The 57,671-nt window shown below is 71.3% G+C and carries 48 protein-coding genes and 1 pseudogene (2 of these 49 cut by a window edge); 18 read left to right on the top strand and 31 right to left on the bottom strand.

Translation table 11 applies throughout. The features are described 5' to 3' along the window. The 7 genes from ahcY to ADL25_RS29060 form a co-directional block, all read right to left on the bottom strand. On the bottom strand, positions 1–46 hold the beginning of the coding sequence (gene ahcY / locus ADL25_RS29085) for an adenosylhomocysteinase (RefSeq protein WP_059130803.1). Its footprint begins 1,412 nt before the window's first position; 46 of the gene's 1,458 nt are visible here — the first part of the coding sequence; its start codon is at positions 44–46; its stop codon lies off the left edge, out of view. Positions 47–316: 270 nt separating this feature from the next. After that, positions 317–1,294: a cation diffusion facilitator family transporter gene (locus ADL25_RS29080; protein WP_059130802.1), complete on the bottom strand. Its 978-nt coding sequence runs from the start codon at positions 1,292–1,294 to the stop codon at positions 317–319. A 157-nt stretch (positions 1,295–1,451) separates the two neighbouring features. After that, positions 1,452–2,603, bottom strand: a complete 1,152-nt coding sequence (gene manA / locus ADL25_RS29075) for a mannose-6-phosphate isomerase, class I (RefSeq protein WP_059130801.1) — start codon at positions 2,601–2,603, stop codon at positions 1,452–1,454. Positions 2,604–2,665: 62 nt separating this feature from the next. Further along, positions 2,666–3,793, bottom strand: a complete 1,128-nt coding sequence (locus ADL25_RS29070; RefSeq protein ID WP_059130800.1) for an SIS domain-containing protein — start codon at positions 3,791–3,793, stop codon at positions 2,666–2,668. Between the two features lie 27 nt (positions 3,794–3,820). Further along, a complete protein-coding gene (locus tag ADL25_RS46600; protein ID WP_079050632.1) occupies positions 3,821–3,991 on the bottom strand; it encodes a Trm112 family protein in 171 nt (56 codons plus the stop codon). A gap of 122 nt (positions 3,992–4,113) precedes the next feature. Then, positions 4,114–5,478 carry a phosphomannomutase/phosphoglucomutase gene (locus ADL25_RS29065; protein ID WP_059130799.1) on the bottom strand — a complete coding sequence of 455 codons (1,365 nt, stop codon included), beginning with the start codon at positions 5,476–5,478 and terminating at the stop codon, positions 4,114–4,116. Positions 5,479–5,729: 251 nt separating this feature from the next. Continuing rightward, positions 5,730–6,107, bottom strand: a complete 378-nt coding sequence (locus ADL25_RS29060) for a DUF3499 domain-containing protein (RefSeq protein ID WP_059130798.1) — start codon at positions 6,105–6,107, stop codon at positions 5,730–5,732. 386 nt (positions 6,108–6,493) lie between these two features. Between ADL25_RS29060 and ADL25_RS29055 the strand changes: the two genes are divergently transcribed. Further along, positions 6,494–6,943, top strand: a complete 450-nt coding sequence (locus ADL25_RS29055) for a metallopeptidase family protein (RefSeq protein ID WP_107116723.1) — start codon at positions 6,494–6,496, stop codon at positions 6,941–6,943. A gap of 46 nt (positions 6,944–6,989) precedes the next feature. Here ADL25_RS29055 and ADL25_RS29050 read toward each other — a convergent pair whose 3' ends face one another. From ADL25_RS29050 to ADL25_RS29040, 3 genes are all read right to left on the bottom strand, one after another. Next, positions 6,990–8,525 carry a DUF5719 family protein gene (locus ADL25_RS29050; RefSeq protein WP_059130796.1) on the bottom strand — a complete coding sequence of 512 codons (1,536 nt, stop codon included), beginning with the start codon at positions 8,523–8,525 and terminating at the stop codon, positions 6,990–6,992. Next, positions 8,522–12,130: a glycosyltransferase family 2 protein gene (locus tag ADL25_RS29045; protein ID WP_059130795.1), complete on the bottom strand. Its 3,609-nt coding sequence runs from the start codon at positions 12,128–12,130 to the stop codon at positions 8,522–8,524. The genes ADL25_RS29050 and ADL25_RS29045 overlap by 4 nt, the downstream gene beginning before the upstream one ends. Before the next feature lie 254 nt (positions 12,131–12,384). Next, positions 12,385–12,648, bottom strand: a complete 264-nt coding sequence (locus ADL25_RS29040) for a WhiB family transcriptional regulator (RefSeq protein WP_003975777.1) — start codon at positions 12,646–12,648, stop codon at positions 12,385–12,387. A gap of 702 nt (positions 12,649–13,350) precedes the next feature. On the opposite strand from ADL25_RS29040, the gene ADL25_RS29035 reads away from it, so the two are divergent. From ADL25_RS29035 to ADL25_RS29020, 4 genes are all read left to right on the top strand, one after another. After that, entirely contained in the window at positions 13,351–13,896 is a 546-nt protein-coding gene (locus ADL25_RS29035; protein WP_059130794.1) for a cysteine dioxygenase, read from the top strand. A gap of 93 nt (positions 13,897–13,989) precedes the next feature. Continuing rightward, positions 13,990–14,949: a 2-phospho-L-lactate transferase gene (cofD, locus tag ADL25_RS29030; RefSeq protein ID WP_059130793.1), complete on the top strand. Its 960-nt coding sequence runs from the start codon at positions 13,990–13,992 to the stop codon at positions 14,947–14,949. After that, on the top strand, positions 14,946–16,250 hold the full coding sequence (locus ADL25_RS29025; RefSeq protein WP_059130792.1) for a coenzyme F420-0:L-glutamate ligase: 1,305 nt from the start codon (positions 14,946–14,948) through the stop codon (positions 16,248–16,250). The genes cofD and ADL25_RS29025 overlap by 4 nt, the downstream gene beginning before the upstream one ends. A 118-nt stretch (positions 16,251–16,368) precedes the next feature. Beyond that, positions 16,369–17,370 (top strand): DNA-3-methyladenine glycosylase family protein, encoded by a 1,002-nt coding sequence (locus ADL25_RS29020; RefSeq protein WP_059130791.1) that lies wholly within the window; start codon positions 16,369–16,371, stop codon positions 17,368–17,370. A gap of 66 nt (positions 17,371–17,436) precedes the next feature. On the opposite strand, the gene ADL25_RS29015 is transcribed toward ADL25_RS29020, so the two are convergent. Together ADL25_RS29015 and ADL25_RS29010 are read right to left on the bottom strand one after the other, a co-directional pair. Further along, positions 17,437–18,519 (bottom strand): nucleotidyltransferase family protein, encoded by a 1,083-nt coding sequence (locus tag ADL25_RS29015; protein ID WP_059130790.1) that lies wholly within the window; start codon positions 18,517–18,519, stop codon positions 17,437–17,439. 277 nt (positions 18,520–18,796) lie between these two features. Then, on the bottom strand, positions 18,797–20,203 hold the full coding sequence (locus ADL25_RS29010; RefSeq protein WP_059130836.1) for a peptidoglycan recognition protein: 1,407 nt from the start codon (positions 20,201–20,203) through the stop codon (positions 18,797–18,799). 139 nt (positions 20,204–20,342) lie between these two features. Between ADL25_RS29010 and ADL25_RS29005 the strand changes: the two genes are divergently transcribed. From ADL25_RS29005 to ADL25_RS28990, 4 genes are all read left to right on the top strand, one after another. Continuing rightward, positions 20,343–21,101 (top strand): TIGR03089 family protein, encoded by a 759-nt coding sequence (locus ADL25_RS29005; protein ID WP_059130789.1) that lies wholly within the window; start codon positions 20,343–20,345, stop codon positions 21,099–21,101. Between the two features lie 238 nt (positions 21,102–21,339). After that, the gene (locus ADL25_RS29000; RefSeq protein ID WP_059130788.1) at positions 21,340–22,620 is read left to right on the top strand and encodes an LCP family protein; all 1,281 of its coding nucleotides are present in this window, start codon (positions 21,340–21,342) and stop codon (positions 22,618–22,620) included. Between the two features lie 239 nt (positions 22,621–22,859). Further along, the gene (locus tag ADL25_RS28995; protein WP_059130787.1) at positions 22,860–24,605 is read left to right on the top strand and encodes an LCP family protein; all 1,746 of its coding nucleotides are present in this window, start codon (positions 22,860–22,862) and stop codon (positions 24,603–24,605) included. Positions 24,606–24,818: 213 nt separating this feature from the next. Next, entirely contained in the window at positions 24,819–26,489 is a 1,671-nt protein-coding gene (locus ADL25_RS28990; protein ID WP_059130786.1) for an LCP family protein, read from the top strand. An 86-nt stretch (positions 26,490–26,575) separates the two neighbouring features. Here ADL25_RS28990 and ADL25_RS28985 read toward each other — a convergent pair whose 3' ends face one another. Continuing rightward, complete coding sequence (locus ADL25_RS28985) at positions 26,576–27,607, bottom strand: glycosyltransferase family 2 protein (protein ID WP_059130785.1); 1,032 nt, start codon at positions 27,605–27,607, stop codon at positions 26,576–26,578. 116 nt (positions 27,608–27,723) lie between these two features. Between ADL25_RS28985 and ADL25_RS28980 the strand changes: the two genes are divergently transcribed. Beyond that, entirely contained in the window at positions 27,724–29,187 is a 1,464-nt protein-coding gene (locus ADL25_RS28980) for an LCP family protein (protein ID WP_079050638.1), read from the top strand. Between the two features lie 57 nt (positions 29,188–29,244). On the opposite strand, the gene ADL25_RS28975 is transcribed toward ADL25_RS28980, so the two are convergent. Beyond that, complete coding sequence (locus ADL25_RS28975; RefSeq protein ID WP_059130783.1) at positions 29,245–29,817, bottom strand: acyl-CoA thioesterase; 573 nt, start codon at positions 29,815–29,817, stop codon at positions 29,245–29,247. A gap of 120 nt (positions 29,818–29,937) precedes the next feature. Between ADL25_RS28975 and ADL25_RS28970 the strand changes: the two genes are divergently transcribed. Next, positions 29,938–31,233, top strand: a complete 1,296-nt coding sequence (locus ADL25_RS28970) for an LCP family protein (protein WP_079050630.1) — start codon at positions 29,938–29,940, stop codon at positions 31,231–31,233. A gap of 146 nt (positions 31,234–31,379) precedes the next feature. Further along, complete coding sequence (locus ADL25_RS28965; protein WP_059130781.1) at positions 31,380–32,495, top strand: dipeptidase; 1,116 nt, start codon at positions 31,380–31,382, stop codon at positions 32,493–32,495. 15 nt (positions 32,496–32,510) lie between these two features. On the opposite strand, the gene ADL25_RS28960 is transcribed toward ADL25_RS28965, so the two are convergent. Together ADL25_RS28960 and ADL25_RS28955 are read right to left on the bottom strand one after the other, a co-directional pair. Further along, a complete protein-coding gene (locus tag ADL25_RS28960; protein WP_059130780.1) occupies positions 32,511–32,906 on the bottom strand; it encodes a VOC family protein in 396 nt (131 codons plus the stop codon). 31 nt (positions 32,907–32,937) lie between these two features. Then, positions 32,938–33,297, bottom strand: coding sequence for a VOC family protein (locus ADL25_RS28955; RefSeq protein ID WP_059130779.1), 360 nt, complete (start codon positions 33,295–33,297; stop codon positions 32,938–32,940). 164 nt (positions 33,298–33,461) lie between these two features. Here ADL25_RS28955 and ADL25_RS28950 point away from each other — a divergent pair, with 164 nt between their 5' ends. After that, positions 33,462–33,962 carry a CGNR zinc finger domain-containing protein gene (locus ADL25_RS28950; protein ID WP_059130778.1) on the top strand — a complete coding sequence of 167 codons (501 nt, stop codon included), beginning with the start codon at positions 33,462–33,464 and terminating at the stop codon, positions 33,960–33,962. A 117-nt stretch (positions 33,963–34,079) separates the two neighbouring features. Here the strand turns inward: ADL25_RS28950 and ADL25_RS28945 are convergent, their stop codons facing one another. After that, positions 34,080–35,423: a UDP-glucose dehydrogenase family protein gene (locus ADL25_RS28945; RefSeq protein ID WP_059130777.1), complete on the bottom strand. Its 1,344-nt coding sequence runs from the start codon at positions 35,421–35,423 to the stop codon at positions 34,080–34,082. Between the two features lie 178 nt (positions 35,424–35,601). Here ADL25_RS28945 and ADL25_RS28940 point away from each other — a divergent pair, with 178 nt between their 5' ends. Next, positions 35,602–36,759, top strand: a complete 1,158-nt coding sequence (locus ADL25_RS28940; protein ID WP_059130776.1) for an acyl-CoA dehydrogenase — start codon at positions 35,602–35,604, stop codon at positions 36,757–36,759. 126 nt (positions 36,760–36,885) lie between these two features. Here the strand turns inward: ADL25_RS28940 and ADL25_RS28935 are convergent, their stop codons facing one another. The 3 genes from ADL25_RS28935 to ADL25_RS28925 form a co-directional block, all read right to left on the bottom strand. Then, positions 36,886–38,070: a dipeptidase gene (locus tag ADL25_RS28935; protein ID WP_059130775.1), complete on the bottom strand. Its 1,185-nt coding sequence runs from the start codon at positions 38,068–38,070 to the stop codon at positions 36,886–36,888. A 5-nt stretch (positions 38,071–38,075) separates the two neighbouring features. Then, positions 38,076–38,582 (bottom strand): 5-(carboxyamino)imidazole ribonucleotide mutase, encoded by a 507-nt coding sequence (purE, locus tag ADL25_RS28930; RefSeq protein WP_059130835.1) that lies wholly within the window; start codon positions 38,580–38,582, stop codon positions 38,076–38,078. A 77-nt stretch (positions 38,583–38,659) separates the two neighbouring features. Continuing rightward, entirely contained in the window at positions 38,660–39,799 is a 1,140-nt protein-coding gene (locus tag ADL25_RS28925) for a 5-(carboxyamino)imidazole ribonucleotide synthase (RefSeq protein ID WP_059130774.1), read from the bottom strand. Positions 39,800–40,054: 255 nt separating this feature from the next. Between ADL25_RS28925 and ADL25_RS28920 the strand changes: the two genes are divergently transcribed. Continuing rightward, positions 40,055–40,597, top strand: a complete 543-nt coding sequence (locus ADL25_RS28920; RefSeq protein ID WP_059130773.1) for a GtrA family protein — start codon at positions 40,055–40,057, stop codon at positions 40,595–40,597. 81 nt (positions 40,598–40,678) lie between these two features. On the opposite strand, the gene ADL25_RS28915 is transcribed toward ADL25_RS28920, so the two are convergent. Together ADL25_RS28915 and ADL25_RS28910 are read right to left on the bottom strand one after the other, a co-directional pair. After that, positions 40,679–41,965, bottom strand: coding sequence for an ATP-binding protein (locus ADL25_RS28915; protein WP_059130772.1), 1,287 nt, complete (start codon positions 41,963–41,965; stop codon positions 40,679–40,681). Between the two features lie 345 nt (positions 41,966–42,310). Beyond that, positions 42,311–42,988 carry a response regulator transcription factor gene (locus ADL25_RS28910; protein ID WP_059130771.1) on the bottom strand — a complete coding sequence of 226 codons (678 nt, stop codon included), beginning with the start codon at positions 42,986–42,988 and terminating at the stop codon, positions 42,311–42,313. Positions 42,989–43,546: 558 nt separating this feature from the next. Between ADL25_RS28910 and ADL25_RS28905 the strand changes: the two genes are divergently transcribed. Further along, positions 43,547–45,043 (top strand): oligopeptide:H+ symporter, encoded by a 1,497-nt coding sequence (locus ADL25_RS28905; RefSeq protein WP_059130770.1) that lies wholly within the window; start codon positions 43,547–43,549, stop codon positions 45,041–45,043. Between the two features lie 69 nt (positions 45,044–45,112). Here the strand turns inward: ADL25_RS28905 and ADL25_RS28900 are convergent, their stop codons facing one another. From ADL25_RS28900 to ADL25_RS28880, 5 genes are all read right to left on the bottom strand, one after another. After that, on the bottom strand, positions 45,113–46,426 hold the full coding sequence (locus ADL25_RS28900) for a hypothetical protein (protein WP_059130769.1): 1,314 nt from the start codon (positions 46,424–46,426) through the stop codon (positions 45,113–45,115). A 68-nt stretch (positions 46,427–46,494) separates the two neighbouring features. Further along, the gene (locus tag ADL25_RS28895) at positions 46,495–47,559 is read right to left on the bottom strand and encodes a hypothetical protein (RefSeq protein WP_181923343.1); all 1,065 of its coding nucleotides are present in this window, start codon (positions 47,557–47,559) and stop codon (positions 46,495–46,497) included. Positions 47,560–48,618: 1,059 nt separating this feature from the next. Beyond that, positions 48,619–49,302, bottom strand: a complete 684-nt coding sequence (locus tag ADL25_RS28890; RefSeq protein ID WP_059130768.1) for an LPXTG cell wall anchor domain-containing protein — start codon at positions 49,300–49,302, stop codon at positions 48,619–48,621. 188 nt (positions 49,303–49,490) lie between these two features. Continuing rightward, a complete protein-coding gene (locus tag ADL25_RS28885) occupies positions 49,491–50,033 on the bottom strand; it encodes an ATP-binding protein (protein WP_059130767.1) in 543 nt (180 codons plus the stop codon). A gap of 252 nt (positions 50,034–50,285) precedes the next feature. Continuing rightward, on the bottom strand, positions 50,286–50,654 hold the full coding sequence (locus ADL25_RS28880; protein WP_059130766.1) for an STAS domain-containing protein: 369 nt from the start codon (positions 50,652–50,654) through the stop codon (positions 50,286–50,288). Positions 50,655–50,891: 237 nt separating this feature from the next. Here ADL25_RS28880 and ADL25_RS28875 point away from each other — a divergent pair, with 237 nt between their 5' ends. Both ADL25_RS28875 and ADL25_RS28870 read left to right on the top strand, forming a co-directional pair. Then, positions 50,892–51,836: an RNA polymerase sigma factor SigF gene (locus tag ADL25_RS28875; protein WP_402521788.1), complete on the top strand. Its 945-nt coding sequence runs from the start codon at positions 50,892–50,894 to the stop codon at positions 51,834–51,836. 219 nt (positions 51,837–52,055) lie between these two features. Then, positions 52,056–53,628, top strand: a pseudogene (locus ADL25_RS28870) (ricin-type beta-trefoil lectin domain protein). 30 nt (positions 53,629–53,658) lie between these two features. Here the strand turns inward: ADL25_RS28870 and hutI are convergent. The 4 genes in view from hutI to hutU are tightly spaced (at most 35 nt apart) and all read right to left on the bottom strand, a layout consistent with a single transcriptional unit that may run on beyond the window. After that, a complete protein-coding gene (gene hutI / locus ADL25_RS28865; RefSeq protein WP_059130765.1) occupies positions 53,659–54,834 on the bottom strand; it encodes an imidazolonepropionase in 1,176 nt (391 codons plus the stop codon). Positions 54,835–54,869: 35 nt separating this feature from the next. Continuing rightward, positions 54,870–56,204, bottom strand: a complete 1,335-nt coding sequence (locus tag ADL25_RS28860; protein ID WP_059130832.1) for a formimidoylglutamate deiminase — start codon at positions 56,202–56,204, stop codon at positions 54,870–54,872. Continuing rightward, entirely contained in the window at positions 56,201–57,424 is a 1,224-nt protein-coding gene (locus tag ADL25_RS28855) for an allantoate amidohydrolase (RefSeq protein ID WP_059130764.1), read from the bottom strand. The genes ADL25_RS28860 and ADL25_RS28855 overlap by 4 nt, the downstream gene beginning before the upstream one ends. Further along, positions 57,421–57,671, bottom strand: partial view of a urocanate hydratase gene (hutU, locus tag ADL25_RS28850; RefSeq protein ID WP_059130763.1) — the end only. 1,414 nt of this gene lie beyond the right edge of the window; the window shows 251 of its 1,665 coding nt (coding positions 1,415–1,665); its start codon lies beyond the right edge, outside the window; its stop codon occupies positions 57,421–57,423. Before hutU ends, ADL25_RS28855 begins: the two co-directional genes overlap by 4 nt.

Below are 57,671 nucleotides of genomic sequence, written 5' to 3'. Positions count from 1 at the left end.
AGAGGTCGGCGACCTTGAAGTCCTGTCGGTTGTCGACAGTCGTCATTACGAGCTGCTCCTCGGGGTTGGGGCGAGGTGGGTACGGCTGGTCTGCGCGGCGGCGGACACAGGGGTGCCCGAAGAGGACACAGGCATGCCCGCGTGCGCGCAGCGCAGTCCGTCGGAGGCCCTCTCTCCCTCGGCCGGTCCCCGGAGGGACCGCCCGACCGCCATCAGCAGCGACGTCTGGCTCGGCTTCCAAGCTACACCGGGCGGCCCCGGGCTCCCCAGTCCGCCTCCAAAGACGTCCGGATCCCGTGCCGCCGCGGCGGCCGACTCAGTGACCGGCGACCTGGCCCGGTCCGCCGGGCGTCGCCTCGGGATCCGCGCCCTTGGCCGCCTCCGCCTCGCTGAAGATGTCGGGTTCCAGGTAGATGACGCGGGCGATCGGGACGGCCGCGCGGATGCGGGCCTCGGCGGCGTTGATCGCCGAGGCGACCTCCGCCGCCGTGTCGTCGTGCTTGACGTCGATCTTGGCGGCCACCAGCAGTTCCTCGGGGCCGAGGTGGAGCGTGCGCATGTGGATGATGCGGGGGACCGTGTCGCCGTCGACGATCGCGGCCTCGATCTCCTTGACCACCTCGGCGCCCGCGGCCTCGCCCAGGAGCAGCGACTTGGTCTCGGCGGCGAGCACGAGGGCGATCAGCACCAGCAGCGCACCGATGCAGACGGTGCCGATGCCGTCCCAGATGCCGTCGCCGGTGAGCAGCGAGATACCGACACCGCCGAGGGCGAGTACGAGACCGATCAGCGCACCGAAGTCCTCCAGGAGGACGACCGGCAGCTCGGGTGCCTTGGCCCGGCGGATGAACTGCGCCCACGACAGCTTGCCGCGCAGTTCGTTGGATTCCTTTATGGCGGTACGGAAGGAGAATCCCTCGGCGATGATCGCGAAGGCGAGCACGCCCACCGGCCAGTACCAGTGCTCGACCTCGTGCGGGTGGCTGATCTTCTCGATGCCCTCGTAGATGGCGAACATGCCACCGACCGTGAACAGGACGATCGAGACGAGGAAGGCGTAGATGTAGCGCTCGCGTCCGTAGCCGAAGGGGTGCTGCGGCGTGGCCTCGCGCTGGGCCCGCTTGCCGCCGATCAGCAGCAGGAACTGGTTTCCGGAGTCGGCGAGCGAGTGGACGCCCTCGGCGAGCATCGACGATGAGCCACTGAAGGCGAACGCCACGAACTTCGATGCCGCGATCGCGAGGTTGGCGCCGAGTGCCGCCACGATCGCCCTGGTGCCGCCTGACGCGCTCATATGTTCGCGTTGTCCCTTCGTAGCCGTCCCGCCCCGGACCCACGCATCCTTGCGTACACCGCCCTGGGCTTTGCCCGTCCTTTGCCGGTGGGCCATTGTTGCAGCCGGGTCCGGCGGCACCGCGCCGGACCGGCGTGACGACGGCGTACCGCCCGGGTCAGGCGACGACCGTGGCCCGGAAGACCGTGCCGGCGCCGGACACCTCGGCCGTTTCGCCGGCGGGCACGAAGACCGACTGGCCCGGGGCGAGCAGGAGTTCCCCGGCTCGAACGGTACCCGCGGTGCACAGCAGGATCTGCGGGGTCGCACGGGTCAGCTCGCGCGGAGCGGCGCCCTCCGCCAGCACGTACCGGGACAGGCGGAACTCGTCGATGGGGGTCTCGTAGACCTCCTCGCCGTCGGCGGACGCCTCCGGGCGCAGAACGCCCGGGTCGCTCGCCTCGAAACGGACGATGCGCAGCAACTCGGGGACGTCGACGTGCTTGGGGGTCAGTCCGCAGCGCAGGACGTTGTCGGAGTTGGCCATGATCTCGACACCGAGGCCGTTGAGGTAGGCGTGCGGGACGCCGGCGCCGAGGTACAGGGCCTCGCCGGGCTGGAGCTGCACATGGTTGAGCAGCATGGCCGCGATCACGCCCGGGTCGCCGGGGTAGTGGTGGGCGATGTCGGCGTAGGGGGCGTAGGCACCGCCGAGACGGGCGCACGCGGTCGCGGCCTCGCCGACCGTGTGGGCCATGGCCTCCGGGTCGGCGCTCAGGACGGCGGTGAGGACCTCCCGCAGGGCGTCCTCCTCGGGGTGCGCGTGCAGCAGGTCCACATAGGGCTTGAGGGAGTCCACGCCGAGGCCCGCGAGCAGTTCGGCGGCCTCGGCGGGCGCGCGGAAGCCGCACAGCCCGTCGAACTCGGTGAGCGCGCAGATCAGCTCGGGCTTGTGGTTGGCGTCCTTGTAGTTGCGGTGGGGGGCGTCGACCGGGATGCCGCGGCGCTCCTCATCGGCGTAGCCCTCCTTCGCCTGCTCCAGGTCGGGGTGCACCTGGAGGGAGAGCGGTGCGCCCGCGGCGAGGATCTTCAGCAGGAAGGGCAGCCGGGGACCGAACCGGGCGACGGTCCTGATGCCCAGCTCCTCCTCCGGAGCCTTGTCGATCACCTCGTTCAGGGGGCCGCGCGAGGTACGCGAGGGCGCGCCCGGGTGGGCGCCCATCCACATCTCCGCCTGCGGTTCACCGGTCGGCTCCTCGCCCAGGAGCCGGGGGATGGCGGTGGTCGAGCCCCAGGCGTAGGGGCGGACGGTGTTCTCGAGGCGATCCATGGGTGTCTTTTCTCCGTACGTGCACTGTTCGGCGGCGCTGGCCCAGCGGGCGTGAGCCAAGGTCAGGCCCCTGAGGCGAGCGCCACGTAAACGGCGGCGAAATCTGTGATGGCGATCAGCTCGGCGAGGGTCTCCAGCTCGCTGCCGTCCTCGAGTTCGAGCTCGCTGATCGCCGTGTCGTGGCTGAGGGCCAGTTCGCGTGCGGCGGGGGCCGCGCTCAGGCCGCCGATCGGGCGGTCGCGCAGGAGCACCACGCGAGCGTGCAGGGCCTGGGCCTCCTCGACGCGGTCGCGGAAGAAGTCGTCGGGGTCGGCGCCGGCCGCGAGTGCGCCGGAGAGCAGGACGCTGTGCGAGCCGAGCGCCTCCGGCAGTTGTGCGGTGAGCGCGGGGCGGCCGGCGAGCTCCGCAAGCGCGGCGGCGAACCGCTGGCCGGCCGGTGCGGCGGAGACGCCCTCCGTCCAGATCACGGGGAGGGACTCGGCCAGCTCGGCGGCGAGGTTCTTCGCGGGGTTGCTGTAGGTGGCGATGGCCGGGCCGCAGCGCTCGGCGACCTGGTCGAGGCGGTCGGCCACCTTCCCCAGGGCGTCGGCCGGAGCGGACAGCAGCCCGGTGCGGTCGAGGAGGGCGAGCAGCGGCGTGAGCAGGGCCCACAGCACACCCGGCGCGGACGCGGTGAGGGGCTGGTCCTGCTCGTACGGGGCGGTCGCCATCGGGACGAACAGGCCATGGGCGCCGCCCACCGCGTCCGTGATCGGCGAGCGGTCGGGGGCGACGGCGACGACCGTGCAGCCACGGCGGTAGGCCTGTTCGACGAGGATCGACAGGCCCGGTTCGGTGCCGTCGGGCGTGGCGATCAGCAGCAGGTCCACGGGGCCCGCCCAGCCGGGGAGGTCCCAGCGCAGCGCCCCGGCCGCCGGGGCGACGCCCGTGGGGTGGATCCGGGTGACCGGGCAGGCGGCGCCCGCGAGGGTGCCGAGCAGTTCGGCGACGCCCACGGAGGCGGTGCCCGGACCGGCGATGAGCAGGGCGCGGGGACGGCCGTCGGGCTTCAGGTCGTTGACCCCCGCCTCCACGGCGTGCCGTACGGCGGTACGCACGCGCGCTCCGGCCTCGGCGGCGCCGCGCAACAGTGCGCGCCGGTCGGCACGCGCCAGCGCCTCGGGGTCGTCGAGCAGCGTTTCGTCCAGCATGGGCGACAGCCTCCGATCGGCGGGCCGTTACGCGGGGCGGCGGGCCTCGTCGACGAGCAGGACCGGAATGCCGTCCCGCACCGGGTAGGCGAGGCCGCAGTCCTGGGAGGTGCAGACCAGCTCGCTCTCCTCCTCCTTGAGGGGGGCGTGGCACGCCGGGCAGGCGAGGATCTCCAGGAGGCCGGCTTCGAGCGGCATGAAAGGTCCCTTCGGACGGAGGCGCTGTGCCTGGTCAGAGTACCGCTGCGGGGCCCTGCATGCGGTGGTTGGGCAGGTCCGGCCTCCCTTCCGCGCGGGAGGGAGGCCGGTGGCGAGGGACGTCAGCCCCGGATGATCGCCAGTACCTCGTCCCGGATCTTCGCCATGGCCGCCTCGTCCTTCGCCTCCGCGTTCAGGCGGAGCAGCGGTTCGGTGTTGGAGGGGCGGACGTTGAACCACCAGTCGGCGGCGGAGACGGTCAGTCCGTCCAGCTCGTCCAGCTCCAGGCCCTCGACACCCTGGTAGGCCGCCTTGACCGCCGCGAGGCGGGCCTTCTGGTCGTCGACCGTGGAGTTGATCTCCCCGGAGCCCACATAGCGGTCGTACTCGGCGACCAGCCGCGACAGCGGCTGGTCCTGGCCCCCCAGAGCCGCGAGCACGTGCAGGGCGGCCAGCATGCCCGTGTCCGCGTTCCAGAACTCCTTGAAGTAGTAGTGCGCCGAGTGCTCACCGCCGAAGATCGCGCCCGTGCGCGCCATCTCCGCCTTGATGAAGGAGTGGCCCACGCGTGTGCGGACCGGCGTCCCGCCGTGCTCCCGCACGACCTCGGGCACCGACCACGACGTGATCAGGTTGTGGATGACCGTGCCCTTGCCGCCGTTCTTGCCGAGCTCCCGCGCGGCGACCAGAGCCGTGATCGCGGACGGTGAGACCGGGTCGCCCTGTCCGTCCACGACGAAGCAGCGGTCGGCGTCGCCGTCGAAGGCGATGCCGATGTCGGCACCCTCCTCGCGCACCCGCTTCTGCAGGTCGACGATGTTCGCCGGGTCCAGCGGATTGGCCTCGTGGTTGGGGAACGTGCCGTCCAGCTCGAAGTACATGGGGACCAGGTCGATCGGCAGCCCGGCGAAGACGGTGGGGACGGTGTGCCCGCCCATGCCGTTGCCCGCGTCCACGACGACCTTCAGGGTGCGGATGGACGTCAGGTCGACGAGGGAGCGCAGGTACGCCGCGTAGTCGTCCAGGGTCTCGCGATGTGTGATCGCCCCCGGCGTCTGCGCGGGCTCCGGCGCGCCCGAGTCCAGCCACTGCTCGACCAGTTCGCGGATTTCGGTCAGGCCCGTGTCCTGGCCGACCGGGGCGGCGCCGGCGCGGCACATCTTGATGCCGTTGTACTTCGCCGGGTTGTGCGAGGCGGTGAACATCGCGCCCGGCAGCCCGAACGCCCCCGACGCGTAGTACAGCTGGTCCGTCGAGCACAGCCCGATCTCGGTCACGTCCACGCCGCGTGCGGCCGCACCGCGCGCGAAGGCCCGCGACAGCCCCGGGGACGAGGGGCGCATGTCATGACCGACCACGATGGCTCCCGCACCGGTCACCTGTGCGAAGGCGGCCCCGAAGAGCTCGGCGAGCGACTCGTCCCACTGGTCCGGAACGACACCGCGTACGTCGTACGCCTTCACGATCTGCGACAGATCAGCAGCCACGGCCAACCCTCCTGAGGTCTGAACAATGGCCCCCAAACTACCCGCTGGGACCGGGGCCGGGCGAAGCGGTCCCGTCTCCCTGGCGAACAGTTCCCACGGAGTTCACACCAAGGCTCATCCGACACCCGGGCGCATCGGCACCGGAACCCGGGGGACACGGAATCTCCGGGCAGGCGGGGACGGGGGAACGCCGCGGTCGGCACCGCGCACGGGGAACTGTCTCAGGAGACGGAACTCCGGGCGAGGGCCGGTCAGTTGTCAGGCGAGCGCAGCACCCGCAGATGGCCGCGCCGAGCGACCTCCATCGGATCCGCCGTACGGCCACCGCCACCGCCCGCCTCGGCCGCGCGCTGTTGCGGACGGGCGGCCTCCCGCACGGCGTTGGCGAGTGCTTCGAGATCGTCGCCGCTGGGGCGGGCCGGGGTCGAGCCGTCCAGAAGGCGGACGACCTCCCAGCCGCGCGGGGCGGTCAGACGCTCGGAGTGCTCGGCGCACAGGTCGTAGCAGTGGGGTTCGGCGTAGGTGGCGAGCGGGCCGAGGACCGCGGTCGAGTCGGCGTAGACGTACGTCAGCGTCGCTACGGCAGGACGGCCGCAAGCGGTGCGCGAACAGCGACGTACAGGGCTCACGACGTTGGACGGTACCGCACTCTTGAGCGGGCCGCGACGACTCTCCCCCAGGTCACTCCACCGTGTCGTGCTGTGAGACGGCCCACACGCCCTCCCGGGCCGCACGGTCTGACCTGCGCGGACCCGTCGCGTGCAGCCACCGGTCACCCAAGGAACCGGTCACCACTTAGTACAAACCTCGACAATTCTCATGAGGTCGGCGGTCCATGGGAGATACCGAATCGAGCCCAAGCTTGGCTGGAATGGTCATCATGCGACATGAAGTGCGCCTCGGGACACCTTCGCGGCCCCGGCCCCGGCGAGCCGGTTGGACAGATCGGCTTCGGGGGGCACGAGGTGTGTGGGGCAGGGCGCGGGGGCCCCGCTGGGACTACGCTTCGACAGTGATGGACACCCCTGTAACGCCCCGCGACGCCGCACCCGGGCCCCGCCGCCGCGATCGTCACGGCAGAGGCATGCGCGGCCCCGTGGCCCCGCCCCAGGTTCCCCTCTCCGCGAGCCGCGCCGAGGTGTTCGCGGACCTGGTGCAGGACTCCGTGGAGCGTCTGGAACGGCACTGGCCGCAGCTCGCCGACATCGACTTCCTCGTCCTGGAGGTGCCGCGGCTCGACGGCACCGCCGACGCCTGGGACGACGAGGCGGTGCCGCTCGGGGGCACGATCCCGGCACGCGAGGGCCGCCGGGCACGGGTGGTCGTCTACCGCCGCCCGGTCGAGATCAGGACGAAGGGCCGCGACGAGCGCGCCGCCCTGGTCCACGAGGTCGTGGTGGAGCAGGTGGCGGAGCTGCTCGGGCTGACCCCGGAGACGGTCGACCCGCGCTACGGCGAGGACTGATCCGCGGCCGTAACCGGAGCCGGCCGGGGCCGCAGGCCCCGGCCGGTCACTTCTTCAGCAGCACCGACAGGTCCTCGTCGGCCTGCGGCACCGCGACCGTCCCCCGGTCGTCGGGAAGGGTCTGCACCGTGAACGCCGGCACCCCCTCCATCGTCGTCTGGAGGATGCGGGCGGCATGGACGGGGCCGCCGGAGACCGGCTCGATCGTGAGCGCATAGGTGCCCTTGAGGTTGTTCGGCACGGGCGCCTCCACGTTCTGGGTCGTGCCCCCCTTGATCGTGTACTTCTTGGTCGCCGCGGTGCCGCCCTCGCTGCCCGCCGAGGCGGTCACCTTGACCGTGGCCGAGCCGCCCACAGCGGTCAGCGCGAGGGTGCTGCCCTTGGCGCTGTTGTCCGCGACCGACGCACGCGTACCGACCGGGGCGGTCGCCGGGATGAACGCCGACTCCTGCTTGTCGCCCTTGCCCCGGACCACCCGCAGGGCGGCCACCACCGGGACCGGGCTGTCGCCGGCGGACAGCACCAGGGAGCCCGCCTCGCCGCGCGTGAGCGGTCCGAGATCCACCGCCGTGGTCATGCCGCCCTTCACATGCAACGTCTCGTTCCCTGCGGGGGTGATCTGCCCGGAGGGCGAAGCGAGGCGCACCTTCAGATCGGCGTCGGCGTCACCGGGCGCGAAGGCGATCAGTCGGACGTCCGTGGCGTCCTTGGGGATGCCGGGCAGCACGAGCGAGCTCGCGGGGTCCGTGGAGGCGGGCAGCCAGTCGCCGCCCAGCTTGTCGTCGAGGGCCAGCACGGCGGCGGCGACCCGGCCGCTGCGGACGCTGACGTGGACCGTGAGGTCGTTCTCCTTCGCCGCGGTGAGCGTGGACAGCAGGACCGGCTCGGTGGAGTGCGGCTGGACGGTGATGCCCTCGCCGACCACCGACTTGAGGTTGCCGTCCTTGCCGTACAGCTCGATGTCGACGACCGCGGCGGAGTCGTCCGGGTTGGTCAGGTGCACGTAGTCGGTGCGGGAGCCGGCGGTGCTGGCGCCAGGGAACCAGAACTCCGTGTCCGGGGCGGTGCAGTTGGTGCCCAGCAGCCCACGACCGGTGCCCGCGGCGACCTGGGTCGTCTCCTGGACCGTCCAGCCGGGTGCGAACCGGCCCGTGGCCGTGCCGATCAGCGCGGGCGTGTCCGAACCCGAGCCGTCCCCGGTGACCGGTGTCCCGGGCGCCTTGGGGGTCACGGTGGGCGCATCGGACTTCTTCGTGCTCTTGCCGCTCTTGCCGTCCTTGCCGCTCTTCCCGCTCTGGGAGGAGCCCGAGGCGTCCGCCGACTGCTCGCCCGCCGCGACGAGTTGGGCCTTGCCGCCGCCGTCCGTGCCCTGCGCGACCGGTGTGAAGGACGTGTACGTGGTGTCGGCGATGTCGGAGGTGCTCGGCTCGGGGCACAGCAGCCGGGTCTGCTCCACGGGCAGCCGGGCAGCCGGCTTCGCGGCGCCGCTGCCGGAGGCGGACGGAGCCGTGAGCGCCGCGAAGCCGGTGACGGCGGCGAGCGCGGTCGTGCCGGCGATCAGGGACAGGGTCGTGCGCTTCACTGCTGGCTCCCGTCGGGGCGCTCTTGGTCGGTGCCGTGCGCCGGGTCGTACGGCATGGCGTAGCCCTGGGTGTACGTCTGGTCGTACTGCGTGGGGTTCCCGTAGGCGTAGGGGTCGTACTGGGCGCCCTGATAGGGGTCGGCCTGGTACGGCTGCTGCTCGTAGGTGCCCTGCGCGTACTGCTGCGGGACGCCCTGGTACTGATCGCCGCCGTAGGTGCCGTACTCGCCGTTCCCGTAGCCGGCCGTGTCCCACTCGTCGTACACCGGCTGCTGCGGGACCTGCACGGGCTGCTCCTCCGGAGGCGGCGCGTCGGCGTCGTGTGCCTGCTCCTCCGCCTCCGCCTGAGCGCGCAGCCTGCGGGCGCGGCGGCCCTCGCCGGTGGTGTCCTGCGCGGGCACGAACCGCTCCTCGGGGAGGTCGTCGTCGACATCGCGGCGGCGGCCCGGCAGGGCCAGCACCAGCACGACGACGGCGAGTGCGCCCTGTGCCCACAGCCATGCCGTGTGGCCGATGGGTGTGTCGTACGTGACGTCCAACGTGCCGCCGGAGGAGGGCAGTTCGAAGCCCTGGGCCCAGCCGTCGACCGTGGTCCGGGTCAGCGGCCTGCCGTCCAGGGTCGCGGTCCAGCCGGCGTCCGCGGTGTCGGCGATCCGCAGGACACGGCCCTCGGCACCGGACGGGATCTTCGAGTGGATGTCGACGGGACCGGCCGGGACGGCCTCCGGCGCGGCGGAGCCGCTCACGATCGCCGCCCGGGAGACCTGCCGGTCCACCCGCCACAGGGCGCTGCCGTCCTGCTGGCTGAGCCGGGTCAGTCCGGGCGTGGCGTCCAGCACCCGGCTGATCTCGCGCGGAGCGCCCTTGCGGACGAGGACGTAACGCACGGCGAAGCCGCCGAGCTCGTCGGCCTGGTCGGCGCCGGAACCCGCGACGAGGTTGGCGACGACCTTGTCGAGGTTTCTGTTCTCGCCGTCCTGCGTGGCGAGTTCACCGTCACCGAGGCGGGCGCCGGAACCGCGGACCAGCGTGTACCCGACGCGTGCGGTGGACTGGCTGTCGAGGACGAGGGTCCGGGCCTGGTCGGAGGTGCCGCCCTCCTCGGCCACGAACGCGGGCACCTGCACGGCGTCACGCCGCTCCAGAGGCCCGTCTGCACCGCGGATCATCCAGCCGGCGGCGATGAGCAGGGGGCCGGCCGCGGAGGCGAACGCGATGAGCGCGGCGACGGGCTGACGCCAGCCGAAGCTCTGCTCGGCCACGCGCTCCTGGGCGCCGTCGGCGCCGACGACCGCGGCCGACAGGAGCGCCAGGCCGTAGACGAGGGTCGCGGGTCCGGCCCAGGCCGAGCCGTTGGACAGGACCGCGAAGACGAGGGCCACCAGCGCGACCGCCCATGCCGTCCGGATGCCGGCCGCACGTTCGGAGCGCATCAGGGCGGCCAGCGCGGCGAGCACGATGCCGATCAACATCAGCCCGCTGACGGTGCCGGGACCTCCCGGGCTCGCTCCGAGCAGGTCCGAGGCGGAGGCCGCGCTCTTGCCGTAGTCGAGACCCGCTTCCTTGAAGAAGCCGAAGGGCAGCAGCGACAGCGACCAGGGGGCGAGGAGCAGCAGGGGGGTGCCCAGCAGGACGAGGAAACGCAGGCCGTAGGCGACGATGTCGCTCCTGCGCACCGCGAGCAGCGCGACGCCGAGCACCAGGGCGATCGGCCACACGATGGGGGTGAACGCGGTGGTGATCGTCAGCAGCAGGGCGTAGGCCCAGGTGGCGCGCCAGCTGCCGCGGGTGCCCGAGGCGTGGGCGAGGCCTCCGGCGGCGACGGCAGCGCGCGCGATGAGCGGCAGCAGGACCGCGAGGACCGCCGTACCGATGCGGCCGCCCGCGAGCGCGCCGGTGGCGGCGGGCAGGAAGGCGTAGGCGACGGACGCCCACGCACGCAGCAGCCGCGACTCGACGAGCGGCCGCGAGGCGAAGTACGCCGTGAAGCCGGCCAGCGGCACGGAGCAGACGAGCAGCACCGTGACCGCGAGTCCGGTGGAGCCGAACAGGATGCTCGACAGCAGGGCGACGAGGGCGAGGTAGGGCGGCGCGGACTGGGTGCCGCCCGCACCGACCGGATGCCAGGCGTCGAGATACCGCGCCCACAGCTCGGAGGCGTCGGCGGGCGCGGGCAGCATCGCTCCGCCGGCGAGCGCGCCACCGCCCAGCAGGGCACGGCAGGCGATGAGGGAGAAGACCAGGAGGACGACGAAGAGCACAGGTCCGGGCTTGCGGCCGATGCGCTTGAGCCGGGCGAACTGCTCGACCTCCAGGAAGTCGGCGTCGTCACCGCCGGGTCCGGACTCCAGGCCCGCACCGTGCCGGCCGGCCGCGGAGACCTCGGGGTCGGAGCGACCCACCAGGTTGCTCGCGATCTGTTCGACGGTGGCCCGGACGGTCGCTCCCCGCGGCGGGAACAACGGCCGCAGCTCGTCCTTGTCGACCAGCGGGCGGCCGCGCCTTCGGCGGCCGGCGATGATCCGCTCGGGCCGCAGCGCCGTACCCAGCAGGCCGCGGATCTCGTCGAGGGCCTGTCCGGGCACCTTGCCGACGAGATAGGCCACCGTGCGCAGCAGGGTGCCGAGCACCAGCCGCAGCAGGATCCAGGGCAGCTGTGCCGTGCGTGCGTTGACGAGGAGGGTGTAGACGGCGCCCGCCTTGTCGACCTTGTGCGGGGAGGCCGCGGTGCGGCCCACGCAGTCGACGGCGCGGCGCTCGCGGGAGGCCGCCTCGGCGTGGCGCACGACCGCGTCGGGGGCGACGAGGACGCGGTGTCCCGCCGCGTTGGCGCGCCAGCACAGGTCGACGTCGTCGCGCATCAGCGGCAGATGCCGGTCGAACCCGCCGAGCTCCTCGAAGACGTCGCGCCGGACGAGCATGCCGGCCGTGGAGACGGACAGCACCGGGCGGATGTGGTCGTGCTGGCCCTGGTCCTGTTCGCGGCGGTCCAGACCGGTCCAGCGGCGACCGGAGTTGGCGATGGTCACGCCGACCTCGAGGAGCTGCCGGCGGTCGTACCAGCCCCGGAGCTTGGGACCGACGACGGCCACGTCGTCCCGGCCCAGCTCGAGTTCGTTCTCCACAAGGCGGAGCATCTCGGCCAGGGCGTCGGGTTCGGGCGCGCAGTCGTCGTGCAGAAGCCACAGCCAGTGCACCGGCTCGCCGTACGGCAGCTCCGGCATCTCGTACGCCTCGTCCCGCCAGGTGCGGGTGACGGGGTCCCAGCCGCTGGGGCGTTTGAGATAGGGAAGATCTTCGGGGCTCAGCACGGGCGCGCTGCGGTTCGCCTCCTCGACGGCCTGGCCGAAGCCGGTACGGCGGGCGAGGTGCAGGACGCGATCGGGGCCGAGGGCCTCGGAAAGCAGCTGTGCGGAGGCGTCCGCGCTGCCGGTGTCGGCAGCCACGGCGTACTGCACGGGGCGCTCCTGGCCGAGCAGCCCGGTGAGCGCGTCGGGCAGCCAGCGGGCGCCGTCGTGGGCGACGAGCACCGCGGTGACCACGTGACGCGGGAACTCTGGCGTGGCGGCGTTGTGTTGGGCCGCCGTATGGCTGTGCACGGACATCGAGGTACGGGCCCCGGTTCGATGGACTGCGGTGGACGCCTGTGCCCCGAGGGGGGCAGCGGGACGTCTCGGACGGAGGCCCACACTAACCGCTGGACAAGATCACGGTCCGCCGCCTGTGGACAACCCCTCGGCGCCGGGCCGTTCGTTACGTATGGATGTGCGCTTTTCATCGCTCGCCGGAGGACCGGCGAGAGGCCCGTGCACGCGCTCTTCCCGGGGCGCCCTCGAGGACGGTTCGCGGTCCGTGGGCGTCAGACGGCGGCCTTCTTGAGGCGCCGGCGCTCCCGCTCGGACAGACCGCCCCAGATGCCGAACCGCTCGTCGTTGGCGAGCGCGTACTCGAGGCACTCGGAGCGGACCTCACAGGCGAGGCAGACCTTCTTGGCCTCGCGGGTGGAGCCGCCCTTCTCGGGAAAGAAGGACTCGGGGTCGGTCTGGGCGCACAGCGCGCGCTCCTGCCAGCCGAGTTCCTCGTCCGCGTCGTCGACCAGCAGTTGCTGCACCAGCTCGGTCATGTGCGCCCCTCGTCAGTCTTTCGCGTCCCCGTGATGTAGCCGTTACCGATTTCGGCTGAACGACACGAGTGAAATTACAAGTGTGCCGATCCGGGCCAGTCAAGCCGAGATCTGCTATTGGGCCCCTTATTCACTCTGCGGAACCAAGGCTTTGCGGAAAGTGTTCAAATCGGCATAAACCCTGACAGCCATCGAGGGTCCGCGCGAGCCGCCCGCCCCCACAGGGAAGGACGCCCACAAGTTCGATCTCGTTCCGACGTGAACGGCGAAGCGAACCGGATCACAGTCGGATCACGAGATCGCAACGGCGTCCACACGTCCGGCGGTGCGCTCCATGTGTCCCTGACTCCCCCTGCACAAACCTTTCATCAGTCAGATGAACCGGATGGGGTGAAACAGTTCCCACATTCCGGGACCGAAGTTGACAGCGAAGGTGTGAACCGATGTCCTAGTGAGCATGCTCGTGAACTCGGCTGCCGCCTCGACCCGCCCCGTCGGGTTGCTCGGTGCTGCCCGCGCTCGCTGTAGCCGTTGCTGTTCCGGCTGTTGAGCCTGCCCCACCGCTCCGGCCGCTCCTGAGTCCACACGACTCGGCTGTTGTTCCCCGCGCCCGTACCAGGGCCCGCGCCGCGCCCGTGACCCGGGCGGACGGCACACGACACCCAGCCCCCCGCACCCTTCCGCCGAGGAACCTCCGCACCCATGAACAGCGACAGCGACCTCCAGATCGCCGGCGACATCCTCGAAGTACCGCATCTGCTCCAGCCGCCGCGCGAGCACCCCTCCACCGTGGCCGAGTTCGCCGGCCTCGCCCGCGCCATCGCCGCCGACCACGCCCGGTGGGCCACCCTCGTGCAGTACGACGCCACATCCCGCTGGTACCACCGGCTGCAGACCGGCCCCGGCTACGAGGTCTGGCTGCTGTCCTGGGTGCCGGGGCAGGGCAGCGGACTGCACGACCACGGGGGTTCGTCCGGCGTGCTGACCGTTCTGGACGGCGCACTCACCGAGCGCACGGAGCGCGCCACCCGCGCGTTGAGTGCGGGGGCGCAACGCGTGTTCGCGCCGGGATATGTGCACGAAGTGGTGAACGACACGCTGGAGCCGGCCGTGAGCCTGCACGTGTACTTCCCGGGGCTGACCGAGATGCCGATGCTCACTGCGTCCCCGCTCCGGTCGACCGGGGCGACCCCGGTCTCGGCGTGCGCGGCCCACCGCGGCGGGACGGCGGACTCGGTCACCGCCTGAACAGGACCCCGCCCCGGCACACCCGGCGCCGGGTGTGCCGGGGATCCACAACCGGGTCACACACTGTCCTGCCCGCCTGCAAGACTGGCTCCCATGCGCATTGTGGTTCTGGCAGGCGGCATCGGCGGTGCCCGGTTTCTGCGTGGTCTGAAGCGGGCGGTGCCCGACGCGGACATCACGGTCATCGGCAACACCGGCGACGACATCCACCTCTTCGGGCTGAAGGTCTGCCCGGACCTCGACACGGTGATGTACACCCTCGGCGGCGGCATCAACGAGGAACAGGGCTGGGGCCGGGCAGACGAGACCTTCCACCTCAAGGAGGAGCTCGCGGCCTACGGCGTCGGGCCGGAGTGGTTCGGACTGGGCGACCGCGACTTCGCCACGCACATCGTGCGGACCCAGATGCTGGGTGCCGGCTATCCGCTCAGCACGGTCACGGAAGCACTGTGCGACCGCTGGAAGCCGGGCGTCCGGCTCATCCCCATGTCGGACGACCGTGTCGAGACCCATGTCGCCGTCGAGTTGGACGGCGAGCGCAAGGCGATCCACTTCCAGGAGTACTGGGTGCGGCTGCGGGCCTCCGTGCCGGCCGAGGCGGTGGTACCGGTCGGCGCCGAGCAGGCGAAGCCCGCCCCGGGTGTCCTGGAGGCGATCGCGGAGGCGGACGTCATCCTCTTCCCGCCGTCCAACCCCGTCGTCTCCGTCGGCACGATCCTCGCGGTGCCCGGCATCCGCGAGGCGATCGCGGACGCCGGGGTGCCGGTGGTGGGTCTGTCCCCCATCGTCGGCGACGCGCCCGTGCGCGGGATGGCCGACAAGGTGCTCGCGGCGGTCGGCGTCGAGTCGACGGCCGCGGCGGTCGCCGAGCACTACGGCTCGGGGCTGCTGGACGGCTGGCTCGTGGACACGGTGGACGCGGCCGTCGTGGACCGTGTGGAGGCCGCGGGCATCCGCTGCCGCGCGGTGCCGCTGATGATGACCGACCTCGAGTCGACGGCCCGGATGGCCCGCGAGGCACTGGCCCTCGCGGAGGAGGTGCGGACGGCGTGAGCGAAGCACCCGGCTACCGGGTCTGGGCCCTGCCCGGGCTGCCCGAGGTACGTCCCGGGGACGACCTCGCCAAGCTGATCGCGGCCTGCGAACCCGGTCTCGTCGACGGGGACGTCCTGCTCGTCACGTCGAAGATCGTGTCCAAGGCCGAGGGACGCGTCGTGCGCGCGGACGACCGGGAGGCCGCCATCGACGCCGAGACGGTGCGCGTCGTGGCCCGGCGCGGGCCGCTGCGGATCGTGGAGAACCGCCAGGGGCTCGTGATGGCCGCCGCCGGAGTCGACGCCTCCAACACCCCGGCGGGGACCGTGCTGTTGCTGCCCGAGGACCCCGACGCCTCGGCGCGGACCCTGCGGGAGGGGCTGCGGGACACGCTCGGCGTCGACGTCGGGGTGATCGTGACGGACACCTTCGGAAGGCCGTGGCGCACCGGGCTCACCGACGTCGCCGTCGGTGCCGCGGGCGTACGGGTCCTGGACGACCTGCGCGGCGGCACGGACGCGCACGGCAATCCGCTCAGCGCGACCGTCGTCGCCACCGCGGACGAACTGGCCGCCGCCGGCGATCTGGTCAAGGGCAAGGCCGCCGGGCTGCCGGTCGCCGTCGTGCGCGGCCTTTCCCATGTGGTGGCCGGCGACGACGGCGAGGGGGCCCGCACGATGGTGCGCGTCGCGCGCGACGACATGTTCCGGCTGGGCACCTCCGAGGCGGTCCGGGAGGCGGTGACCCAGCGGCGGACGGTGCGGGCCTTCACCCACGAACCCGTCGACCCCGGTGCCGTGCGCCGCGCGGTGGCCGCCGCCGTGACCGCTCCGGCACCGCACCACACGACGCCGTGGCGGTTCGTGCTCCTGGAGTCGCAGGAGTCGAGGACCCGGCTGCTGGACGCGATGCGTGACGCCTGGATCGCGGACCTGCGGCGGGACGGGAAGACCGAGGAGTCGATCGCCAAGCGGATCCGGCGCGGGGACGTACTGCGCAACGCGCCCTGCCTGGTCGTGCCCTGCATGGTGATGGACGGCTCCCACACCTACGGCGACGTCAGGCGGGACGCGGCCGAGCGGGAGATGTTCGTGGTCGCGACCGGCGCAGGCGTGCAGAACCTGCTCGTCGCGCTCGCCGGGGAGCGGCTGGGCTCGGCCTGGGTGTCGTCGACCATGTTCTGCCGGGACGTCGTCCGCGAGGTGCTGGACCTGCCGCGGAACTGGGACCCGATGGGCGCCGTGGCCGTGGGGCACGCAGCCGAGGAGCCGAGGGCCCGGCCGGAGCGGGACGCCGGGGCGTTCATCGAAGTGCGGTGAGCACGCCCCCGGTCCGCGGCGCCGCGGACCGGGGGCCGTTATGTCGTGGACTGCCGCCCCTCGCGGCACCCCGCCCTCTACCCTCGTAGGACACCCCAGCATCACCAGGACGTCACCCGTGGCCGGACGATTCGCGCAGCGCCCCACTCCCACCACCGCGCGCGGTGGGCATGTCGTCGTGCCCGCGGGTGTGCCGCGGCAGGGCACCGTTCCCGGCCGCCGACGGTCCTGGACGCCGCCCGGGCCGCTCGACCTCGGGCTGGTGCTCGGGCCGTTGCGGCGGGGCCCCGCCGATCCCACGTTCCGGACGACGCCCGACGGTTCGGTCTGGCGGGCCAGCCTCACCCCTGTGGGTCCGGGCACCCTGCGGGTCGCGCTACGCGCCGGAACCGCCGAGGCGGAAGCGTGGGGCCCGGGCGCGGAGTGGCTGCTGGAGCAACTGCCCGAGATGCTCGGTGCGTCGGACGATCCCGGCGTCTTCGAACCGCGGCACCGGCTGGTCGCGCTCGCACGGCACCGTCGGCCGGGGCTGCGGTTGATGCGCTCGGGTCTGGTCCTGGAGTCGCTGATCCCGTCGGTCCTGGAGCAGAAGGTCACGACGGACGAGGCGTACCGGGCATGGCGCCTGCTCGTTCGGAAGTTCGGTGAGCCGGCGCCGGGTCCCGCGCCGGGGCGGATGCATGTGATGCCGGCGCCGCGGACGTGGTCGCTGATTCCGTCGTGGGAGTGGCACCGGGCCGGGGTCGACAACAAGCGGGCTTCGACGATCCTTCGGGCGGTACGGGTCGCGGCGCGCCTGGAGCAGGCGACGGCGATGGAACCGGCCCAGGCACAGGCGCGGCTGGAGCTGGTGTCCGGGATCGGGCCGTGGACCTCCGCGGAGACCGTGCAGCGCAGTCATGGGGCGGCGGACTCGGTGACCGTCGGGGATCTGCACCTGCCGGGCATCGTCGGATACGCCCTCGCCGGCGACCGGAACGCGGACGACGAGTTGATGCTGTCGCTGCTGGAACCCTATGCGGGACAGCGGCATCGGGCGGCGCGGCTGATCCTGCTGAGCGGATGTGTGCCGCCGCGACGTGCTCCGAGGATGCCGCGCGGGGACATCGGACGGTTGTGATCGGGCGGTTGCAGGGGCCGGGGCCGCGGGCCCCGGCCCGCGGCCGTGTCCTACTGGTCCGACGTCCTACTGGTCCGACGAGAAGCGCACCGCGCCCGCGGGGATCCGTGCGTCGCACCAGACCCGCACGCCGTCGCGGAGTTCGTTGTCCGCGCCGACCACCGCGCCGTCGCCGATGACCGCGCCGCAGACGACCGAGCGCTCACCGATGCGGGAGCGGGCGCCGATCAGTGAGTCCGTGATGACCGCGCCGGGTTCGATGACGGCGCCCGCGAGCAGCGTGCTGCCGGAGATCCGGGCACCCTCCCCGACGAACGCTCCCTCGCCGACCACCGTGCCGCCCGTCAGCTTCGCGTCCGTGGCCACCGAGGCCGTCGGCAGGATCAGGCGGTCGCCGCAGCGGCCGGGCACGGCGGGCGACGGGGCCCGCCCGAGGACCAGGTCCGACGAACCGCGGACGAAGGCCGCCGGGGTGCCGAGGTCCAGCCAGTACGTCGAGTCCACCATGCCCTGCAGATGGGCACCGGCGGCCAGGAGGTCCGGGAAGGTCTCCCGTTCGACCGAGACCGGGCGGCCCTCCGGAATGGTGTCGATCACCGAGCGGCGGAACACGTACGCCCCGGCGTTGATCTGATCGGTGACGATCTCCTCCGGGGTCTGCGGCTTCTCCAGGAACGCGGTCACCCGCCCCGTGCCGTCCGTGGGGACCAGGCCGTAGGCCCTCGGGTCCGCCACCTTCGTGAGGTGCAGGGACACATCGGCGCCCGACGTCCGGTGGGTGTGGACGAGGGCGCGGATGTCCAGACCCGTGAGGATGTCGCCGTTGAAGATCAGGACCGGCTCGTCCGGTCCCGAGTGGAGACGGCTCGCCACGTTGCGGATGGCACCGCCCGTGCCGAGCGGCTCCTCCTCCGTGACGTACTCGAGCCGGAGCCCGAGGGACGAGCCGTCACCGAAGTGGGGTTCGAAGACCTCGGCCAGATACGAGGTGGCGAGCACGATGTGCTCCACGCCTGCCGCTCTCGCCCGCGCCAGTTGGTGTGTGAGGAAGGGGACCCCGGCCGCCGGGACCATGGGCTTGGGCGTGTGCACCGTGAGCGGGCGCAGCCGGGTGCCTCTGCCGCCGACCAGGAGGATCGCTTCTGTCACCTGTCGTCTCTGCTTCCTGCCGGGACCGGCCGAACGGTTCGATCGGCCGGCCAGTGTATGCAGACCGTGTTGTGAGGACCGCTAAAGGCGTTATGAGGACCGTTAGAGGCGCCTTCGATGACAGTGGGGTGTCCTTCGACGGCTGGGTGTGGGGCGCCTTCGCACACCTTCGTGCGGAAGAACTCGTACGGCTGGTGCCGGGGTCGTGCGGTGAGTGGCGGTCACCGCACGACATCGTGCGGGTGGTCGGTACGACGTCGGGCGACGGCCCCCGACCTCAGCGGCCCTGCAGACGGGCCGCGGCGGTACGGATCGAACCGAGTTTGCCGTAGAGCAGCTTTCCAGGGCACTCAGTGGCGAACCCGTCACGATGGCCGGAGATCACGTTCAGTCGTACGTTCGCTCCCTTTGGGTAGAGATTGCCACCGCCGGACGTCAGGTATGTCGTGCCACGCGGATCGATGCCGGTGAGGCCGAGTTTCCACGCGGTGAGTGCGGCGATGGAGTTGACGGCGGCGGCCGACGGCGCGGTGCTGGTGAAGGAGCCGAGGACGGCAATCCCGGTGGTGTTGGTGTTGAACCCGAGGGTGTGGGCCCCCATCACGGGCTTGTCCACGCCGCCTGCACGCCCTTCGTAGATGTTTCCGCACTTGTCGATGAGGAAGTTGTAGCCGATGTCCCGCCAGCCGCTGCTCACCACGTGATAGCGGTAGATACTGCGGATGACGGAAGGCGCCTGCGCGCAGGTGTAGTTGTTGCCCGAGGCCGTGTGGTGCACGAAGGCCGCCTTCACACTGCCGGTGTAGACGAAGCCCGACTCGCGCAGGCTCTCGTCGGCACCCCACCCGCTGCGCGTGACGATGCGGGGACGCGGCGCGGCGAACGGCTTCGCGGCCGCCGAGGGTCCACCGCGCACCTCCCCCGCCTGATCGACGTCGGCCTCGTTCGTCGTCTCGTCGGACGGCGCGGGGAACATCGAGGCGTTCATCGAGGCGTTCAGGGACGCGAGTCCGGCCTCGACGGCGGAGGCGATGGCATCCGCGCCGGTCCCCCCGTAGGGCATGTCCTCGTCCGACCGCTGCACCGGGTCGGTCTGCGAGGACGGGGCGAGGGCGCCCTGCCCCGGCTCCGCTCCGGGGTCGACCAGTTCGACCCGCAGACCGTCGGGGAGGGTGGGCGTCCGGGTCCCGCCGATCTGGTCCGCCTCCGCGCGGACCCGCACCTCCACACCGTCCGAGTCGCCGACCCACAGCGGCGCGGTCGAACCGCGCATCCGGGACGAACTGCCCTCGTCCGAAGCCGGATCCGGGCCGTGGCCGTGGTTGTGCGTCTCGACGTCCTGCCAGGCGGACCACCGGTCCGCGCCGCTCGCGCGGGTGCGGATCTGGACGTGGCCGTGCAGCTCGGTGGCCGGGTCGTCCCAGACGACACCGACCAGCGAGAAGGACCGCACGGACTGGGGGGCCAGCCCCATCTCGGGCGCCGTACCGGCGGCACGATCGGGATTGAGGGGGACGAGGGGGAACGACTGGGTGCTACCGGGGACCGTGGCCCCGGTGACGGGCCGGGTGGCCGGTGGACGGTGCACGCCCGGCCCCGCCGCCGCGGCGGCGGGAAGAGGAGCGGACAGGGCCAGAACGGTCGCGCACGCGACACCGATCGAAGAAGCAAAGTATCCACGCATGCTACTGATCTTGAACATAGTCAGACATATATGTCCATACCGGAATTGACGGACCGTCGGATTTGCTCGTCCGAACCGGTGGCACGTTCACCCGCCCGCAGCTGAGCCCGGCCGGCCGGCCCCGCGTACCCTTGCGCGCGTGAACGCCACCGACCGCACTTCTGCCGACCTGCTGCGGTCCGCGCTCGCCGCGGACCCCGCACGCCCCCTGGTGACCTTCTACGACGACGCGACAGGTGAACGCGTCGAGCTCTCCGTGGCCACCTTCGCCAATTGGGTGGCCAAGACCGCCAACCTCCTTCAGGGCGATCTCGCGGCCGAGCCCGGTGACCGCGTCGCGCTGCTGCTGCCCGCCCACTGGCAGACGGCGGTGTGGCTGCTCGCGTGCGCGTCGGTGGGCGTCGTCGCGGATGTCGGCGGCGACGCAGGCGCGGCCGACATGGTCGTGAGCGGACCCGACGCGCTCGACGCGGCGCGCGCCTGCTCCGGGGAGCGTGTCGCCCTCGCCCTGCGTCCCCTCGGCGGTCGTTTCCCGCAGACCCCGGACGGCTTCCTCGACTACGCCGTGGAGGTGCCGAGCCAGGGCGACCGCTTCCAGCCCTACGCGCCGGTCGCCCCGGAGGAGCCTGCGCTGATCGTCGCCGGAGCGGAGTACACGGCCGCGGAGGTCGTGGAGCGGGCTCGTGGGGACGCGCCCGCTCTCGGTCTGACAGGGCCCGGCTCACGCCTGCTGTCCGCACTGCCCTACGACACCTGGGAAGGACTGAGCGCGGGGCTGTACGCACCCTTGGCCACCGGGGCCTCGGTGGTCCTGTGCCGCCATGTGGAGCAGCTCGGTGAGGACTCTTTGGCGAAGCGGATCGAGAGCGAGCGGGTCACCGCGACGGCGCTGCGCTGAGCGGCGCCGGGAGCACCGGGTGGAAGCCTTCGCGCCCGCCCGGTGCCCGCGCACGGCACCCGCCCGTTTCCGCACTCCCGGCGGGGTCCCGCCCTGGCCCGGGCCTCTGCGCGCACTGTTCGCGGTGCCCCGCCCCGTCCCCCGTTCGGCCTAACACCGCCCACCCCCGCCCCCGGCCCGGGGCCATGGTCGTAAGAGCCCTGCACGCTCGTAACGCCTCTAGGGGGTGCACTCGCCAGTGACCAGCGAAAGCACTCCCTGGCGGCCCAAGGCGGCCGCAGCGGGCCGCCGCGAACCCGTCGGCGCCACCCCCACGGGCACCGGGCTCCGACGTCGCCGGCGCCGACGCTGGACATGCCGCTGCTCCCTCGGCCTGGCCGTGCTGCTGTTCGGGGCCGCGGGGGCCGGATGGGTCGCGTACGAGAAGCTGGACTCGAACATCACCGCGGACACCGACGCCGCCTCCGAACTCGCCCGCCACGAGAAGGAGCGGCCCACCTCGATCGCGCCCGGCGCGCTGAACATCCTCGTCATCGGTTCCGACTCACGGTCGGGTGCCGGCAACAGCCGGTACGGGCGGGACTCGGGGACCGAACGGTCCGACACCACCATCCTTCTGCACCTCGCGGCCGACCGGCGCAGCGCCACCGCCGTCTCCCTCCCCCGCGACCTGATGGTGGACGTGCCGAGTTGCCGGCGGCCGGACGGCAGCCAGAGCGAGGCGGCCTTCACGATGCTGAACCACGCCTTCGCGAACGGCGGTTCGGCGTGCACGATCCGTACCGTGGAGAAACTGACGAACATCAGGATCGATCACCATATGGTCGTCGACTTCGAGGGCTTCACGAAGATGGTCGACGCTGTCGACGGCGTCGAGGTGTGCCTGAAGCAGCCGATCGACGACCGGGCCGCGGATCTGAAGCTGCCCGCGGGCCGGGTGACGCTAGACGGCGAGCAGGCGCTCGGCTATGTCCGCGCCCGCAAGAGCCTCGGCGACGGCAGCGACACGGAACGGATGGAACGCCAGCAGCGCTTCCTCGGCGCACTGGTCAGCAAGGTGCGCAGCGACGGCGTCCTGCTGAATCCCGTGAAGCTGTATCCCGTGCTGGACGCGGCCACGTCGTCCCTGACCGCGGACCCCGGCCTCGCGAGCCTGCGTCGGCTCTACGAACTCGTCCACGGGCTGCGGAACCTGCCCACGGACGATGTGCAGTTCCTGACGGCACCGCGCACCGCATACCCGTACGACACCGATCGCGACCAACTCGTCGAACCCGAGGCGCACGAACTCTTCGGACGGCTGCGTGCGGACGAGCCCGTCGCGGTCACGAAGGAAGTCGCCGCCAATTCGCCGTCAGGAACGAGCGCCAGGACGGCCGATGACCGTGACGGTGAGCAGTCGTACGGCGACGGAAAGTCCCATGGAAAGACAGCCGCCGACTCGACCCTTCCCGATCGGGCTCCGACACCCCCGCCCACTTTTCGGGGAAACACGGCCACCCAGGACGCCTGCGGGTAAAGCGCACACCAAGACGAGGAACGTCTGAGCTAAGAACTCACTGGGAATTAGGGCAGATTGCCCGGTTGTATGGGAGTGGAATTTGTCACCGCCGTCGCTTGACGTTGAACTGGGCGGATAGTGTGAGCGACCCGGTGCCATGCCCGTGAGATCCATCGCGGTTCGCGCACTGACTGAAGAGACCCGAGCGCCTCGAGGGGGAAGGCGCCGCGTGGCCCCGACGGAGGATTCGGACAACCGTGGACGCGCAAGGCCGTGGGCGGGCAGAGAACATCGACCCCGCAGACCAGTGGGTACTCAACCCGAGCACCGGCGAATACGAACTGCGACTGAGCCCTTCCGCACCGCAGTCGTCCGTGCCTAGACCGCGGCGGGCAAACCCGTCGCAGGGACCTCAGGGGGGCACACGAACGGCACCCGGCCCACGAAGGCCGGCACCGGACGGACCCGCTCCCGACGCCCTGCCCGGGCAGCGCCGCCGACGAGGGGCGCCCGAGGAGCCGCCGCCGGGTCGGCGCCGCGGACGTACGAAGCCCAGGAAGGGCAAGGCCAAGAAGGTGCTGCTGTGGACCGGCGGCAGCATGGCGTTCATCCTCGTGGCGGTCTCCGCGGCGGGGTATCTCTACATCAAGCACCTCAACGACAACATCACGTCGGTCTCAGACGACGGCGCGGGCACCGGTGGCTTCCAGAAGGACAAGGCCATCAACATCCTGCTGATCGGCACGGACAAGCGCACCGGCAAGGGCAACACGGGGTACGGCGACACGGGCAGCGTCGGGCACGCCGACACCAACATCCTGCTCCACGTCTCCAAGGATCGCTCGAACGCGACCGCGCTGAGCATCCCGCGCGACCTGATTGTGGATGTGCCGGACTGCCCGACGCAGCAGGCCGACGGCTCCACCAAGATCATCCCCGCGACACCAGGTGTCCGCTTCAACACGAGCCTCGGCCAGGACGGCCGCACGCCCAGCTGCACCATGCGGACGGTCACCGAGCTGACCGGCATCACCCCGGACGACTTCATGGTCGCGGACTTCAACGCGGTCAAGACGCTGACCTCGGCGGTCGGCGGTGTCGAGGTCTGTCTGGGCAAGGACATAAACGACCCGGACTCGCATCTCAAGCTGACGAAGGGCACGCACAACATCGAAGGTGAGCAGGCGCTCGCCTTCGTACGCACCCGGCATTCCGTGGGCTTCGGCGGCGACCTGAGTCGCATCGGGCTCCAGCAGCAGTTCCTCAGCGCACTGATGCGCAAGCTGAAGTCCAACTCCACACTCACCAACCCCAGCAAGATGCTGGACGTGGCGGAGGCCGCGACCAAGGCGCTGACCGTCGACTCCAAGATCAACAGCATCGGCAAGCTCAAGGACCTGGGTCTGGAACTGGGCAAGCTCAATCCCAAGAACCTCACCTTCACGACGGTGCCGGTCCTCGACAACCCGGCCGACGGCGTGGTCAAGAAAACGGTCATCGTCAATCCGAACACGGCCCCCCAGGTCTTCGAGGCGATCAGGGGCGACGTCTCCTTCACCGAGGTCAAGCAGAAGCAGCAGCAGAAGAAGACTGCAGCAGACAACCTCCTCAAGGGCTCGCGCTCGGCCGCGTCCGACGTCCGCGTCGACATCTACAACGGCGGTGCGCCTGATGGCAGTGCGCAGGAAGCCGTCACCTGGCTGCAGAACAACAAGGGCGTTCCCAAATCCAGCCAGCTCGGCAACGCGGACACGCCACTGAGCAAGACGACCCTTGAGTACGCCCCCGACCAGGCGGATCAGGCACGCAAGCTGGCGGACATCATGGGGCTTCCGGCGTCGGCGATGAAGCCGGGCCAGAGCGAGAAGAACTCTCAGGGCCTCCCCGCGATCGTGCTGACCCTGGGCAAGGACTTCAAGGGGGCCGGAGTGCCCCTGACAGCACCGACGAAGGCGCCGGACGTCGACAAGTCCACGGCGGACAAGGTTCAGTGCGCCAAGTGACCTCAGCGGTCGATTACGCGTCTGACTGAACGTACTCGCGCCCGACGGGATGCATCCTGTCGGGCGCGTCAAGCGTCTAGTTACTGAACGCGAGACATATCCGGTGGGACGCACGTCCGGTCCGCCGAACGGCGAAGCACGAGAGGCGCGACGGGGCGTCCTCCCGGCTCGCGGGACGGACCCGTTGTCGGGCGCAGGGTGGGGAGGCAGGACTTGGTGCAGAGCGGTGTGCGTGGAAAGGGGGGGCGCCCACATGTGCGGCAGGCCGGTGAACTGGGCTGGGACGAAAGCCTCTACGACCGGCAGGACGACGGCGCCCAGGAGGGCTCCGACGGTCCACCGCCGAAGCGGGGCGACCACGACGGGCAGGGCGGCGGGAGCGGCATCGTGCACAAGGGGCGCCCGCGTCGCAGACGCCGGGTGCTGCGCTGGTCGGCGACCGTCCTGGCGGTTGTCATACTCGGGACCGCCGGCGCGGGATACGTCTACTACCAGCATCTGAACAACAACATCAAGAAGGACGACCTCAACATCGGCGACGCCAAGGACCGTGCGGTCGCGCCGAAGCCGAACGCGGCGGGTCAGATGCCGCTGAACATCCTTCTCATCGGGTCGGACGCGCGCGACACCAAGGAGAACCAGGAACTCGGCGGCGCCAAGGACACCTTCGGGGGCGCCCCTCGCGCGGACGTCCAGATGCTGCTGCACGTCTCGGCGGACCGCACCAACATGTCGGTGGTCAGCATGCCCCGTGACACCCTGCTGCAGCTCCCCAAGTGCACCGACCCCGTGTCGGGAGAGGTCTACCGGGCGACGACGTCCCTGGCGATGACGAACGACTCACTGGGCCGCGGTGGCCCCGGCTGCTCGGTGGCCACCTGGGAGAAGCTCACCGACATCCACATCGACCACTTCATCATGGTCGACTTCGCGGGCGTGGTCTCGATGGCGGACGCGATAGGCGGCGTCCCGGTGTGCGTGGACAAGAACATCTACTCGCACACCTCGTCCGGCCACGGCTCCGGCCTGAAGCTGAAGGCGGGCACCACCTATGTGAAGGGCACACAGGCCCTGCAGTGGCTGCGCACGCGCTACGGGTTCGAGGACGGCAGCGACATCGCCAGGACCAAGGCCCAGCACCAGTACATGGGCGCGATGGTCCGCCAGCTGCGTGAGAACGCCACTCTGAGCAACCCGAACAAGCTCCGCAAGCTCGCGGAGACGGCCACCGCGTCGCTCACCGTCGACAAGGGGCTCGGCTCGGTCACGAAGCTCTACGACCTGAGCACCGAGTTGAAGAAGGTGCCCTCGAACCGCATCACGCTGACGACGATGCCGTACGACTACGCCGGTGCCCGTGTGGTGCCCAAGCCGGGCGACGCGGAGAAGCTGTTCCGCCTGGTGCGCGAGGACATCCCGCTGGACGGCAAGGGTGCGAAGAAGAAGACCACCGAGGCCACGACGGCTCCGACGGACAGTGATGACAAGATCGCCGTCCAGGTCCAGAACGGCACCCGGACGTCCACGCTGGCGCCGGTGAGCGGACGGGCCGGGGCGGTGGCCCAGATCCTCGGCCAAGACGGCTTCACGGAGGCCAAGGCCGACTCCTCGACGGTGCTCTCCGAGGAGAAGACACTGGTCCGCTACCCGAGCGCGGACCTCAAGGGCGATGCCCAGCGGGTCGCGAAGGCCCTCGGTATCCCGGCGAGTTCGGTCGAGCAGTCGACGGATGTCTCCGGCGTCACCCTCGTCGTGGGTTCCGACTGGCGGTCGGGCACCACGTACACGGCGCCGAAGGAGGACAACAAGACCCCCACGTCGGCGAACATACTCAATGGCGCGACCGAGCAGTGCATGAAGGTGGACCCGGCCTACAGCTGGTGACCGCGGGATCGGGGCCCCCTCCACCCGGAGAGGGCCCCGGCGAAGCACGCCGTGCGGCTCAGTCGGCGGCGGCGCCCCGTGCGGACTCAGTCGGCGGCGGCGACGACCGCCGGACGCCGGGACGCGATGACTCTCTTCGCCAGCGTCTTCGGGCTGGTCAAAAAGCCCCAGCCCCAGGACATGTGCATGGTCGCGAGGGCGACGGGGATCTGCAGTCGCGACCGCAGCGGCAGGCCCCTGCCCGCGGGGAGGGAGCCCAGGGCGATCGCCGCGAGATAGCCGCCGGGGATCAGGAAGGCCCACGGGGTCAGCGCGGCACCCACGACGACGCCCGCGGCGATCGCGCACACCGCGGTCGGCGGGGCGAGGTACCGCAGATTGATGGAACCCTCGTGGTACCGGGCGACGACGTGCCGCCAGCGCCCGTAGTCCTTGTACTGCTTGGCCAGTGCCCGCACCGAGGGCCTCGGGCGGTACGACACCTTCAGCTCCGGGGAGAACCAGATGAGCCCGCCCGCCTCGCGGATGCGGAAGTTGAGCTCCCAGTCCTGGGCGCGGATGAACTCCTCGTTGTAGCCGCCCTGCTGCTCGAGCGCCGCGCGCCGGAAGACACCCAGATAGACGGTCTCCGCCGGGCCGGCGTCGCCGCCGGTGTGGAAGGCCGCGTTCCCGACGCCTATCTTCGAGGTCATGGCCGCGGCGACCGCGTGCTCCCAGTCGCTCTCGCCCTCGGCGTGCATGATGCCGCCGACGTTCTGCGCGCCGGTCTCCTCGAGCAGCCGCACGGCGGTCGCGATGTAGTTCGGCGAGAGCATGCCGTGCCCGTCCACCCGGACCACGATCGGATGGCGGGAAGCCTTGATCGCCGCGTTGAGGGCGGCGGGCGTACGTCCGGTCGGATTCGGGACCGTGTGCACACGCGGATCCTCGCGGACCAGTTCGGCCGCGATCTCGTCCGTGCGGTCCACGGAGGGACCAAGGGCGATCACGATCTCCATCTCGCCGCCGTACTCCTGGGCGAGGATCGCTTGGACGGCTCCGCGCAGATGCCGCTCCTCGTTGAGGACGGGCATGATCACGGACACGGCGGGGAGCGGCACGTGGGGCTTGGCGTTCATAGGAACCTCACGTTACCGCGAACGGGGGACCCCGATGCGCGCCGCCCGAGAGCCGCAGATCGTATCGGCCTACGGTGCTCAGGGATCCCACGACCAGCTCCGCGGAGGTCTCCCCCGTGCCCACGCCGACCCGCTCGCCCGCGCGCCGTCAACCGGTCCGCCGGTCCCCCGCACGGCGGCCGCAGGTGCGGCGCAGGAAGTCCGGCTGGGCGGCGCGGGTGGTCACCACGCTGTCCGTGGGGGTCCTCGCGGCAGGGGGTATCGGGCACGCGGCGCTCGCCCTGCTCGACGGCGGCATCTCCCGCATCGACCCCTTCAGGGACATGAAGGACCGCCCCGCCGCGGGCCACGGCATGAACATCCTCCTGGTCGGCACCGACGGCCGGGACAGGATCACGGAGAAGGAGCGCAGGGCGTACCGCCTGGGCGGAAACCCCTGCCACTGCACCGACACGATCATGATCGTGCACATCTCGGCGGACCGGGACCGGGCGACCGTGGTCAGTCTGCCGCGCGACACCTACACGCACATCGCGGCGCGCAAGGACCCGGCGACCGGGGCGCAGCACCCGGATCATCCGATCCGGCTGAACGCGGCGTACGCGGAGGGCGGCCCGAGCCTGACCGTGCAGACGGTCGAGAAGATGACGCACCTGAAGATCGACCACTACATGGAGGTCGACTTCATCACCTTCATGAAGACGGTGGACGTGCTCGGGGGTGTGCGGGTGTGTACCGCGCAGCCGCTCGAGGACCGCTTCACCGGGCTGAACCTGTCCGCGGGCACGCATGTGCTGGGCGGCGGGCAGGCACTGCAGTACGTACGGTCGCGGCACGTCGACGGAGCGTCCGACCTGGGCCGGATGCAACGGCAGCAGAAGTTCCTCGCGGCACTGATCGAACGGGCCACCTCCTCGGGGGTGCTGCTGAACCCGCTGAAGCTCCGGGACGTGACGCGGGCCGTGCTCGGCTCGGTGCGGGCCGACCAGGGCTTCGGGGCCGACCAGCTGATCGGGCTCGGCAGGGCGATGCGGAACTTCTCGCCGAGTTCGTCGGAGTTCACGACCGTGCCGATCGGGGACATGACCTTCCGGGACAAGGAGCTCGGCTCGACGGTGAAGTGGGACGACGCGAAGGCGGGAGCGCTGTTCCGGTCACTGCGCGACGACAAGCCGCTCGCCCCGCCCCGGCCGAAGAAGAAGGGACCTGCCGCGGTGGACGTCGATGTGCCCCCGCAACAGATCCAGGTGCAGGTCGAGAACGGGACACCCACGGAAGGGCTCGGCCGGCGTATGGACGACGGGCTCCTCGCCAGCGGGTTCCACACGACGCGCCGGCCCGCGAACGCGACGGACCGGACGGTGCGGCGCACGGTGATCGTCTACGATCCGCGCTGGGACCGCTCGGCGAAGTCCCTGGCGGCGGCCCTGCCCGGCAGTGAGCTGCGCCCCGCACCCGGCCAGGGCCCGACGCTGAAGGTGGTCGCGGGCGCCGACTTCAAGCAGGTGCGGCGGGTGAGGGCGGCCGAGCCGCAGAAACCGGAGCAGGTGGTGACCGGGGACCAGGTGGTGTGCCCGTGAGACATCTCCGGGGTCCTCGGCGCCGAGGTGCCGGTCCCGGCGCCCCGCCGTGCCTCCTCAGTCCTGGTGGCCCTCCGCGACCCGCTTCTCCCGCAGCTCCATGATCGCGCGGCGGCGGGCCAGACGATGGGTGCGGCGGATCTGGGCCTCCTGGTAGCGGCGCTTGTCCCGCTCCGTCTCCGGCAGGACCGGCGGCACCGTCCTGGGCTTGCCGTCGGCGTCGACCGCCGTGAAGACGAGATAGGCGGAACCGACCTGGGTGGGCGGCGTCGACTCGTTCCAGCGCTCGGCGAGGACCCGCACACCCACCTCCATCGAGGTGCGCCCGGTCCAGTTGACCTGGGCCTTCACATGTACGAGGTCGCCGACCCTGACCGGCTCCAGGAACGCCATCTCGTCCATGGACGCGGTGACGGCGGGACCGCCGGAGTGCCGGCCGGCCACGGCGCCTGCCGCGTCGTCGACGAGTTTCATGATCACACCACCGTGCACCGTACCCAGAAGGTTGGTGTCGCTGTGGGTCATGATGTGGCTGAGGGTGGTCCGGGACGCGGAGGTGGGCTTCCCGGGGACATCCCCCGTCGTTTGGCCCGGAATTTCTGATTCCGTGGCCGGGGCCTGGTCTGTCATGGCGTCCACCTTATGCGGGAGCGCACCCGGGGAGACTTTGTGTCAGCTTGGCAACAGCCCTGACCCCGTTCTTCTCCGGCCCTTGTCGGGCCCATACCTCGACCCTGCACACTGGGGCGCATGAACGATTGGCCCGAGGCATGGTCCGACGACAGTCGCGGCAACAGGTACGGACGCGGCAGCGCCGGCGCACAGCCGGAGAGTGCGCGCGCGATGCGGCAGGTCCGGCGCCAGCCCGGCGCGCCGCGTGACCCCCAGGGCGCGCCGCCGTACGGCAGGGTGCCGCAGCAGCCGACCTACCCGGGCGGTTACCAGGACGACCAGGGGTACGACAACGGCTACAACACGGGCCAGGTGTACGGCGGCGGCGGGAGACGCGGCGGCTACATACCCAACGACGACACCCAGGACCCCGAGTTCCAGCACTACCGGCCGCGCCCCAGCTGGGGCCGCCGCATCAAGTGGATCGCGATCACGCTGCTCACCGTCGTGGTCGTGACCTCGGTGGCCACCTACTTCTGGGCCGACTCCAAGCTCCACCGTGACGTCGACCTCTCCAAGGTCATCGACCGGCCGGCGGCGGGCCAGGGCACCAACTACCTGATCGTCGGCTCCGACAGCCGCGCAGGAATGTCCGCCGAGGACAAGAAGAAGCTGCACACCGGGTCCGCCGAGGGCAAGCGGACGGACTCGATGATGATCCTGCACGTCGGGGACAACGGCGACACGCTGATATCCCTGCCCCGTGACTCGGACGTGGAGGTCCCGACCTACGTGGGCTCCGACTCCGGCAAGACGTTCAAGGGCACCGGCCGGCACGTGAAGCTCAACGCGGCGTACGCCGAGGACGGCCCGACGCTCCTGGTCCGCACGATCGAGTACAACACCGGGCTGCACATCGACCACTACGTGGAGATCGGTTTCGCCGGCTTCGCGAACATCGTGGACGCGGTCGGCGGTGTCGACATCGACATCGACAAGGGCTTCAAGGACAAGTACTCGGGCGCCGACTTCCAGGCGGGCAAGCAGACCCTCAACGGTGAGCAGGCCCTGGCCTTCGTCCGCACCCGGCACGCCTTCGCCACGAGCGACCTGCAGCGCACGAAGAACCAGCAGAAGTTCCTCTCCGCCCTGGCCCACCAGGTGGCCACCCCGTCGACGGTCCTGAACCCCTTCAAGTTCTATCCGACGATGGGCGCGGGCCTGGACTCCCTGTCCGTCGACAAGGACATGAGCCTGTGGAACCTGGCGACCATGTTCTGGGCGATGAAGGGCGTCAGCGGCGGTGACGGCAAGTCCATGAACATGCCGATCTCCGGCTCGGCCGGCGGCAACCTGCTGTGGGACAAGGGCAAGGTGAAGACCTTGGTCAACGAGCTGAAGAACGACGAGCCGGTGACGGTGTCGGGGAACTGAGCCCCGGGCACTGGTACGCGGACAGGGCCTCGCCGAGCGGTACGGCGGGGCCCTTCGCGTACCCCCGAACGGTTCACCCACCAGGAATCCGCCGGGCCGCCGTGCGACCGTGAACCGAACCATGATCACGACCCACGGAGCCCGTCATGGCCGATCTTCAGGACGAACTGGACACCATCACCGAGGCCGTGGGCGGCCTCGCCCCTGCGCTCGAACCGCCGCCGCGGTCCGAGGACACCGCACCCGATGCGGCTACCGACGCTCTCGACCGCGCCCGCAGCTTCCTCGCGGGGCACCCCGTGGCGGTCGGCTACACCGGGGTGCCCTGGGCACTGCGACATCTGCCCCGGTACGACGTGGAGTTCGGCGAGGGGACCGGGAACGCGGACGTGCCGCGACTGCGGGAGGGGTATGTGGGCGCGCTGTTCTGGTCGCTGCACCTGCCGGGGGAGCCGACGGGCGACCGGGCCGCGCAGGCCACCCTCGACCGGCTCGACCTGGTGCTGACCGCGGTACGGGCCCACCGTGAAGGGCTGCGGCTGGCCGACGACGCCGCGCAGATCACCGATCTGCGCAACCGCAGCCGCGTCTCCGTCGTGATCGGTCCCGCGGGTGCCTGCGCGCTCGGCGACTCGCTCGGGGTCCTGCGCATCCTGCGAGCCCTCGGGCTCAGGCTCCTCACGCTCTCCGGCGTGTCCTGGGCGGGTGACGACGGACTCACCCGGTTCGGCGAGGAGGTGGTGCGGGAGATGGACCGCCTCGGCGTCCTCCCCGACCTCTCGGGCGCCTCGGCGGCCACGGTCCACCGCACCATCAGACTGTCCAGGGCTCCGGTCGTCTTCACCCGCTCCGGGGCCCGCGCCCTGCGCCCGCATCCGGTCAACCTCCCCGACGACGTGCTCGTCGAGCTGGGCCGGGCTCAGGGGCTGTGCCTGGTTCCGCTCGCACCGGAGCAGACGGGGCCCTCCGTGCGGGACGTCGCCGACCACCTCGACCACGTCCGGGAACTCGCGGGCCCGGAGTGCGTCGGCCTGTCGGGGGCCTACGACTCCGGGGCCGCGCAGACCTCGGATCTGGCGGACGCCTCCAGCTATCCGCCGCTGATCGCCGAACTCCTCGTCCGTGGCTGGACCGAGGCCGATCTCTCGCTTCTGACCTGGGGCAACGTCCAGCGCGTCCTGCGCACCGCCGACTTCACGGCCCGCGCCGCACAGCAGAGCCGGGGACCGTCCATGGCGAAGATCACCGACCTGGAGGGCTGACCCGGGACAGCACACCTAGGCGTGCTCGATCCGGCAGAGGCAGAACGGATGCCCGGCCGGATCCGCGTACACCCGGAAGTCCCGTTTGCCGTTCAGGTCGTTCACGTCCAGCGGGCGGGCGCCGAGCGCGAGCACCTTCTCCTGGGCCGCCTCGATCGCCTCGACGGTGTCACCGGCGTCGAGGTCGAGGTGCAGCTGCTGCGAGTCGGCGTCGGCCCTCGGCCACTCCGGCGGCTTGTGTTCCGGCGCCCGCTGGAAGGCGAGCCGGGGTCCCGCGGGTACGTGCAGGTCGACCCAGTCGCCGTCGCCCTCCACCGTGCCGCCCAGCACCTCGGCGTAGAACTCGGCGAGCGCACGTGGGTCCGGGCAGTCCAGGACGACGGACCGCATACGGGCGACGGGCAGTGCCATGGTGGGCCTCCTCGATGAGCCGGCGCCCTTTTCAGCAGGCGCAGAGACAGAACGGGTGCCCCGCCGGGTCCGCGTAAACGCGCCATGTGCGCGAGCGATCCGACGCGTCCAGCGGCTTGGCGCCGAGCGCGAGGACCCCCTTCTCGGCCGTGTCGAGATCGTCGACGACGAGATCCAGGTGGAACTGCTGCGAGTCGTCGGGGGCCGGCCACGCCGGCGGCACGTGCCCGGCCGCGGCCTGGAACGCCAGCGCCTGCCCGTCAGGTGCCTTGAGGTCGATCCAGTCGCCGTCGCCCTCCACCGTGCCGCCCAGCACCTCGGCGTAGAAACCTGCGAGTGCTCGGGGGTCGGGACAGTCCAGGACGACGACGCCCAGCTTGGCGAGAGCCATCACTTCCTCCTCGGAGTCTGCGGTTCGCGTCTGCGTGATCCACACGGATCAGGGGTTACCCATAGAGGCGTTCAACAGGTAACCGTTACCGCATGCTCCCGCACTGGAGGTAACGTCGCAAGGGGAATCGCGAAAGGTGGCGTCGCGCGCATGAGGTCGCAGACATGAGTGACAGACCCCCCGCCCCCGGCGGTCTCGCCCTGGTGGAGGCTCTGGTCAACACCGTGGACCTGGAGTCGGGCAGCGATCGCCTGGACACGCCCGAGGGACGCGCCGAGCTCGGCGTCGGCGAGCAGGAGCTGGCGGACGTACGCGAGCTGCGCGAGTCCCTGCGCGCCGTCTGCCTGGCGCACGCGGGCCATCCCCCGCACCGCGAGGTGACGCCCCTGGGCGACCTGCTGGCCCGGGCGCCGCTGTACGTCGCCGTCGACGCACGGGACGGTTCGGCGCTCCTCGCCCCCGTCGAGGAAGGGCCCCTGCTCTCCAGGGTGGCCGCCGCCGTCGCGGAGTCGCTCACGGCGGGCACCTGGCTGCGTCTGAAGGCCTGCGAACTGCCGCTGTGCCACTGGGCCTACTACGACCGCAGCCCGGCCGGGAAGGGCCGCTGGTGCTCGATGGCGGTGTGCGGGGCGCGCGCGAAGATGCGGCGGTACCGGGCGAAGTAGGCGAACGGCCCGCGGGGTCGGGGACTCGCCGGTCGCCGTTGGGGGCCGTGGGGCAGAATGCAACCGGACGCCGGTCCGGCCGACTGAGCCTCGGCCGGACCGGCGTCACCGGTTTCGCTACGCCGTGGGGCGGCCCATCGCCCGGTACGTCCACCCCGCCCGGCGCCACAGCTCCGGGTCGAGCGCGTTGCGGCCGTCGAGAACGATGCGGGAGGCGGCCTCCCGGCCCAGCTCGGCCGGGTCCAGCTCGCGGAACTCCCGCCATTCGGTCAGGTGGAGCACGACGTCGGCACCGCGGACCGCCTGGAGCGCGGAGCCGGCGTATCCGAGCGTCGGGAACAGGCGCCGGGCGTTCTCCATGCCCTTGGGGTCGTAGACCGTGACCTGACCGCCCTGGAGGTGTATCTGCCCGGCGACGTTCAGCGCCGGCGAGTCACGGACGTCGTCGGAGTCGGGCTTGAACGTCGCGCCCAGCACCGCGACCCGCTTGCCGAGGAAGGAACCACCGCCCAGCGCCTCGCGCGCCATCTCCACCATCTGACCCCGGCGGCGCATGTTGATGGAGTCGATCTCACGCAGGAAGGTCAGCGCCTGGTCGGCGCCCAGTTCGCCGGCGCGTGCCATGAAGGCCCGGATGTCCTTCGGCAGACAGCCGCCGCCGAAACCGATCCCCGCCCGCAGGAACTTCCTTCCGATCCGGTCGTCGTAGCCGATGGCCTCGGCCAGCCTGGCGACATCGCCGCCCGCGGCCTCGCAGACCTCCGCCATCGCGTTGATGAAGGAGATCTTGGTGGCGAGGAAGGAGTTGGCGGAGGTCTTCACCAGCTCGGCCGTCGGGAAGTCGGTGACTACGAAGGGCGTCCCTTCGGCGACCGGCGTCGTGTACACCTCGCGCAGCAGTTTCTCGGCCCGGTCGCTGCGCACGCCGACGACGATCCGGTCGGGGTGCAGCGTGTCCTGGACGGCGAAGCCCTCACGCAGGAACTCCGGGTTCCAGGCCAGCTCGGCGTCCGCGCCCGCGGGCGCGTGCTCGGCGAGGTAGGCGGCGAGCCGGTCCGCGGAGCCCACGGGCACCGTCGACTTGCCGACGACGAGGGAGGGGGCCCTCAGATGCGGGGCGAGCGAGGCGATCGCAGCGTCGACGAAAGACATGTCGCAGGCGTACTCGCCGTGCTTCTGCGGGGTGTTCACGCAGACGAAGTGGATGTCGCCGAACGCGGCCAACTCGGCCCAGTCCATGGTGAATCTCAGCCGTCCCGTGGAGCCCTCGATGCCCGCGACGTGCTTGCGCAGCAAATCCTCGAGACCGGGCTCGTACATGGGGACCTCGCCCCGCTGGAGCATCTCGATCTTCTCCGGCACGACGTCGAGACCGAGCACCTCGAACCCGAGCTCGGCCATGGCGGCGGCGTGCGTGGCGCCGAGATAACCGGTCCCTATGACGGTGATCTTGAGGCTCATGGGGTGCTCCAGGGGGGACGGCGGTGAATCGGTGCCCGAGCATAGCCGGGCCTCTCGGCGGGCAGGTTTCCCGCTGTCGCCAAGCTCACGTATCACTCGTGTGGGCGTACCCCTAAAATTTGGGTTACTTAACGGTAATTAGCGTCGGCACCGCAGCTTCCTTGGAGCGTGAGAGACCTTGGCCGGATCGGCTGAATTCGACCTGTACCGCCCGTCCGAGGAGCACTCCATGCTCCGCGACGCCATTCGCGCGCTGGCCGAGGCGAAGATCGCGCCGTACGCCGCCGCGGTGGACGAGGAGGCGCGCTTCCCTCAGGAGGCGCTGGATGCCCTTGTGGCGAACGACCTGCACGCGGTGCACGTGCCCGAGGAGTACGGCGGCGCCGGCGCGGACGCCCTCGCCACGGTCATCGTGATCGAGGAGGTGGCGCGTGCCTGCGTGTCGTCCTCGCTGATCCCGGCCGTGAACAAGCTCGGCTCCCTGCCGGTGATCCTCTCCGGCTCCGAGGAGCTGAAGAAGAAGTACCTGGGGCCGCTGGCCAAGGGCGACGCGATGTTCTCGTATTGCCTTTCCGAGCCCGAGGCCGGATCCGACGCGGCCGGTATGAAGACGAAGGCCGTCCGTGACGGCGACCACTGGGTCCTCAACGGTGTGAAGCGCTGGATCACCAACGCGGGCGTTTCCGAGTATTACACGGTCATGGCCGTGACCGACCCGGAGAAGCGCTCCAAGGGCATATCGGCCTTCGTCGTCGAGAAGTCGGACCCGGGTGTGTCCTTCGGCGCCCCGGAGAAGAAGCTCGGCATCAAGGGCTCCCCCACCCGCGAGGTCTACTTCGACAACGTCCGCATCCCGGCCGACCGCATGATCGGCGAGGAGGGCACCGGCTTCGCGACGGCGATGAAGACCCTGGACCACACCCGGATCACCATCGCCGCCCAGGCGCTCGGTGTCGCCCAGGGCGCCTTCGACTACGCCAAGGGCTACGTCAAGGAGCGCAAGCAGTTCGGCAAGGCGATCGCCGACTTCCAGGGCATCCAGTTCATGCTCGCCGACATGGCGATGAAGATCGAGGCGGCCCGCCAGCTCACCTACGCGGCCGCCGCCAAGTCGGAACGCGGCGACAGCGACCTGACCTTCCAGGGCGCCGCCGCGAAGTGCTTCGCCTCGGACGTGGCGATGGAGGTCACCACGGACGCGGTCCAGTTGCTGGGCGGTTACGGCTACACGCGCGACTACCCGGTCGAGCGGATGATGCGCGATGCCAAGATCACTCAGATCTACGAGGGCACCAACCAGGTCCAGCGGATCGTGATGGCGCGCAACCTGCCGTGACACCGCGGCCGGTCACGGCTGCGCACGGAGGTTTCCGGGGCACCCCGCGGGGTGCCCCTTTCCGTGGTGCGCGGCGGATCCCGTCCGTGGATCGGGGGCGTGGGCCGGACCCACGCCCCCTCGCTGTCAGCGGTCCAGCTCTTCCAGCGTCGCGTTCGACGGGCCCCGCCTGGCCTTCAGGCCCCGTGCCACGTCCTCGGCCGCACCCAGCACGCGCACCGCGTTCTGCCAGGTCAGCTTGGCCAGGTCGGACTTCGACCAGCCGCGGTCGAGCAGTTCGGCGATCAGGTTCGGATAGCCCGAGACATCGTTGAGGCCGTCCGGCGTGAAGGCCGTGCCGTCGTAGTCGCCGCCGATGCCCAGGTGGTCGACGCCCGCAGCCTCACGCATGTGGTCCAGATGGTCGGCGACCGTCCCGACGGTCGCGACGGGGCGGGGGTTGCGCTCCGCGAAGGCGCGGTGGACCTTCATCGCCTGCGGGGTCGTGTCGAGGTGGTGGAAGCCGTGCGTGCGCATGTTCTCGTCCGCGGCGGCCGTCCAGTCGACCGCCGCACGCAGCACGAACTTGGGGACGAACGTCACCATCGCCACGCCCCCGTTGGCGGGCAGGCGCTCGAGGACGTCGTCGGGGATGTTGCGCGGGTGGTCGCAGACCGCACGGGCGGAGGAGTGCGAGAAGATCACCGGGGCGTCCGTGGTGTCCAGCGCGTCCCGCATCGTCGTCGCCGCCACGTGCGAGAGGTCGACCAGCATCCCGAGGCGGTTCATCTCGCGCACGACCTCGCGGCCGAAGGCGGTGAGGCCGCCTGCCGCCGGCCGGTCGGTCGCCGAGTCCGCCCACGCGACGTTGTCGTTGTGGGTGAGGGTCATGTACCGCACGCCGAGGTCGTACAGTCCGCGCAGGGTGCCGAGCGAGTTCGCGATCGAATGGCCGCCCTCCGCGCCCATCAGCGACGCTATGCGGCCCTCCGCGCGCGCCGCCTCCATGTCGGCGGCGGTCAGCGTCCGTCGCAGGTCCGCCGGATAACGCTCCGTCAGCTGCCGTACGCAGTCGATCTGTTCCAGCGTCGCGGGCACCGGGTCGGGCAGATCGCTGCGCACGTACACCGACCAGAACTGCGCCCCGACCCCGCCCTCGCGCAGCCGCGGCAGGTCGGTGTGCAGGTGCTCGTTCTGATGGTGGGCGATGTCGCGGGCGTCCAGGTCGTAACCGACCTGCTCGCGCAGCGCCCAGGGCAGGTCGTTGTGCCCGTCGACCACCGGGAACTCGCGCAGCAGGTTCCGGGCCGCCTCCAGGGAGGGCGAGGTCACCGGCGTCACTTCCCCGTGCCGAAGCCGAAGCCCGCCGTCGCGCCCTCGACCTTGGAGCGCAGCCGTTTGCCCTTCTCGGTGGCCTGGTCGTTGAGGTCCTGCTGGAAGTCGCGCATCTTCCCGAGCAGGTCCTCGTCGTGCGCGGCGAGAATGCGGGCCGCGAGCAGCCCTGCGTTGCGGGCACCGCCCACCGAGACCGTCGCCACCGGAACACCGGCGGGCATCTGCACGATCGACAGCAGCGAGTCCATGCCGTCGAGGTACTTCAGCGGGACCGGGACGCCGATGACGGGCAGCGGGGTGACGGACGCGAGCATCCCGGGCAGGTGCGCGGCGCCTCCGGCGCCCGCGATGAGCACCTTCAGACCGCGGTCCGCCGCGTGCTCACCGTAGGAGATCATCTCGCGGGGCATGCGGTGCGCGGAGACGACGTCGACCTCGTACGCGACCTCGAACTCGTCGAGGGCCTTGGCGGCGGCCTCCATGACGGGCCAGTCGGAGTCCGACCCCATGACGATGCCGACCAAGGGGAAGGGGCGCGCGTCAGCGCTCGTTGAGGGGTGGTGGTCGGGTGACGGGAGGGCAGAGCTCATTCGGTGATGGTGCCTCTCAGGTAGCCGGCAGCGTGACGTGCGCGCTCCAGCACGTCGTCCAGGTCGTCGCCGTAGGTGTTGACGTGTCCGACCTTGCGGCCGGGCTTCACGTCCTTGCCGTACATATGGATCTTGAGCTGGGGGTCCCGGGCCATGCAGTGCAGATACGCGGAGTACATGTCGGGGTAGTCGCCGCCCAGCACGTTGACCATGACGGTCCACTTGGCCCGCGGGCGCGGGTCACCGAGCGGGAGGTCGAGGACGGCCCGTACGTGGTTGGCGAACTGCGAGGTGATCGCGCCGTCCTGGGTCCAGTGGCCCGAGTTGTGCGGGCGCATCGCCAACTCGTTGACGAGGAGGCGGCCGTCGCGGGTCTGGAACAGCTCGACGGCCAGGTGGCCGACGACGCCGAGTTCCTTGGCGATCGTCAGGGCCATCTCCTCGGCCCTCAGCGCCAGCGCCTCGTCCAGATCGGGGGCGGGTGCGATCACGGTGTCGCAGACCCCGTTGACCTGCTGGGACTCCACGACCGGGTACGCCACCGCCTGTCCGTGCGGGGACCGCACGACATTCGCGGCCAGCTCCCGCACGAAGTCGACCTTCTCCTCGGCGAGGACCGGGACGCCCGCCCGGAACGGCTCCGCGGCCTCCTCGGGCGACGTCACGACCCATACGCCCTTGCCGTCGTAGCCGCCGCGGACGGTCTTCAGGACGACGGGGAAACCGTCGCCCTCTGCCGCGAAGGCGACGACGTCCTGCGGATCGCTCACGATGCGGTGGCGCGGGCACGGCACCCCGATCGAGTCGAGCCTCGCCCGCATCACGCCCTTGTCCTGGGCGTGCACGAGCGCGTCCGGGCCGGGGCGGACGGGGATGCCGTCCGCCTCCAGGGCCCGCAGGTGCTCGGTGGGCACGTGCTCGTGATCGAAGGTGATCACGTCACAGCCCTGCGCGAAGGCACGCAGCGTCTCCAGGTCGCGATAGTCGCCGACGACGACATCGTGGACCACCTGCGCCGCGGAGTCCTGGGGGGTGTCACTGAGGAGCTTGAACCTGATGCCGAGCGGGATGCCCGCCTCGTGTGTCATACGAGCGAGCTGTCCACCGCCGACCATGCCGACTACCGGGAACGTCACGCACCTAGGGTATCGGCCACGCGGACACGGCCGGTTTCCGTCCCCGCGGGACGGCTGCCCGCGACCGGACGGCGTTCCGTCGGCCCGCTTCCCTGCTGCTTTCTTTCCGTCCTCATGAACCGGTCCACAGGCGGCGGCCACCTGCGCTGGTTAGCATGGCGGAGTTGACGGAACCGCTCGGCGCGTCCTGCCGGGCCGGCGCACGCGACGGACCGAATCGACGACAGGACCGACCCGACGGGGGCTGGCAACACCATGGGCAGTGGTTCCACAGGCCTGAAGAGCAAGCCCCCCGGCGCGATGCGCCGGCAGTTCGACCAGCTCATACGTGAGATCGCCAAGTTCGGCGCGGTCGGCGGTGCGGGGCTGCTGGTCAATCTGCTGGTCTTCAACCTCGTGCGGCACGCCACCGGGCTCCAGGTGGTCCGTGCCAGTGTCATCGCCACCGTCGTGGCGATCGTCTTCAACTACATCGGGTTCCGCTACTTCACCTACCGGGACCGCGACAAGAGCGGCAGCACCCGTGAGATATCACTGTTCCTGCTGTTCAGCGCCGCGGGCCTGGTGATCGAGAACGGCGTCCTGTACATCGCGACGTACGGGTTCGGCTGGGACACCCCGCTGCAGAGCAACATCTTCAAGTTCCTCGGGATCGGACTCGGCACGCTGTTCCGGTTCTGGTCCTACCGCTCCTGGGTCTTCCGGACGCTGCCGGCCGGTGAGGCCGTGGCAGGTGCGGAGTCCATCCTCGAGGCGGCCGAGCGGCAGCGCCGTCAGGGCCAGCGCGTCAACCGCTGAGTCGGCTCCTCGTCCGACCCGGTGCCGCGGGCGGCCTCCGGCACCGGTCGACCCGTCCCGGTTCCCGCCCGCCCCGGACACTCATCTGACCATGGTCCCCGGCTCGTCCGGCTCGTCCCCCTGGGAAGCCGTCTTCAGAGGAGTGCGGGACAGGAACAGGCCGAAGACCGGCGGCTGGGTCTGGAGCATCTCCAGTCGGCCGCCGTCCGCCTCGGCGAGATCGCGGGCGACCGCCAGCCCGATGCCCGTGGAGTTGCGGCCGCTGATCGTGCGCTCGAAGATGCGGGAGCCCAGCTCCGCCGGCACGCCGGGTCCTTCGTCAGTCACCTCCACGACGGCCTGGTTGCCCGTGACACGGGTGCGCAGGGCGACGGTGCCGCCGCCGTGCATGAGGGAGTTCTCGATCAGGGCGGCCAGCACCTGGGCGACGGCGCCCGGCGTGCCCACGGCCCGCAGATGCCGCTTGCCCGAGCTGACGATGGCCCGTCCCGCGCTGCGGTAGGCGGGGCGCCACTCGGCGAGCTGCTGCTGGATGACCTCGTCGAGGTCGAAGGAGACCGCGGAGCCGGTGCGTGGGTCGCGGGCGTTGGTCAGCAGCCGTTCGACGACATCCGTGAGCCGTTCCACCTGCGTCAGCGCGATGGTCGCCTCCTCCTTCACCGTGTCCGGCTCGTCGGTGAGGGTGATCTCCTCCAACCGCATGGAGAGCGCGGTGAGGGGCGTGCGCAGCTGGTGGGAGGCGTCGGCGGCCAGTCGGCGCTCGGCCGTGAGCATGCGCGCGATCCGCTCGGCGGAGGAGTCGAGGACATCGGCGACCCGGTCCAGTTCCGGGACTCCGTACCGCTTGTGGCGCGGCCGAGGATCGCCGGAACCGAGCCGTTCCGCCGTCTCGGCGAGGTCGGTGAGCGGGGAGGCGAGGCGGTTGGCCTGGCGTACGGCGAGCAGGACCGCGGCGATGATCGCGAGCAGTGCGACCAGGGCGATGATCAGCAGCGTGCGGCCCACTTCCCGGGTGACCGTGGAGCGGGGCTCCTCCACGCGGACCGTCTCACCCTCCTCGCCCTTGGCCGTGGAGTGGATGACGTCCCCCACGGGCTTGGTGCCCACCTCGATGGGGGGCTGGCCGGGGATGCCGATGACCGCGTACCGGTCGCCCGTGACCTGGGCCTTGAAGACCGCGGCGGTGACCTTCTCGTCGCCGAGGAGCCGGCTGTCCACGATGCTGGCGAGCCGCAGCGCCTCGGAGTCGACACGTTCCTGCGCGCTGTTGCTGATCGTCCGGGTCTCGACGATGACGAGCGAGATGCCGAAGACGGCGATCACCACGAGGACGACGGCGAGGGTGGACTGGATGAGACGACGACGCACGGGGCCCTCCGGGCAATGGCTCTACGACGACCAGTGTGCCCCGGGCACTGCCTGCGCCGCGGGCCGGGGCAGCACCCTCGTGACGGGCGAGGAGCCCCCACGACCGGCCACGAGCGCCGCGGGCCCGCACCAGCGCGGCAGCGGTCGGCGCGCACGACGGCCGTCCCGGCCGAGCCCCGGCGGCGGCGACCGGGGTCTGTCGTCTGGATCGGGTCGGCTGAGAGGGACTGCGCCTTTCGGTCGACCCGAGCGGGGCGTGGCGACGCGGAGCGGCGGCGACCGTCGACAACGCGGCAGCTGCGTGTGCCGCACCCCGGGACGCCGGCCTGACCCGGACGACCGGCCCTAGCTCTTCTCGAAGCGGAAGCCCACTCCCCGTACCGTCGCGATGTAGCGCGGGTTGGCGGCGTCGTCCCCCAGCTTCTTGCGCAGCCAGGAGATGTGCATGTCCAACGTCTTCGTGGACGACCACCACGTGGTGTCCCAGACCTCGCGCATCAGCTGGTCGCGCGTGACGACCCGGCCCGCGTCCCGGACGAGGACCCGCAGCAGATCGAACTCCTTGGCGGTGAGCTGGAGCTCCTCGTCACCCATCCACGCCCGGTGCGACTCGACGTCGATGCGCACCCCGTGCGTGGCGGGCGGCTGCGCGGGTTCGGTGGAACCGCGCCGCAGCAGCGCCCGGACGCGGGCGAGCAGCTCGGCGAGCCGGAAGGGCTTGGTGACGTAGTCGTCGGCACCCGCGTCGAGACCCACGACGGTGTCCACCTCGTCGGCGCGCGCGGTCAGGATCAGGATGGGGACGGTGTGGCCCTCGGCGCGCAGCCGGCGGGCCACCTCCAGGCCGTCCATGCCGGGCAGGCCGAGGTCCAGCACGACCAGGTCGACGCCGCCCTGCATTCCGGCGTCGAGCGCGGTGGGTCCGTCCTCACGCACCTCGACCTCGTACCCCTCCCGGCGCAGGGCACGGGCCAGGGGCTCCGAGATGGACGCGTCGTCCTCGGCGAGCAGTACACGGGTCATGGGGTGATGGTAGTCCGCCCGGGACAAGAGCAAAGGTGTGATCCAAGGTGTGACCGGCAGGGGGCATTTCTTACCTTCGTGTGCAGGCGCGCACCGCCGTCGGCGCCGGTCACGGAGCGCAGTCACGCCCGTTCGCCACAGGTGTCATTCCGCGTGGAGACCTTCGAATGGGCGCCCCCAGTTCCGGTATCACCTGTGATACCGGTCTCGGTCCTTCCGTTCGCGCCGCTCCGATGACGTATGGTGACCGGAACGCCTGTAGCACCACCTGGGACCTTTGGCGGGCACTTGACGCTGAAGGTCTCTTTTGCGTGCGAGCTGGTTCTCACCAGCCTCGAAAGGAATGACCTATGGCCGGGCCTTCGGCGCTTTGACGCGCGTAGAGGCGTGGATCCCGGTGGTCGCCGTCCACCGCTCCGTGAGCGGACACCCCGTGGGCGTGGGGCGGACGGCCGATCCCGCCGGTGCCGGCCGCCAACCGGGCATGCGACCCCCGGGCTTCGGCCCCGCCCGATCCGGGGACCCCCACGCGCATGCCCCGACCAGCAAGGAACGACCATGGCGTCCAGCCTGACGAAGGACTCGGTCCGACCGGGCAATCCCGGTTCCGAGAAGACCTTCTTCGGCCACCCCCGCGGACTGGCCACACTCTTCATGACCGAGATGTGGGAGCGCTTCTCCTACTACGGCATGAGGGCTCTTCTCCCGCTGTACCTGGTCGCCCCCGGCGGCCTGCACCTGAGCGCGGCCGGTGCGACCGCGATCTACTCGGTGTACGTGTCGCTCGTATACCTGCTCGCCCTTCCGGGCGGCTGGTTCGCGGACCGTCTCCTCGGCCCGCGGAAGACGGTCGCCCTGGCCGGCTTCATCATCATGCTGGGCCACCTCACCCTGGCCCTGCCGTCGGCCGGCACGTTCTACGCCGGGCTCGGACTCGTCGCCATCGGCTCGGGTCTGCTGAAGGCCAACATCTCGACGATGGTCGGCCACCTCTACAACGGCCCGGACGACGCGCGCCGCGACGGTGGCTTCACGATCTTCTACGTCGGCATCAACCTGGGCGCCTTCGCCGCACCGCTGGTCATCGGCACCATCGGCGAGAACGTCAACTGGCACCTGGGCTTCGCGCTCGCCGCGCTCGGCATGGCGCTCGGCCTCGGCCAGTTCCTGCTCGGCGGCCGCCACCTGAGCGAGCGTTCCAGCCACGTCCCGACCCCGCTGACCGCCGAGGAGAAGGTCTCGACGCTGCGCAAGTCGGCGCTGTGGGCGGCCGTCGCGATCGTCTTCTACGCGATCGTCGGCTTCTCCGGTGTCTACACCCTGAACTGGCTGCTGGTCCCGATCACCGTCGCCGGCCTGGTGATCCCGATCCTGGTGATCACCCGGATCAAGCGGGACAAGGACCTCGACCGCACCGAGCAGTCCCGGATGACCGCCTACATCTGGTTCTTCGTGGCCGCGGCCGTGTTCTGGATGATCTACGACCAGGGTGGCTCCACCCTGTCGATCTTCGCCGACTCGTCGGCCAAGAACACGATCTTCGGCTGGGACTTCCCGGTCTCCTGGTACCAGTCGGTCAACCCGGTCATGATCATGGCGCTGGCCCCGGTCTTCGCGTGGCTGTGGCTGGCGCTCAACCGCCGCGGCAAGGAGCCCGGCACGGCGGTGAAGTTCGCCTCCGGCCTGGTCCTGGTCGGCGCGTCCTTCTTCCTGTTCCTCGCCCCGCTCGGGATCGCCGACGGCGGTCACAAGGCCGCGGCGCTGTGGCTGGTCGCGATCTACTTCGTGCAGACCGTCGGTGAGCTGACGCTCTCCCCGGTCGGCCTCTCGGTCACCACGAAGATGGCCCCGGCGAAGTACGCCTCCCAGATGATGGGTGTCTGGTTCCTGGCCGTCACCGCCGGTGACGCCACGACCGGTCTGCTCTCCATCGCGGGCGTCGACCTGAACACGACGGGCATCGTGACCCTGGAAGCGGCGGTCGCCGTGGTCGCCGGTGTGGCGGTGCTGATGTACCGCAAGAAGGTCAAGGAACTCATGGGCGATGTGCACTGACGTCGCTCCCGAGGCGGCGGAGGGCCGCCGCACCCGCACGGGTGCGGCGGCCCTCCGCCGTTTCCGGGGTCAGCGGGCACGCCGGGGCAGGAACGTGAAGACCGCTCCGCCCAGCAGGATCGCCGTCCCGGCCACCAGCCCGAGGGCCCTCAGTGCGCCGTGGTCGTCCGCGCCCGTCTGGGCCAGACCGCCCGAGGTCCCACCGGAGCTGCCTCCCGAGGTGGACGAGCCACCGGACGTCCCGCCCGGTTGCTCCGAGGTGTCGAGGGTCAGCGACACCTCGCTCTTCGTCGGCGTGCACGTCGTCGTCGTGCCGAGGGCCTTGATGGTCAGTACGCCCGGCGACAGCGTCGACCGCCCGCTCGCGCCGGGCTTGTAGGTGCCGGCCAGATCCGGGATCTCGATCGGATCGCCCGACTTGATGTCGCTCGCGTTCGTGGGGCCCTCGACATGGACGGTTCCCTTGTCGGCACCGCCCACCACGACCTCCATCGACGGCTTCACCGAGTCCTTCGGGATGTCCGCCGGGCTGTCCATCACCGACTTCTTGAACCGGACCGTGAGAGCGAAACTTCCGCCGTCCTTCTTGGCGTCGATCTGCACGGGTGACGTGGCGTTCTTGTCTCCGATGGGCGTCTTGCAGGCGTACGGGACCTGGACCTCCTTGCCCGTGAAGTCCGTCTGCCCGCCGCTGCCACCGCCCGCTCCACCTGATCCGCCGCCGTCCCCGCCCGTCTCGCTCGCGGTCGGCGAGGGGGAGGACGAACCGGTGGGCAGACCGGTGGGCAGCCCGGTCGGCAGGTTGGTCGGCACGCCCGTCGGCAGGGTGGGCACGACCGTCGGCAGCCCGCCCGTCGTACCGCCCGAACCACCGCCGTCGGACACCTTGATGGTCGCGGCCGGTTGCACCGTCTCCTTCGGGGAGCACTTGGTGTCCGTCGAGATGGGCTTGTTGACGTTGATGTTGTACGCGTCAGGCGTCAGCGTCACCTCGCCGGCCGCGGTCAGCTTCAGCTTGCCCGTCATGTCCGACAGCTTCATCTCGCTGTTCTTGGGGATCGCGGGGTTCGACCGCGGCCCTTCCATCGCGATGTCCGCGGTCTGCGCGCCTGCGGCCTTCAGGGTCCCCGTCGGCTTGACCGTGTCCTTGTCCAGATCGAGCACATCGGGGTTCTTGGACGCGGCCTGCACGAACTTCCAGGTGACGGTCACCTCGTCGCCGACCTTCGCCTCTGCGGGCGCCGTGATCTCCACCTTCGTGGTGCCCTCGACCGGGGGCAGTCCCGGGATCGGCGGCGGGATGCACTCCGTTGTGTACGACACCTCGGCGGCCTGCGCCGGTGCGGCGGCCACGGCGAGCAGCACGCCCGCCCCGCACAGCATCAGCGCCGCCCCGGCGGCTCCTGCCCTGCCGCTTCTGCCCCCTGCCGCAAGGACTCTCCGTTGCGTGCTCACGTGTTTCCCTTCCTCGGGGTCGACGGACCGTTCTCGTGCGGTGCGGAGAGCCGACCGTGCACCGCGGTCCCCGGATCCGCGTCCGGGGTGAACCACGGCAGGGTCGAAGCGAAAGGAGGCGCGGAGGAGGACGACGGGGCGCCCGGCCTCCGTACGCGCAGGGCGGGCCCGATCAGCCGCAGACTCCGGCGGTGCAGCGCCCGCCCGGCCGGGGCACCTGGCCGCACCCGGTCCACGACGGCCATGCCGAGCCGGAACACGGCGGCCGGTACGACCAGGCAGAGCAGGATCCAGAAGACGGTCACACCCCAGGGCCGGCCGACGCCCCACGGCTGTTCGGCCAGCGTCCTGCCGCCGTACCCCAGCGAGACCGTGTAGTCGCCGTGGGCACCGGCGGCGAGCTCCACAGGGAGCTCGATCCGCGCCTTCCTGCCGGGCGCGACGGTTCCGTGCCACTGCTCCTCGTCCCACTGCGGGGCGAAGACGCCGTGCGCGGTACCGACCCGGAAGACGGGGTTCTCGACCGGCGAGGAGCCGACGTTGCCGACGGTGAACGCCAAGGTACGGGACGGCGGCGCCCCGAACCACGTCAACAGCCCCGAGGACCCCTCGAGGCGGGTGTCCGTCAGCACCGACAGCCGCCCGGCGGCGGACTCGGCGGGCAGTGGCCGCACCGCGTGCCCGGCGACCTGGAAGATCGCGTCGGCGTCCGCAGTGGCCCCGGTGACGGTGGCCACATGCACCACGCAGGGACACGGCACGGGCGGCTCGGACACCGGTAGCTTCCTGCGGAAGGACCCGCGCGTGTCGGTCGTGACGGCCCGTCCGTCCGCGTTGGCGCAGGAGTTGGTGCCCCCGATCACGCCCCTGGACGGCACGGACCGACCGCAGATCAGGATCATGAGCAGGGTCTTCGGGCGCCATCCGCTGCCGGTCGCGGTGATCGAACCGCCCGTCCCCGCCTGGGACGCGGACAGTTCGACGGACGGCCCGCTCTCGCCCCGGGCCGGTGCCGCCACGGAGGTGAGGGCGAGCACAAGGACCGCAACCAGCGCCGAGATACGCGCCTTCACGTTCCCGCTCCCGTCAACTCGACCTCCGTGTGGGCCTGTTCGTCCACGTCCCCTTCCGGCGGACGGCGCCGGCGTCTCCGTACGACCGCGGCCACCCCCACGGCTGCGAGCAGCCCGGCGGTGGATGCGGCGGCCGTCCCCCAGGGCACGAACCGTGCCGACGCCGACGCCGAACCGCGTGCCCCGCCCGCCGCCGTGACGGTGAGTGTCACGTCCACCGCGTCGAGCGCCGGCTGGTGCGGCCACGGCTCGGTGAGCCGGACCCTGCGGCCCGGCGGCAGTTGGAGGGGCAGGGCGTGCGGTGCCCCGTCCGAGCACTCCGTCGGCGCGGACCGCGAGCCGCGGGGCCAGCACCGTGGTGCCGCGGTTGACCAGCTCGTAGGTGACGCGCCCGGCGCGCACCCGCACGTGCTCCACCGTCAGCGCGGACAACGCGGGCCCCGTGACACGGAGCCGGACGCGTACGGCCGACGAGCGGGCGCCCGCGCTCGCCACGATCACGGCGCGGTGGTCGCCGGGTGCGGCTCCCGAGGGGACCGTCACGCTGAACGGAACATCGGCGCGGGTGCGGCCGGGCACCGTGACCAGGACCTCGTGCGCCGCGACCCTCCGCCCGCCCGTCGTGCGGGCGAATCCGATCCACGCGCCGCTGCCCGCAGGCACCGACCGGGCCGGGGAGCCGTCGTCCGCGGTGTCGTCGGCGCCGCTCAGCCGGACGGTCAGCGGTCCGCTGTCCGGATTGACCACCGACACCGCGTCCTGCATGACCGTGCCGGGCTCACCCTCCGCGTAGACGTACGGCCGCCCGCCCCCGCCCCCCGGCGCGGGCGCGAGGGACCAGCCGTCCTCGGCCGGCGCGGCCGGCGCGGCGGGTGCGGCGGGTGCGGCGGGTGCGGCGGCCAGCAGGCCCAAGGCTACGGAGAGGGTGAGCGCGAGGCGGACGGACGGCATCGGCGGCTCCCGACGGAAAGGAGGCGTGTGGCGCCTCGGTGCGGGGCGGTGTGGTCGGGCGATGGGCCGGCGGCTCGTGCGGATCCCGGATACGCCTCAGCGGCGCACCGTCTGGTTGCGGCGCGTCAGCCAGAGCGCTCCGGCCGCTCCCGTGAGCAGGACCGTGCCGCCGAGGGTGCCCAGGGCGATCGCGGAGTCCTCGGGACCGGTCTGCGGCAGCTGCCCGCCCGCGCCGGTGCCGCTCCGGGCGGCGCCGGTCGAGCCGCCGCCCGCGGCGGTGACGTCCAGGGTGAGCGAGGGGCCCGGGTCGCCGGCGGGTGTGCATGTGGTCGTCGTGCCGAGCGCCTTGATGGTCAGCACGACCGCGGTGAAGGTGACCTTGCCGGTCTTCCTCGGCGTGTACGTACCGGTCAAGTCATCGATCTTGATGGGGGTGTCGGCTGGGATCGCGGCCTGGTTGGCCGGTCCCGTCACCGTCAGCGCCCCGCTCTCGGCGCCGCCCAGCTTGATGGTGGCGCTCGGGTTCATCGCGCCCTTGCCCAGCTCGACCGGGCTGGAGGAGACGCCCTTCTGCCAGGACATGGTGATCTTGTAGTTGCTGCCGCTCCTGACGCCCTTGATGTCGATGGGCGACACCGCGCTCTTGTCGCCGATCGGCGTCCTGCACTGGTAGTTGACGTCGACGACCTCGGCCCGGGCCGCCGGAGCGGCCATCAGCACCGCCGAGCCGGCCAGGGCGGCGGCGGACGCGAGCGCAGCGCTTCGTTTGTGGTACGACACGGTCCCCTCGTTCCTGACGACCCATCAGATCGGCCGTCAAGGTACGCCCGGGCCCTTACCGAGGGAAGACACAGCGCACACCGGATCTGTGGCGATCCGGCGCGAGGGAAGTGATGTGTGCGGCGTCGTACGAAGAAGGGTTCGAACTGGGGCCACCGAGGGTGAGCGGCAGACGGGTACGGACGACACTAGGCGGGAGCGCCGAGTTCCGCCCACACCCTCTTGCCGGCGACCCCCGGCGTGCGCGCGACCCCCCAGTCGAGGCAGAGTCGCTGCACGATGAACATCCCGTGTCCGCCGGGGCGTCCGGCGCGGTGCGGGTTGCGCGGCGCGGGCTGACCCGCCCCCCGGTCGGAGACCTCGATCCGCAGCACCTTGTTGTCGCACGCGATCCACAGCTCCTCCGGCCCCTCGGCGTGCAGACACGCGTTGGTGACGAGCTCGGAGACGACGAGCAGCACGTCCTCGGCGGCGGCCCGCTGATCGGCGCCGGCGGCCGGCAGCCAGCCCCACGCGTACAGCGCCTGGCGGGTGAAGTCGCGCGCGAGCGGGACGACACCGCTCTCGCCCGCGAGGCTCAGCCTGCGCACCCGCCGGCCAGGCGGCGGGACACCCTGCTCGCGCGCAGCCGAGGACGCACCCCCGCCGGACGGACCCTCCACGGGCGTTCCGGAAGCGCCGCTGGGCTCGGGGCCGCGGTCGCCCGGCGAGTAGGGCCGGGTGGTGCTCATCAGCGCTTCACCTCACCGATTCGCCAGTTCACGATTCAAGACTCAGTACGTGGATGGACGGCATTACCGTCAGTTGTTCCTTGTGCCGTTCACGTAGAGGGACGCTTCCTGCGGCTTTCGTCCCGGCTGCCGACATATTCAGCATGTCTCCTGCCCGACCGCGCGGCCGGAACACCCATGGATTCAGCCCGGAACCTGTGACGCGCGTAACGCGCTGGTCACACAGTGACATCCGATGACCCCCCGGCCACATCAGTCGGCCAAGGCCGTGTCCAGCGTGTCGTGGACGGTGAAGACGGCATCCGCACCGGTGATCGCGAAGACCCGCGCCACCACGGGCTGCATGCCCACCAGATGGACCCCTCCACCCGCGGCCTCGGCCTTCAGCCGGGCGCCGAGCAGCACGTTCAGCCCGGTGGAGTCGCAGAACTCCAGGCGTGAGCAGTCCACGACCAGGCGCGAGAACCCCTTGCCCAGGCAGTCCTCGAGTGGTTCACGCAACAGGTCGGCGGTGTGGTGATCCAACTCACCCGCCGGGGTCACGACAGCACTCGTGCCCTCCTGCCGCACCTCGACCAGAAGCCGGCCCGACTGTGCGCTGCCGACCGTCCCGCGGTCCATGCCGTCTCTCTCCCGACCGTCGTGGCTGTTGATGGACGCCCTCGAACATTACGCCTTCCTCACGCCCCTTGACACCCGAACAACCCCACTAATTCGGACATTTACCAACAGAATGCACTTGCGGTGGGGTGACAAAAGCGGGTAGGGCTAGAGGTACAGCCATTCGACACGGCCGGCTTCGGAGGCGCCGCACACCGTAGTGCACGTATTGGCATCGGCAGCCATATGCCGAGAACGATGGAGGACATCATGTCACCCCGGCTCGACGCATCGCAGACCCAGAGGGCGACGTCGGCACTCCCCCCGGCACAACCGCACGACCACACCGACCACCTCGCCCAGCAGAACGGTCTCACCGAGCCCGAAGGCCTCGAGGGCCTCGAGGGCCTTCCGGAGATCCCCCCGTACGACGAGGTGGGAGCGGTGGACGCGCGAGCTCTGTCCAAGACGCTCTTCCAGCGGCTGGAGTCGCTCGAGGAAGGCACGCACGAGTACTCGTACGTGCGCAACACGCTCGTCGAGCTGAACCTCGCCCTGGTGAAATTCGCCGCGTCGCGCTTCCGTTCGCGCAGCGAGCCGATGGAGGACATCATCCAGGTCGGCACGATCGGTCTGATCAAGGCCATCGACCGCTTCGAGCTCAGCCGCGGTGTGGAGTTCCCCACCTTCGCGATGCCGACGATCATCGGCGAGATCAAGCGCTTCTTCCGCGACACGTCGTGGTCCGTGCGGGTGCCGCGCCGGCTGCAGGAACTCCGCCTCGACCTCGCGAAGGCCGGCGACGATCTCGCCCAGAAGCTGGACCGCGCGCCGACGGTCGCCGAGCTGGCCGAACGCCTCGGCATCTCCAACGACGAGGTCGTCGAGGGCATGGCGGCGTCGAACGCCTACACGGCGAGCTCCCTCGACGCGCAGCCCGAGGAGAACGACTCCGAGGGCACGCTCGCGGACCGCATCGGCTACGAGGACCATGGGCTCGAAGGCATCGAGTACGTCGAGTCGTTGAAGCCGCTGATCGCCGAACTGGCGCCGCGCGACCGGAAGATCCTCTCGCTGCGCTTCTACGCCAACATGACGCAGTCGGAGATCGGCGACGAACTGGGCATCTCCCAGATGCACGTGTCGCGATTGCTGTCCCGGACACTTGTGCGTCTGCGCAAGGGACTCACCGTCGAGGAGTGACGGCCTCCACGTGACCGCTTCCGTCCGGTGCCCGCAAGGGCACCGGACGGACTGCTGTCCGCGCCCGGACGTCCCGCGCCGCAGCCGTCGGGACGCCCCTGTTACCCGGGGAAACCTCTTTCCCCGCGGGCCTCGGTCCACCACTATGGTCACCCCCAAACTGGTCGGTAGGTCAGGAGCGCGGCGAGCGGCGTCGCCGGGGTGCGAGGAGGCGGGCGGATGACTCGGGCCGACGGGACGGACAGCGGCGCCGGGACCGAAGCCGGGGCCGGGACGTCCGAAGCGGACACCGCGGGCGCCGTGGCCTTCGGCCCGTCCGACGCACGGCTCACCGAGTTGCTCCGCGCCGACACCGCGACCTCGTACCAGGCACTGCAGGAACTGCGCACCCGCCACCGGCACTCGGTCCTGGCCTACGCGACTGTGCACCACGAGCGAACCGGCCGCGCGGCAACTGGCCGGACAGGCCCTCACCCTCGCGGCGCGCGAGACGGCGCGCGGTATCGACCCGGGCCTCCCCTGGCGGCACCGACTCCTGCTGCTGACCGTCCGGTCGGCCCTGTCGTGGGCCACGGACGAGCGGGCCGCCGGCCTCGACGCAGGTCTGCTCCTGGTGATGAACACGGCCGGCCCCGGCGGTCCGGTCCCGCCCGTGCTCCCCGCGTTCCAGTCCCTGGCCTCCCGCACCCAGGGCCTGATCTGGTACGGCGTCGTGGAGGGGGAGAGCGCGGACAGGACGGCGGGATTCCTCGGACTCGGACGGGAGGACGTGGAGTACGGCACCGAACAGGCGCTCAACGCCATGGGCCACGCCTGTCTGAGGTCCCGTCTCGCCGCCTCGGACGATCCGCGTTGCGGGGACTTCCGGCGGCTGATCGAGGAGTCGGTACGGCCCGACAACCCCCGGTTCAGCGGTGACCTGCACGCCCATATGGCCCGGTGCGCGCACTGCACGGCCGCCTACGAGGAACTCACCGCGCTGCGGGACGCCCCGCGCACCGCGCTGGCCGAGGGACTGCTGCCGTGGGGCGGCACGGCCTACGTCGAGCACGGCACGAGCGAGCCGCCCGCCCATCCGCGAGCGGCCGAGGCGACCTGGCCGCCCGGACGCCGGCTCGCCCTGGCCTCGGCGGCCCTCGGCCTGGCCCTGGCACCACTGCTGGTCTTCCTGCTGTCCTCACAGGGCACGCCGGGCCGGCACGCGGCGGACGCCTCCGTCGGCACCCCGCGGCAGCCGCCCGCGGTGACCGTCACCGCGACGGTCTCGGTGCACCCCCCGGCCTCGCCGACGCCGTCGCCCTCGTCCTCGGCCGCCTCCAAGCACCCGTCGCCGACGAGGAGTTCCAGGCCGCCGAAGCCGACGCCGAAACCCACTCCCACGGCACACGCGCCCGACGGCTCCTTCGCACAGGTCGTGAACGCCGCCTCGGGCCTGTGCCTGGAGGTCGCCGACGGCTTCGACAACGGCACGGACGTGGCCGTCGTCCCCTGCACGTCCTCATCGAGCCAGCGGTGGCGCTTCGACTCCGGACGCAGCGTGCTGCAGTCGTCGGCCGATCCCGACTTCTGCCTGGACAGCCGCGGCTCGGTGGACAACGGCGTGGGCATCTGGCACTGCGACTCCGTCCACGGCCGCAACGGCCAGAACCTCCGCTTCACCGTCGACGACGACGGAGTCGTCCGCCCGGAGATCGCCGTCGGGACCGCGCTCACCCCGGACGAGGACGGCGGTCTGTCGCTGCGGCCACTGACCGGCGGCACGGCTCAGCGGTGGCGGGCCGGGGCCTCCTGACCGGCTGAGGCCGCCGGCCCGCGCACCCGGTCAGGCCACGCGGCTGCCGCGCCGCCACACCTCGGTGACGAGGGGCACGCCCGGCCGGTAGGCCAGATGGACATGGCTCGGGGCGTCGAGGACCGCGAGGTCCGCGTACGCGCCCGGGGCCAGCCGGCCGACGTCCGTGCGGCGCAGGGCGCGGGCGCCGCCCGCGGTGGCCGACCAGACCGCCTCGTCCGGGGTCATGCCCATGTCCCGGACGGCCAGGGCGATGCAGAACGGCACCGAGGACGTGAAGGACGAGCCCGGGTTGCAGTCCGTCGACAGCGCCACCGTCGCGCCCGCGTCGAGGAGGCGGCGGGCGTTCGGCCACTCGGCGCGGGTCGAGAACTCGGCGCCGGGCAGGAGCGTGGCGACCGTGCTGCCCTGGGCGAGCGCGTCCACGTCGGCGTCCGTCAGATGCGTGCAGTGGTCGGCGCTGGCAGCGTCGAGTTCCACGGCCAGCTGGACGCCCGGGCCGTACGACAACTGGTTGGCGTGGACCCGGGGCTGCAGTCCCCTGCGCTTCCCCGCGGTCAGGACCGCACGGGCCTGGTCCCCGTCGAAGGCGCCCTTCTCACAGAAGACGTCGATCCACCGCGCGTGCGGCGCACACGCCTCGAGCATCTCGCCGGTGACCAGCGCCACGTATCCGGCGGGGTCGTCGGCGTAGTCCGGGGAGACGATGTGGGCACCGAGGTAGGTGACCTCGTCCGTGTGCGCGGACGCGATGCGCAGCGCGCGTGCCTCGTCCTCGACCGTCAGTCCGTAGCCGGACTTGGTCTCGAAGGTGGTGGTGCCCTGGCGGAGCGCCTCGGAGAGGTAGCGGACGAGGTTGGCCTCCAGTTCCCCGTCCGTCGCCGCCCGCGTTGCGGCCACGGTGGTGCGGATGCCGCCCGCCGAGTAGCTGCGGCCCGACATGCGGGCGTTGAACTCCTGCGTGCGGTCGCCCGCGAAGACCAGGTGCGAGTGGGAGTCGACGAAGCCCGGGATCACCGCCCGGCCGCCGACGTCGACCCGGTTGTCGGCGGCGGGTGCGCTGCTCGACTCACCGACCCAGGCGATGCGGTCGCCGTCGATGACGACGGCCGCGTGCTGGATCAGCCCGAGGGGGGAGTCCGCGCTCTCGCGGGAGGGGTCGTTGGTGACCAGGCTGGCGATGTTGGTGATGACCGTGCTGCTCATGGGTTCCTCGTGGGTGACCGGGCCGGTTTCGGGTGTCAGGAGCGCAGCGCCTGGACGGCGTCCGCCAGCGCCCGTGGTACATCCGGCAGACGTGTGTGCGCCCCGTCGCGCACGACATGCCGACCGCCTACGACCGTATGGCGCACGTCCGCCGCGGTCGCGGCGAATACCGCCGTCTCGGCGCCCAGCCCCGGCGGCGGTCCCGCGGTCCTGACCGAATCGAGCGCGATCGTCGTGAAGTCGGCGAGCGCCCCGGGCTCCAGGACGCCCGCGTCCTGCCAGCCGAGCGCCGCGTGCCCGTCGGCGGAGGCAGCCCGCAGCAGGCTCGCCGCGGTCCAGTGACCCCGGGTGCGGGTGCGCAGCCGCTCGTCGAGCTCCATCGCGCGCGCCTCCTCGAGGAGGTCGATGACGGCGTGGCTGTCGGAGCCGAGCGAGAGGGGGGAGCCGGCCGCCTGCAGGGCCATGGCCGGGCCGATGCCGTCGGCGAGGTCCCGCTCCGTCGTCGGGCACATGCAGGTGCCCGTGGAGCCGGCCCCGATCAACCGGATGTCCTCGTCGGTGAGATGGGTGTTGTGCACACCGGTGGTGCGCGGGCCGAGGACTCCGTGGTCGGCGAGCAGTCGCGTGGGTGTGCAGCCGTGGGCCCGGTGGCAGGCGTCGTTCTCCGCCGTCTGCTCGGACAGGTGCACATGCAGCGGGGCCCGCCGTTCCTCGGCCCAGCGTGCCACCGTCGCCAACTGCCCCGCGGGAACCGCCCGTACGGAGTGCACGGCGGCCCCGATCCGTGCGTGCGCCCGCTCTTTCAGATCCGAGGAGCGTTCGGCCCAGCGCTCCGCGGTGCCGTCGGAGAAGCGGAGCTGGTGGTGGTTCGGCGGCTGCCCGAATCCGGAGGAGAGGTAGGCGGCGTCGAGCAGGGTGATGCGGATGCCGGCCTCGGCGGCGGCGTCGATGAGGGCCTCGCCCATGGCGTTGGGGTCGGCGTAGGGGGTGCCGCCCGGGGCGTGGTGCAGGTAGTGGAACTCACCGACCGCGGTGACACCGGCGAGCGCCATCTCCGCGTACACGGCGCGTGCGAGTGCGTGGTACGTCTCGGGGGTCAGCCGGTCGGCGACCGAGTACATGACCTCGCGCCAGGTCCAGAAGGTGCCGGAGCCCACCTGGACCACTCCGCGCAGGGCGCGGTGGAAGGCGTGCGAGTGTGCGTTGGCGAGCCCGGGGAGGGTGAGTCCGCGAAGGATCTCGGCGCCCGGTGGCGGGGCTTCGACGCCGGTACGGACGGCGGTGACGCGGCCGTCGGACACTTCGAGGGCGACGCCCGTCTCCACGCCCGGGTCGAGCCAGGCGTGCTCCAGCCAGTACGTCCGGGTCACCTGCACACCAGCCCTTCCAGTACGTCGGCGAGTGCGGTCACACCGGCGACGCAGTCCTCCTCGGCGGCGTCCTCGGCCGGGGAGTGCGAGACGCCCGTGGGGTTGCGCACGAACAGCATGGCGGTCGGGACGGTCCCGGACAGGATCCCGGCGTCGTGCCCGGCACCGGTGCCCAGAACGGGCACGGTGAGTCCGCGCACCTGCTCCCGGCCCAGGATGCGGGCGAGTTCGTCACGCAGGACGTGGTCGAACTCCACGACGGGGGTGAAGGACTCACGGACGACGTCGAGGTCGACGCCGTGTGCTTCCGCGTGCTCGCGGGCGGCCTTCTCGATCCCGCTCAGCACGGTGTCGAGGCTCTCCTGGTCGGCGGCGCGGGAGTCGAGCCAGCCGCGGACGAGCGAGGGGATGGCGTTGACGCCGTTGGGTTCGACGGCGATCTTGCCGAAGGTGGCGACGGCACCGGCGAGTGCGGCCTCGCGGCGGGCGGCGAGCACGGTCTCGGCGTACGGCAGCATGGGGTCGCGCCGGTCGACCAGGCGCGTGGTCCCGGCGTGGTTGGCCTCGCCCCGGAAGTCGAACCGCCACCGCCCGTGCGGCCAGATGGCGCTGGCCACGCCCACCGGGTCCCCGCTGAGGTCGAGGGCACGGCCCTGCTCGATGTGCAGTTCGACGAACGCCCCGATACGCCCGAGTCGCTCCGGGTCGGGCCCGATCGCGTCGGGGTCGTGGCCGGCGGCCTCCATGGCCTGCGCCAGCGTGACGCCGTCGCCGTCCGTGAGCCGGTGCGCCTGTTCACGGGTGAGCTGTCCGGCGGCCAGCCGCGACCCGACGCAGGCGAGCCCGAACCGCGCGCCCTCCTCGTCCCCGAAGTTGACGACGGCGAGCGGTCTGCGGAACTCCACGCCCCGCGCGCGCAGCTCGTCGAGCGCCGCGAAGGACGACACGACCCCGAGGGGACCGTCGAAGGCGCCGCCGTCGGGCACGGAGTCGAGGTGCGACCCCGTGACGACGGCGTCGCCCGCTGCGGGATCCCCCAGCCAGGCCCACTGGTTGCCGTTCCGGTCCACCTCGTGGGCGAGCCCGCGGCTCCGGGCCTGCTCCTCGAACCAGGCCCGGCACTCGCTGTCGGCGGCCGTCCAGGCGAAGCGGCGGTAACCGCCGGAGGCGGAGCTGCGGCCGATCGGCAGCAACTCCGTCCACATGCTGTGGAAGGTCACGCGTCGTCACCTTCGCGCATCGGAACCCGCACGCCCCGCTCCCCGGCCACGGACTCCGCGATGTCGTATCCGGCGTCCACGTGCCGGATGACGCCCATGCCCGGATCGTTGGTGAGGACCCGGCGGATCTTCTCGCCGCTCAGCTCGGTGCCGTCGGCCACGGTGACCTGTCCGGCGTGGATGGACCGGCCCATGCCGACCCCGCCGCCGTGGTGGATGGACACCCACGACGCACCGGACGCCACGT

It is taken from the genome of Streptomyces sp. NRRL F-5122, assembly GCF_001507435.1.
GTDB lineage: Bacteria > Actinomycetota > Actinomycetes > Streptomycetales > Streptomycetaceae > Streptomyces > Streptomyces lannensis.
The sequence above is the reverse complement of the archived record's forward strand: the minus strand, read 5'-3'. Positions and strand labels throughout refer to the sequence as shown.

Coding starts and splice junctions, on each gene's coding strand:
- ADL25_RS29080 (WP_059130802.1), bottom strand. CDS start 1,294: ATGAGCGCGTCAGGCGGCACCAGGGCGATCGTGGCGGCACTCGGCGCC.
- manA (WP_059130801.1), bottom strand. CDS start 2,603: ATGGATCGCCTCGAGAACACCGTCCGCCCCTACGCCTGGGGCTCGACC.
- ADL25_RS29070 (WP_059130800.1), bottom strand. CDS start 3,793: ATGCTGGACGAAACGCTGCTCGACGACCCCGAGGCGCTGGCGCGTGCC.
- ADL25_RS46600 (WP_079050632.1), bottom strand. CDS start 3,991: ATGCCGCTCGAAGCCGGCCTCCTGGAGATCCTCGCCTGCCCGGCGTGC.
- ADL25_RS29055 (WP_107116723.1), top strand. CDS start 6,494: ATGGACACCCCTGTAACGCCCCGCGACGCCGCACCCGGGCCCCGCCGC.
- ADL25_RS29045 (WP_059130795.1), bottom strand. CDS start 12,130: ATGTCCGTGCACAGCCATACGGCGGCCCAACACAACGCCGCCACGCCA.
- ADL25_RS29040 (WP_003975777.1), bottom strand. CDS start 12,648: ATGACCGAGCTGGTGCAGCAACTGCTGGTCGACGACGCGGACGAGGAA.
- ADL25_RS29035 (WP_059130794.1), top strand. CDS start 13,351: ATGAACAGCGACAGCGACCTCCAGATCGCCGGCGACATCCTCGAAGTA.
- cofD (WP_059130793.1), top strand. CDS start 13,990: ATGCGCATTGTGGTTCTGGCAGGCGGCATCGGCGGTGCCCGGTTTCTG.
- ADL25_RS29010 (WP_059130836.1), bottom strand. CDS start 20,203: ATGCGTGGATACTTTGCTTCTTCGATCGGTGTCGCGTGCGCGACCGTT.
- ADL25_RS28985 (WP_059130785.1), bottom strand. CDS start 27,607: ATGAACGCCAAGCCCCACGTGCCGCTCCCCGCCGTGTCCGTGATCATG.
- ADL25_RS28975 (WP_059130783.1), bottom strand. CDS start 29,817: ATGACAGACCAGGCCCCGGCCACGGAATCAGAAATTCCGGGCCAAACG.
- ADL25_RS28970 (WP_079050630.1), top strand. CDS start 29,938: ATGAACGATTGGCCCGAGGCATGGTCCGACGACAGTCGCGGCAACAGG.
- ADL25_RS28965 (WP_059130781.1), top strand. CDS start 31,380: ATGGCCGATCTTCAGGACGAACTGGACACCATCACCGAGGCCGTGGGC.
- ADL25_RS28960 (WP_059130780.1), bottom strand. CDS start 32,906: ATGGCACTGCCCGTCGCCCGTATGCGGTCCGTCGTCCTGGACTGCCCG.
- ADL25_RS28955 (WP_059130779.1), bottom strand. CDS start 33,297: ATGGCTCTCGCCAAGCTGGGCGTCGTCGTCCTGGACTGTCCCGACCCC.
- ADL25_RS28950 (WP_059130778.1), top strand. CDS start 33,462: ATGAGTGACAGACCCCCCGCCCCCGGCGGTCTCGCCCTGGTGGAGGCT.
- ADL25_RS28945 (WP_059130777.1), bottom strand. CDS start 35,423: ATGAGCCTCAAGATCACCGTCATAGGGACCGGTTATCTCGGCGCCACG.
- purE (WP_059130835.1), bottom strand. CDS start 38,582: ATGGGGTCGGACTCCGACTGGCCCGTCATGGAGGCCGCCGCCAAGGCC.
- ADL25_RS28920 (WP_059130773.1), top strand. CDS start 40,055: ATGGGCAGTGGTTCCACAGGCCTGAAGAGCAAGCCCCCCGGCGCGATG.
- ADL25_RS28910 (WP_059130771.1), bottom strand. CDS start 42,988: ATGACCCGTGTACTGCTCGCCGAGGACGACGCGTCCATCTCGGAGCCC.
- ADL25_RS28905 (WP_059130770.1), top strand. CDS start 43,547: ATGGCGTCCAGCCTGACGAAGGACTCGGTCCGACCGGGCAATCCCGGT.
- ADL25_RS28900 (WP_059130769.1), bottom strand. CDS start 46,426: ATGCTGTGCGGGGCGGGCGTGCTGCTCGCCGTGGCCGCCGCACCGGCG.
- ADL25_RS28885 (WP_059130767.1), bottom strand. CDS start 50,033: ATGAGCACCACCCGGCCCTACTCGCCGGGCGACCGCGGCCCCGAGCCC.
- ADL25_RS28880 (WP_059130766.1), bottom strand. CDS start 50,654: ATGGACCGCGGGACGGTCGGCAGCGCACAGTCGGGCCGGCTTCTGGTC.
- ADL25_RS28875 (WP_402521788.1), top strand. CDS start 50,892: ATGGAGGACATCATGTCACCCCGGCTCGACGCATCGCAGACCCAGAGG.
- hutI (WP_059130765.1), bottom strand. CDS start 54,834: ATGAGCAGCACGGTCATCACCAACATCGCCAGCCTGGTCACCAACGAC.